This window comes from Paenibacillus sp. LjRoot153 (assembly GCF_964253085.1).
GTDB lineage: Bacteria > Bacillota > Bacilli > Paenibacillales > NBRC-103111 > Paenibacillus_E.
In genome coordinates this window covers 845001-902671 of record NZ_CAXUQH020000001.1, presented here as the reverse complement: position 1 = coordinate 902671, position 57671 = coordinate 845001, and the positions used below count along the sequence as shown (strand labels likewise).

Below are 57671 nucleotides of genomic sequence, written 5' to 3'. Positions count from 1 at the left end.
CATTGATGTACTCCATGTTTACACATCCTATTCTTTGACTGAACCACTGACAATTCCCGAGAAAATAAAGCGCTGTAAGATTAAATAAAGGATCATCGTAGGCAGCATGACAATGAGAATGGCCGCACAAATAAGCTCCCAATGCGCACTATTCGGTCCCGCGAAGCGCATGAGTGACGTTGAAACTACCCCCAGCTTCTGGGACGGCATATACAAATACGGAATATACATATCGTTGTAGATACTGATCGTTTTCAAAATAACAGCCGTAGCCGTAGCTGGCCCCAAAAGTGGGAATATGATCATCCGATAGATTTTAAACAACGATGCGCCTTCCATCATCGCACTCTCGTCGAGGGAATACGGGATTTTACCAATAAATTGTAAGTACAAATAAATCTGAACCGCATCTGTACTCGCGTAGAGCAGGATAGCTGCACCTCTGGAGTTGAACAAATGCAAATCCTGAATGATACTAAACGTCGCAACTTGAGTAGTGATTAATGGAATAAACGTCGCAACTAGATAGGCGGCAAGAATCATTCCTTTACCTCGGAAGCTAAATCTCCCTAATGCATAGGCAACCATCGTGCCGAGGATGATATTAATAAGCAACGAGGAAGCCACGATAATCCCTGTGTTCATGAAAGCCTGACCCAGCTTCCCAACTTCCAATACCTTAGCAAAGTTAGTGAAGTTAAAGATGTTATTCGGTAAGCTAAATGGACTGGTGGTCGCATATTCCTGCGCACTTTTGAAGGCATTCACCACAACCACGTAGAGAGGAATTAGCACAGTCAGTACCGCTATCAGAAGTGAAGCATATTTCAAGATGCTCGTAAGGAGCTTCACACTTTTATTTTCCACCGACTATTCCTCCCCGCGCAAAATAAATTTACGTTGAATCGTGATAACGACCGTCACAATGATAAGCAGCACAATGGCCATCGCCGATGCCAATCCAATGCTGTTAAATTTGAAGGCGACATCGTTGACCTTGGTGACGAACGTATCACTCCCCGGCGCTGCGCCCGTGATGATATATGGAATATCGAATACCTCTAACGCACCCGAAACCGTGAGCAGCATATTCAGCTCAATGATCTTGCGGATATTTGGCAAAGTAATATAGATCAGCGTTTGGAAGGAGTTCGCGCCGTCAATTTTGGCAGCCTCATACAAATCTCCAGGAATGGATTGCAAAACCCCTAAATAGATAACCATATTAAAGCCCATATACTTCCATAAGGAGACCGAAGCGAGTGATATATTCACCAGATCTGTGTTGCCAAGCCAGCTTTGCTTAAAAGCACCTAAGCCAAAGGTGTCCAGCAGTGTATTTAATGTGCCGTGATCTGTGTTGAAAATGAATTGAAACATGTAGGCGGTAGCAACGCTATTAAGAATATAAGGTAAAAATAAAAAGACCCGAAACAGATTGCGTCCTTTTATTTTGGAGTTCAAAATGATAGCGAAATAAAGGGCTAGGATATTCTGAATAATACCGCCGACGAAATAATAAAAGTTGTGGCTGAAAACACCAAAAATCTCTTTATTCGAAAAAATCTCTTGGTAATTCGCAAACCCGATCCACTTAAACGACGTGCTGATGCCATCCCAATCCGTAAAGCTCAGTTGAATCAGACGCAGTGCTGGGTAAAACGTAAAGGTCGCAAGTAAAAGGAGCGGAATGGTCAAAAAGGACAGCAAAATGAGAATACGCTGCATTTTATACGTAAGATCTGGCATGACAATCCCTTCTTTACTCGTTAATAGAATGCGTGTTTCATGATGTGAAAAGGACTCTGACACGCTCGTCTGTAAGGTAGACCGCATCAGAGGTATGTTCTTGTATTAGTTACTACGAATTACTACTGCGAGCTATTGACCAACCGCTTTCTTCGCATCTGCCCATTTCTTATTCAGATCAGCGAGGCCTGCTTTAAAATCCTTGTTCAAAACGAGCTTCTGGATGTACGCGCCACCGAAGAAATCGATTTGTGCTTTGTTTGCAATGGTTCCATAAGCATCTGGATCTGGCTTACCTTGCAGGGTAGTCGGCTTCATAGCTAGGAATTCTTTCAACTGTGGCATCTTGGATTCTTTCGTTTTCAATGGTGGAATCATTCCCGCAAAGTCTGCATAGTCGGACTCTTCAACCATGAATTTCACGAACGCTTTCGCCGTTTCAATGTTTTTGCTGTTTTTCGCTACGCCATACATGTAATCTGCACCCATGTTAGCATTGTATTTACCGCTGTTATCATACGGCATTGGGAAGAATCCGATATCTTCCGATTTAGCACCATTTTCGATAATTTGCGGGATCACCCAGTTGCCAAGAAAGTACATGGCTGTTTTACCGCTAGCTACATCTTTCTTGGAGGATTCCCAGTCAGAGGACATCAAATCTTTCTCGGTGTAGCCCTTTTCTACAAACGTTTTCAAAATCGTAAGTGACTTATTATAAGGTGTCCCTTCCGCAAACGGAGCGTCGTTCTTCGTCATCGAACCGCGGAATTCCGGGTCTCCTGAAATTTCGAAGGCAATTACATCCCACTCGCTTAATGGCCATTTATCTTTAAAGTTGGTTGCTAGCGGTGTAATACCTGCTGTTTTCAATTTCTCTGCAGCCGCATAAAGCTCATCAAGCGTTTTGGGGACCGATGTAATACCCGCTTTTGCAAAGGCTTGCTTATTGTAAGCCACACCGTTGGTATTCACGCCGCTTGGAAGACCGAAGGTTTTGCCATCGGATGCTTTAATATCACTGAAGTAGACTTTATCATTCAAGCCAAGCTCATTCAGAGGAGTGTAATAATCGCCTAGTTTACCGTTAGGCACACCGTCCGGGATCATGTTCACGTCACCAAGCTCACCTGTGGACAACCGAACCTTCATCGTTGGGCCGTAGTCTTTGATCGCTTCAACTTCCACATCGGTTACAGCTGGATATTTCTTCTTGAAGGCATCCTTCCACTCTTTGAATTTCGTATCAACCAAATCAGTGCGGTGCGTAATAACCGTAATTTTACCTTTAATGTTTGCATTAGCCCCTGCTGCTGTTGCAGCAGGCGAATTCGCTGCTGCCGAAGGAGAAGCCGTAGAACTGTTATCTGTTGATTTACCACAAGCTGCTGTTACGGACATTGCAAGTACTAACGTTAAGCTAGTTGTTAGCCATTTTTTCAATTGAATTACCCCCTCGAAATAGTCAAACGCTCAACTTGGTATCGCTTACATGCTTATTATATTTTTCTGGCAAGGTGATAGATATGTACTTTTTTTGTTTTTATTGTATTATCTTTGCGTATTCTTCCTATTTCATGCTAACAAATTAGCTAACAACGTCTTTGTATTCCTTCGGCGTAAGACCAACTACTTTTTTGAATTGCTTGTTGAAGTAAGCAGGATCCTTGTAACCTACCATTTCCCCCACTTGATATGTCTTCAACTGCGTCTGTTCTTTGAGCAGCTCTTTCGCCTTATTCATACGAACAGATATGATGTATTCAATGACCGTAGTGCCTGTTTCCAGCTTGAACAGCTTGCTTAAATAGCTGGGAGTCAGGAAAACGCGTTTACTCAAGCTATTGAGATCCAGCGATTCTGCATACTCGAGCTCGATGATTTTTTTGATCTGATAGATTAGCACATGACCTTGGCTGCTCTTCTCCGTCATTAAATAACCTAGCCCCTCAAGGAGTTTGCGCCCAATCAACGCGCTCGCTTCCACGTAGGTAAAGCAAGCTTTAAGCTCAACCGTCCAATCCACCGATAAGGGAGCTAGATCGGCTTGTTCCTGACGTTTGCCCGCTTCTTTCTTCAAAGCATAGGATAGCGTCTCGACGAGCTCAAATAAATGATGCATCCGAATTTTGACGCTGCCTATTTCTTGGAGCATCTCCTTCACATGTGTTTCCATGGCAGGCATATCTAAAATTTCAATATCCTCAAGAACTCGCTTACGATAAGGTTCAACTCGGTGTAGAGTACCAAATCGAACTTGTCCAGCGATTGTGCGCGGAGCCCTTTCTTGACTGTAAAAATTAAATTCAAGTGCATACAGCGCCTCACGATATCCTTCTTCCCATGCGTCGAGGTTCGATGAAAGCTTACTGATCCCTATAGAAATACGGAAAGAACGTTCCTGATCAAAAACTTCGAGTTGCTTCCGCAGGGTATGGACATGGGCTTCTTCATAGGCGCTATATCCCAGAAGGATCACGCAAGTTCGCTCATCCATTTCCACCGCTCCCACTTGAATCGCAGCAGGATTGGGAGTTACATGGAGCTTTTTCAGCAAGGTTGTCAAGGGAATCGAGATGTCCGTTCGGATCAGTACCAATAGATAGGCGGATATCTCAGCATAGGACGGATTGTAATGGGACAGGTTATTTCCCTTAGTAAGCTTGTCCATTTTGCCGAATAGAATGTCATGTATCGGCAATTCCGCGTGATCCGCAGGGCCCTCTTGCGACGCTTTATTCGGGAGTTCCATCGCTAATTGCGATAGCAGTTGATAAAACTCCTGCTTGTCTACAGGCTTCAGCAAATACCCAGAAACGCCCGAAGAAATTGCAGAACGCGCATATTCAAATTCGCCATAGCCGCTCAGGATGACACATTTCGTATCGATATATAACTGTTTAATCGTTTTCGCTAGTTCTAAGCCCGTCATGCCAGACATTTTGATATCTGTAATCACCACATCAGGTTTATGTTTCTTCAACCCTTCCAGGCACTCCGCTCCGCTCGCATAAACCCCTATGATTTCGTACTGCGGGGACGCTTTAACAATCAATTTGGACAGACCGAGCCGAATTTTCTCTTCATCATCCACGATCATGATTTTCATGTAAGCCCTCCTAAAAGTTTTTCGACAGAAAAACTGGCATCGTAAGCATAAGCTTAATTCCTTTAGCATTAAGTGGAAAGATTCGTTCACACATTAAAAGGCAGCGTCACAATGACCGTGGTACCTTCTCCCTGCTGACTGGAAATACGCAGGCCGTAAGCGGGACCGTAATGCAAATTAATTCGTTCATCTACATTCAATAAACCTATGCCCGAAGTGACATCTTCTCCGCTAGGATCTTGGCGTGTTTGGATGCGTTTATTTAACGCCGCTAATCTTCCTTCCGCTATCCCTGCGCCATTATCCTGAAAATAGAAGGTAAGGATGTGGCCGCTAATCTCATAGGATACATGAATATGAATCGCTTCATCACTACCCTCGGTCTGACCATGGACAATCGTGTTCTCAATGATCGGCTGAAAAAGCAGCGGAATAACTACATAATGCCGTAGTAAATACAAGTCCTGCACCGTCAATTTAAACTTATCGTGATAACGATAATTGATAATTTGGACGTACGTTCTAAGATGATCGAATTCATGCTCCAGCGTCACCGTCCCCTTCATCGGCTTATAGCTGTGACGGAACAGTTTGCCTAATGCGGCAATCATTTCCGCTGTTTCTTCATCATCGTTAATCTCCGCCGTCATCCGAATGGTCTCAAGTGTGTTATATAAGAAATGCGGATTAATCTGATTCTGGAGTGCGGCTAATTCCGCTTCCTTCTTCCGCCCCTCAATTATATACACCTGCCCAATAAGCTCTTTAATTCGTTCAAGCATCGAGTTAAAATGGTGCCCTAGACGGCCGGCCTCATCCTTCGTTTGCACATGGAAACTAACATCCAAGTCGCCGTTCTCCGCCTTTTTCATTAACCGCATTAACTTCTTCATCGGCTTGGTTAACGCAATGGATAGCAAAATTGAAATAAACAAGGCGAAGGTCACAATCAGACAGGTAACAATTAGCGTAATGTTCTGAGTTTGCATCGCTTCTTTCATGATTTGATCCAGAGGGATACGGATGATCGTTTTCCAACCCGTTTTCAGCGACTGCGAATAGATACATAGGTAGCGTACGCCATCAATTTCTTTAATAAAATCGCCCGATGTCCCTGCAGCCAATTGCACAAGCGGATCATCCTCAATGCGCTCGGTAATCCTTTTCTGCTCGGTATCATAAATAACTTGACTGTTCTCATCAATCATGAGCACTTTCCCGTTAGCTGCCGTTTCCAAATCACGCACCAAATTCTGAATGACACTAATATTTGCATCTACAGCGATCGTACCGATCGACTCCTGTGTATAGAAATCACGAATATCCCGAATGACGGTAAAAGCAAATTTCCCAGTCTGCCAATTAGCTAATTGTTGTGTGCTTAAGAAAACAGAACGGCCGCCCGCATCTCGAGCAAGGCGCTTCCACTCACCCGAGCGCTCTTCCAAATCCGTTCGGACGCCGCCTGACACGATGGTATAGTATTTATTGTTATTGTTATCAAAAATATAAATGGAGTTCGTTCCGCGCTTAATATTATTCATAATGCGAATATAATTTTCCATCTCGACCTGCTTGATCGTTAGGCCCTGCTGTTTGTCTTCCAGCAGCTGTTGAAGCGATGTTAAGTAGAGGGGAATTTGAGAAATTTGCTCCATATCCCCAATATAATCGTCCAGTCGATTTGTAATATTGTTCGTTAATTGCAGCGCATACAGGGTCGTGTTTTTCTTAATCGACTTGGAGTAATTCTGATAGGATATATAACCTGTCAGCATGATTGGTAAAATGATAAGAAAAACAAAAACGATGATCAGCTTTTTCTCCATCGACATATTCGACATCCGTGTCCGCCTCCGCTTCGTGATCGTTCAGGAAATCGAACGCATGATGTTCATTATAGTCAGTTGCCCTATAAATGAAAACTGCCCTTTACCTACTAGGATCGCATTTGTTTGGGCTCTATCAACTATGGTACAATGCTATCAATCATAGTCTCATGGGGGTACATCATGCTAAAAGAATTCAAGGATTTTGCATTCAAAGGAAACATGCTCGACCTTGCTGTCGGGGTTATTATTGGGGGAGCTTTTGGTAAGGTTATTACTTCTATTGTGAATGACTTGGTCATGCCACTCGTCGGTTTACTCATTGGAAAAGTGAATTTCAATGATTTGTATGTGGCATTGGATGGAAAACATTACGAAACATTTGCTGACGCTGCCAAAAGCACCGCTGTCTTTAGATACGGACAATTCCTATCAACCTTCTTGGATTTCTTGATCGTCGCGTTCGTTATCTTCATGGTTGTCCGCCAAATCGGCAAGTTCCGTAAGAAGGAAGCACCGAAGGAAAAAGCGGTTACTACCAAAGATTGCCCTCATTGCTTGTCTGAAATACCTGCGCAAGCTTCGCGCTGCAAGTTCTGTACTTCCGAACTTTCCTCCGGTGGTAAGGTTAGCGGCAGCATTCAATAGATCAGTAGAGAAAGAGCCCGTGTCGGATTACGACGCGGGCTCTTTCGTTCTCAAGTCGGCGATCTCGCCTTGTTCGAATGCATTCGCTTGCAGCAGGTGCAACAGCTGCTTCGCGGTATCTTCAGGGGAGCGCAGCTCCCCCTGCTCTTGAAGCTGGACGAACCGGCTCACCTGCGGGAAGTCCTCTTCCGAGGCAGCGCGAATCTCCCGCTGCATATCGGTATCCACCACACCAGGTGCGACGCTGAAGATCAGCACTGGGTGTGGATGTTTCGACTGCTCGACGCCGACGCAGCGCGTCAGCATGTCCAGCCCGGCTTTGGCGGTGCAGTATGCACCCCAGCCGGGGTAGGGCTTGCGCCCCGCGCCCGAGGAGATGCCGACGACCCGCTTCACAATCGGCCACGCCTGCGTGAGCCGAATGAAGCTGTTCGTCAGCACCGCGGGTGCGACGAGATTGACCTGCAGGCTGCGCTGCAGGTCGTCTGGGGCTGCTCGGCCGATCGACGTCATCGGCTCGATCATGCCCGCATTGTTGATGAGCGTGACGGAAGCCACGCCATCTGGTTTCGCGAGGATTCGCTCCATGAGCGAATCGATGCCTTCGGTTTGCGCCAAATCGTAAGCATGGAAGGTCAGCTGACCTTCCATGCGCAGCGCCTCTTGGCGCAAGGTCTCGTTCTCGCTGCGGGAAATGCAGTGAACCGCAGCTCCATGCTCTAGCAGCTGCCGGATGATGGCAGCGCCGAGGCCTTTGGAACCGCCAGTAATGATGTAAGTATCCATATGGTATGCAGGCCCTCCTCTAACTTTTGAAAAGCTTAGGCTTATAGATGGCAAGAACGGATACGTATCCATTCTCTTTACCTTCGTTTAGAATGAGTTCAAAATCAATTTGAAGCTGCTTCACACCGCTGATATCCATGATTTCGTAGGGGAGTTTACCATTACTCACTAAGAAATCTGTTTTCGTGGCCAACAGCCTCCCATCACCGTACACTGTTATTTTCGCAGGACGGTTAAAGTTACTATTTTTATCATCAAAGGTATAGTTGAATGCAAACGTTTTATAGGTTCCTCCTAAATCATAGGTAATGGATTGCCGTGGGTGTTGTCCATCTAATTTGGCACCAATACCATGAGCGTATAGCTTACCCTCTCTTTGCAAAGGGTACACGTCGGAATCCACTGAACTTGCATCAATGCGAACACGCTTCAACACGTTAGAACCCACGATTTTCAAATACGGTAATTCAGTTAAATAAACAGCACCCTCTCGCGCAGCTTCTTCCATTTCCGCTTTGTATTCAGCCGTTTTGGTATTCGTATGAACATTAAAGGTAGAATAGGTTGTTTCTAAATCATTCGCTTGTGTAGGCGCTGTATTAACAGGTGGAGGTGTTGGTTTAGGTGTGGATGGCGGCACCTGCGTTGGTGTCGGTGTTGGCTTTGGCGTGCTAGTATAATCCTTTGCATCTTTATACGGAACCCCCTCCGGCGTGCTTACACCAGCAGTTGAACTTTGTAAAATGATGGTTTGACTTACTTGATCCCAATCCACCAAAAGTCCAGCCGCTTCACCTACTGCTCGCAATGGGACATAAGAGGATCCTTCGTAAATAATCGGGCTTATGGCCTTGCCATCAGGATCCTTCGGCGACCACGATTTTCCATTCAAAGTGAACTTAATCTCATGATTAAGAAATGCCTGAATTTGTTCGATATTTGCAGCGGCATATCCTCCTACACCAACACCAAGCCCAAGTGTCGAGATGAATAAAGCAGAAATGACAATCTTTTTCATAATGCGAATGAGACCCCTTTTTTATTTATTATTTTTTTTACTACGAACATGTACAAAACATAGACAAGAACGATCACATACGATACCATCACGATGTTCGACTCCTAGCGTTTTGAAACACTTTGTAGATAAGCCGTTATACTATCCCTATATACTTGACCCATCGTCTCCGGTAGATCATGCAAATCAAAATACTGCAAATCTCGGGTTTCCGCCGTTTCTATGGCTAACTCACCTGTAGCTTCGCTCGCCATATAAGCCGTAGTCACTGCGTAAAATTCATCTCCATTGGAAAGCGTGTAATGATACTGAGCGCCAGAAAACACACCTACTAATGCTAAGTCCCCAACTTTCAAACCTGTTTCTTCAAAAAATTCGCGTCGAGCTGTATCTTCTAGAGACTCACCCAAATCCATAAGTCCTCCTGGCAGCCCCCAGGTCTCATTCGGCCTTTGTTGTAGTAGAACCTGTCCCAGGTCATTAACCAAGATCACGACTGCTCCAGGCAAAATGATGGGATGATGCCCTACGAATTGTCTAAGCTGCTTATAGTACTCCATGACGATTACACCTCGACCGCAGGGATTTGAAAATATCCCTTATTTTAACATAACAAACGTCTCCTTGAACAAAAAAATCTGCTGCGTAATCGCAACAGATCCTCTTCCACCTTTATTTAATTATACACACCTAAGCTGTTAAGCTCATCTTCCATCTCTTGTCTGAATATCCCTTTATCGTGTTCTTCCATAAAAGCGGCCTCCACACCATTCATGATCAACTTCACTAGCTCTGGTGTTGTAAAAGCGAATCGATCGGCAATTGTGCGATACTCCTTCGTAATATCGGTTCCCGACACACTAGGATTATCGGTGTTGATCGTTACGATCAAACCTTGATCCAAGTATTCCCGGATCGGATACGCCTCCCACGAAGCTACAGCCTTCGTTTGGATATTGGAGATGGGACACATTTCTAATGGGATACGTCGATCTTTGATCATCTCTAAAATATCGGCATTCTCCCGAAGCCTTACCCCATGCCCGATTCGGGTGGCACCTAGATGTGTGACCGCCTCATAGACGTTAACCGCACCTGCTGCCTCGCCGGCATGAATGGTAACAGGAATGCCCAGTTTATGTGATCTTGCGAACACTTCTCGGAAAAACTCAGGCGGATAGTTCGCCTCATCACCAGCCAAATCAACAGCAACTACGCCCTTCCCTACGAATTTGGCGGCTGCTTCAATGACTTCCAAGTTATCTGCACAAGGGTGATTCCGCATACAAATGGCAATAACACCGAATCTCGTTCCAAAATCGCGTTGCGCGCGCTTTAATCCTTGCGTGACATAGTGGAACGTCTCTTCCAGCGTTAACCCCATGTTGCGATGCAGCTGAGGCGCGAAACGCACCTCCACATAACGACAGTTATGCTCCACGGATTGCTCAACGACTTCATAAGCTACACGCTCTAAAGCCGCACCTGTTTGTAGGAAGCGTGTCGTAAAATCGAATTTCCCTAAGTATTCAATCAGACTGCCACAATTGTCTGTCACTCGCATATGCGGTATCAATCCATCCTTATCGTAAACAGGGAGTGATATGCCTTGTTCGAGAGCGAGCTCCAAAATCGTCTCGGGCTTCACACTTCCATCCAAATGTAAATGAAGATCCACCTTCGGTAATCTCGCTAACAAATCATTTGTTCGCATGTGAGCCATCTCCCATCTCTCCCTTGTCTCTCTTTGACGCTAGCGCGCTAGAGAAGAATTTTAATTACTTTAAACGAATGTAATGGTTATGTCAATATATATGACAAATAATTTATTTTATTAGTATATGCGTTAAGTTATCTAACATTTACATTATTGTTTATAAAATTAAAAAAATCCACATCAGGCTACTAAGCCTACTGTGGATTTCTATGTTTTGTCTCTACGAAGCCCTCGTTCGAACTAATAAGTACAGAAAATACGGCGCCCCGATAACAGCGGCCACAATCCCCGTCGGAACCTCTGTTGGCTGAAACATCCCTCGAGAAATCGTATCCGCGATGATCAGCAGCAGCCCTCCTGTGAGGGCAGAGGCTGGAATCAAGTATTGATGCTTGGGTCCAACTAACCTTCGTGCCAGATGCGGACCGATCAACCCTACGAAGCCAATTCCACCACCGACCGCAACGCATGCGCCTGCAAGAGCAACTGCTGCGGCTAGCAATCCAAGTCGTTCCCGTTCCATTCTTATCCCGAGTCCAATGGACGTCATCTCCCCCAGATTCAGTACATTCAGCACATTGGCTTTGAACATGACGAAAGGAATGAGAACAACGATCCACGGTAATAGGGCGAGAACAAACTTCCAGTTGGTTCCCCAAATGCTACCCGCTAACCAGACCTGAACGAACTGAAAATCCGTCGGATCCAAGCGAATGCTAAGTACAATCATCAGAGAAGCAATACCAGCGGAAACCGCGATACCCACAAGGAGCAGGCGGGATGACGAAATCCCTTTTCCTTTGACATACGAAAGCGTATAGATCAACAGAGCGGCCAAACCTGCGCCCAGCATAGCGATCATCGGCATGAAGAACAACGGTCCCGCAGCATTATTTGGGTAAAAGGAAACGACCAGAATGATTGCAAGTCCTGCTCCTGCATTAATGCCCAGAATACCTGGATCAGCTAGCATATTTCGTGAAATCCCCTGTAAGATGGCTCCAGAAACCGCCAAACCCGCTCCAACTAGAATCGAAATCACGATACGTGGTAGTCGGAAATCAAATAGAATAATGCCTTGTTTGGCGGTCCCGCCTCCAAAAAACGTCCGAAGCACCTCAAGAGGACTCAAACGAATCACGCCTGTATTCATACTTATAATAAAAACGATGATAATAAGGACCATTAAAATCGACATCACCGCGATCGCTTTAGCCAATCTCGGTTTCTTTATGCTTCCAGATGGCATGGATGTCATTGCCTAATCCCTCCCCTTTTTACGCGCCAGATAGAGGAAGAAGGGCACACCAATCAGAGCAATAATGGAACCTATCGGCGTCTCAAATGGCGGATTCACCATGCGGGCTCCGACATCAGCCATCACGACTAACAACCCGCCTAGTACAGCTGAGGTTGGAATGATCCAACGATAGTCAACGCCAACAAGATAGCGAACAATATGAGGAATGATTAGACCAATAAATCCAATAGCTCCTACCGTTGCCACCGCTGCGCCAGCAAGGACAAGAACCAGCACGAATGCTGCTAGTTTAACAAGCCCCGTCCGTAAACCGAGTCCCGTTGCAACATCTTCTCCCATGCTTAACAGCGTAATCCAAGGTGAGATGAAAAACGCACAGATTAATGCACCAAGAATCCAAGGTGCCATAATATCAACTTGCAACCACTTCGTACCAGCAACCCCTCCTGCAAACCAAAAAGCGAGATCCTGACCAATATGGTAGAAAATCGCAATCCCTTCGCTGAGCGCCAGAAGTAAAGCACTGACAGCGGATCCTGCAAGAACGATTCGAACAGGTGTTACGCCACCCTTCGCCATTGCACTAATGCCGTATACAAGCCCCGTTCCTATTGCAGCACCGAGGAAAGAAAAAAGAATGACATAATGAAATGGCAGTTGCGGTAAAAAGGCAAAACACAGGGCAAGCATAAAGCCTGCACCTGCGTTGATACCGAGAATACCCGGGTCCGATAACGGATTGCGTGTTACACCTTGCATAATCGCCCCTGCTACAGCAAATGCAGCCCCAACTAAAGCTCCAGCGATTGCTCGCGGAAGCCTTAATTGTTGGATGATCAAATGCTGAGTCGAATCAGCATTAAATTGAAAGACGGCTTGCCATACCTCGCCGAAGGAGATATCCGCTGCCCCAACCGAAATGGAGGCAATCAGGCTGATCAGCAACATGGCCAGTCCACCAAAAATAATGACTGTTGCAGCTAGTGGACGGGATTTCAATGGAGGATGGATTGCGGGAACTTGACTTTTTGAACCCGTCATACCCTAACCCCCCATTATTTAATGACTTTAACGATATCGTCCATCACGCGCTCGCCAGCGATTACACCGTTGTACAACCAGCTGCTCTTCGTGTCCATCTCGAATACTTTGCCTGATTTAACAGCAGGAACGTTCTTCCAAAGCGGATCTTCCAGGTTCCCAGCTTGACCTTTATCACTGTTAACCAAGAAAACGTAGTCTGCATCCAACTGCGCAAGTTTCTCTAAGGAAATCGGTGTCCAGTTCGCTTTAGCATCTGGTAAGACAGCTAGAATATTAGGCATTTTCAAACCAAGATCGCCATAAGCAACCGCGCCGCTAGCTACTTTACCGTTAACAACAAAGAAAGATTTGTTCGTTAACCAAAGGATCGCGACCTTTTTATCACCAATAGATGATGAAAGCTTCGCTTTTGTTTCTGTTACTTTTTGATCATATTTCTTCAATGCGGCATTCGCTGCATCTGACTTGTTAAGAATTTCGCCCATTTTCAAAAGCGTCTTTCGGAAGTCAGCAGTTACTTCGCTGCCTAGTACGAATGTCGGTACGACTTTGGAGTACTGCTCGTATAGACCTTTTTCAACAGCAGACTCGCTGCCGACGATCATGAAATCAGGAGTTGCTTTCAAGACGGATTCAACCGGAAGATCATAACCAATCGTTGGCACGCCAGCAAGTTGTGTTTGTAGGTAGTCTTGAACAGTTGCTCCTTTGACAGACCACTGAACAACTGGTTTAACACCAAGTGCAAGAAGCGGATCTTCCAAGTAGGAAGCGATAACCGCTTTCGGGTTAGCTGGAACCTTAACATCGTGACCCATGCTATCTTTTACAACTTTATCAACAGCTGGCGCCGGTGTTACCGTCGCTGCTGCAGTAGCTGCCGGAGCAGTTGAAGTTACGGGTGTTGTTGTTGTGCTTGCTGCATCTTTGTTACTTCCGCAAGCTGTTGCGAGTAGAGCTGCCGCGCACACTGAAAGGACAGTAGATGTAACTTTAGTAGTTTTTTGTTTATTAAAACGTAGCACGGTGGACCCTCCTGAGTATCTATTTATGTATGATATTGATTCTCAATTAATAATAATGAAAATGATTATCATTGTCAACATATTCAGATATATCCCAGTATTTTCTTATTCTTGTGAATTACCTTGAGTGCCTCACGTACACTTAGAGGTGATAAATCATGGCTAGCAACAAAGGATTGTACGGCCTCAGCATCCGTCTTGGAATACTCGCGCAGTGCCCATCCAATCGCTTTGCGGATGAAGAACTCCTTCGAGTGAGCCATCGTCGTAATACAGTGAAACAGCAGCGGCACGTCGGTCTTCTTTTTATACTTCAACTGAAAAAGAATAGCGGTTCGCTGCAGCCACATGTTATTGGAAGCTAGCCATTTCTCTATATAAGCGGGAATTAGCTCGGGAAATCGTTGGAGATGAAAACCAATCAAGTGATCCGCAATCGTATCTACGGTATCCCACCAGGATTGGGTTACGATGTAATGCTCCAGCACGTCAATGTGCTCAGCGTTCACTGTTTTTCTAACTTGCAGAAGCATCAAAATAGCCGTATAAGCAAATTCACGCTCAGGCAATTGCCACAGTTCCTGGGCGATGCGAACGCCCTCCTCCCCTTTCGGCAAACCATGTTCCTTCGTGAATTGTTTGGTCAGTGCCACACGTTCTGGATTTCGAATACCGAGGAATGGAAAATGATTCTTCATATACGCTTCCATACTTATTGCATTTTCCTTGTTCGCATGCGATCTAAGCCATTTCTCCAAGTCATTCGTGTATGGGGATGTCATCGTGAAAGTGCCTCCTTTTAGCTATCTCCTATGCGCTTATTGTAGCAATTCGCTAGCAATTCGGGTATGCTATTAGCAGAATTTTAATAGAGAAGATGAATAGGATCGGTGAGAAACATGACGTATAAATTAGTTGCTGCTGACTTGGATGATACGCTGCTGCGTGATGATTTGACGATTTCACAAGAGACGGTTGAGGCTATGCATCAAGCTGTTGCCAAAGGGGTAACGGTCACCATCGCCACAGGAAGAAGCTTCCCTTCTGCTGCCAAAATTGCCAATCGCATCGGGCTCAACGTCCCCATCATTACGTATCAAGGGGCTTTGATTAAAAATTTGCTAGACGAGAAAGTCCTGTACGAGCGCACTGTGCCTGTCGAGAGTGCCCGCTTCCTGCTTGATTACTGCGAGAAGAACAACTATCATCTTCAGCTTTACCATGGGGATGAGCTTTATGCAGCTGAGGATAACGATAAGATTAAAAAATATGTGAGCTTGTCCAAGACACCTTATATTATTGGTGATTTGCGCCAATGGATCCATATCCCGCAGCCAAAACTGTTGATCGTGGATACACCGGAGGTTTGTGACCAAATCCGTGAGGAACTGCTCCCTCTACTGGGTGATAAGCTGCATATTACGAAATCCAAGCCGCACTATTTGGAGTTCATGCATAAGGAAGGTACGAAGGGACATGCGATCACGTTCCTTGCTGAGCACATCGGATGCTCATTAGATGAAGTAATTGCACTAGGCGATGCATGGAATGATCGGGAAATGCTTGAAGTCGCAGGACTCGGCGTTGCCATGGAGAATGCCCTGCCTGAGCTTAAAGCGTTGGCGAACTTCGTGACAAAGAGCAATAACGAGGATGGCGTGAGGCATGTGCTGGAGACGTTTGTTTTGGCGGAGTAATTGATGGGGTAAGCATAATGAGAAAAAGAGGTCCTTGGGGACCTCTTTTTTTTATGGACAAAAAATAACTTATAATTCCAATGTCATAAATGAACTTAGCGGGTCATCCGTGTAATTCGCGAACGGTTTGCAGTAGGAAAACCCAAAATTTTCATATAGCTTTCTAGCTGGTTCGAATGCTTCCATGGAGCCTGTTTCCAAGCTTATTCGCGTATAGCCGCGTTGCTTCGCTTCATTAATAATGTGTTCAAGAATTCGCTTCGCGACTCCTTTTCTGTGATGTGCGGAGGAAGTTCGCATTGATTTTAACTCGCCATGTTGACTATCCAACTCTTTAAGAGCCCCGCAACCAACTATTTCTCCTTGTTCCCAACCACTCCAAAATGTCACATCTGGCTTTTTCAATCCATCCAGATTTAGGGCATGCGTACTCTCAGGCGGGGATAATGATTGCATATGTAGAAGATGCTCCATTATGAGCGCTCTTACTTCCGGACCGGATAAATCGTCTACTTTAATCTCCAAACTTACCACTCCTCTGTCTCTAATTTTTATTGACTAGAATACAACATTACAATGGTCAGTTCAACTGTTCTTGGGTTTCTGCACAACATGAGGTGCAAGGATTGTGCACTGTGACAATGCATCTATAGGTACTGGACAGTATGGTTATTGGTATGAGAACATGAGTTATCAGTATTAATGTAAGCGCTATCCCTAGCTTTAAGAGCATAAAGATTTCATGAGATTAATATCCATACCCATGAGGCAAAAAGGAGCGTGAATCCGATGTTCGATGGAGCGTTACTCCAAGATAAAGTAATTCTGATTACTGGCGGCGGCACAGGGCTTGGCCGCGCGATGGGTGAGAAATTCTTGTCGCTCGGAGCTAAGCTGGCTATCACGAGTAGACGAGAAGAAGTGCTCGCGAAAGCAGCGGCCGAAATGAGCACTGACGGCGGGGATGTATTCTACCATCCCTGCGATGTACGTGATCCGCAGCAGGTTGCTGCCATGATCACGGCCGTGGAACAGCACTTCGGTCGCATCGACGTGCTGATCAATAATGCGGCAGGCAACTTTGCCAGCCCGACCGAGAACTTATCACCGCGAGCCGTCGATGCGGTGCTGAATATTGTGCTCCACGGGACGTTCTACACCACGCTTGCGCTAGGTAAAAGGTGGATCGAGCAAGGTGTAGGAGGTACGATGCTGAACATCGTCACCTCCTACGCCTCCACCGGATCCGCCTTTGTTGTGCCATCCGCCGCCGCGAAGGCCGGCGTGCTTGCCCTTACCCGCTCACTCGCCGTCGAGTGGGCGCGGTACGGGATCCGGCAAGTCGCGATCGCGCCGGGGCTGTTCCCGACCGACGGCGCGTGGAGCCGATTGGCTCCCACGCCCGAGCTGTCGCAGAAGCTCTTGAACCGCGTCCCGCTGGGGCGCGTTGGGGAAAAAGATGAGCTGGCGAACCTCGCCGCTTATCTGATTTCGGACTTCGCCGGGTATATTAACGGCGAAGTGATCACGATTGATGGCGGCGAGTGGTTGCAAGGCGCCGGGCAGTTCAACGACCTGCTCGAGGTGACCGATGAGCAGTGGGTTTCGCTTGCGGAGATGACGCGCAAAGGGAAATCGTAGCGTTGGATAAGCTGTAAGGAGCTCGATGTGGTGACTCGTCTCGCTCGATTGGAGCATTAACAGGAAAAACTACATCTAATTCCAAGCTATTCGGCTGAATTAGTGAAATAAATGGAAAAGACACATCTAATTTACCAGATAATTAGGGTTTCATTGAAAATGACCAAAAATAGATGGAGAAAATCCAGTTATCTTCCATTTTTGATGAAATTGGACAGAAATAGCTGGATATTTTCCAGCTATTTCGTTTGCGAGCACTTTTTTCTAGTCTTGTTCTACTCTTTTGATACTCTTCTGCTGCTCCGATTATGGTCCACTTCTACTCATCAGCTACTCTTTAACTCTCCGACTAATTTTTTGCTACTTTTAAGTTACTTTTTTTCCCATTCTACCCTTCTCCACTTATGCTTCAAATTCTTATTTTCACACTTCTTCCGATTCAATAAACAGGCATACAGATGCAAAACTTTGCATCTGTATGCCTGTTTGGAATCACTATCGAAACGCTCTTCACGTTTCCCCACCCTGTAGTGTTGAAATTTTTCACCACAGCAAGGTGGGCAGCTAAACTACCCCTTCACAGCACCAGCCGTCATCCCCTTCATAATCTGCTCCTGGAACAACAAGAACACGACAATCGTTGGAAGCACCGCAATCGCTAGTGCAGCCATCGTCAATTCGTAATCGGTCATATACCCAGTTGCGAAGGCAGATAAGCTTAGCGGTACGGTTTTGAGTGCAGGCTTACTAATAAAGACTAGGGCAAATGCGAAGTCGTTCCAGAACCGTAGAAAGCCAAGAATGGCAACGGTTGATAGCGCAGGTACACTTAGCGGGAGCATCATGCGGAAGAAAATGCCCCAATAGCCCGTACCATCAATCAGCGCGGCTTCTTCGATTTCTTTTGGAATACTGACTAAGTACGCTGCTACTATGAAGATCGCTAATGGTAACTCAAATGCGACATAGGGCAATATTAGTGCGCCGTACGTGTTCAGCAGCCCTATTTTTTTCATGATAATAAATAGTGGTACGAGTGTGCTATGAATCGGAATGAGCATGCCTAGCAGGAACAATCCTGTAAAAAAAGCCTTTAATTTAAACTCAAACCGCGCGATCACAAAGGCTGCCAATGCGCCTAGAATCAGCGTTAACACTAAGGAAGCCACCGTCACAACGGTAGAGTTCCACAAGGAGAGTCCCATTCCCGAAACTTTCCATGCGCGAACTAGGTTATCCCACTTCCAGACGGTTGGCAGCAGAAAAGGCCGGGAATAAAACTCTTCATTTGATTTAACGGCACTAATAAATAGCCATATTAATGGATACAACGTGACCAGGGCATACAACGAAAGAACGGCATTGATGGCACCGCGCGTCCATACTTTACGTTGTTTAGCTCCAGCGGGAAAACCCGTTTGCATCGCTACAACCTGCTTCATAGCTGTCCCTCCTGACGAATTAGCATTAAAGGTATTAACGATAGTCTCGCTTCATGAGATATTGACTGCCCACGATCAGTAGCAGGCTAAGAATAATAATCGCTGTGGATAGTGCACTACCGAATCCGAAGCGATACACATTAAAGGTACTGTTATACATATAGGAAGCCAGCAATTCCGTGGAATGCGCAGGGCCGCCGCCTGTCATGACATAAATGAGATCGAACGCCTTCAGAGATCCCGAAATACAAAGCACGATCGCAACCTTCACCGTATCCCAAATCATTGGCAGTGTGACAGCAAATAACTTACGAACCGGTCCGACGCCATCCAGCTGGGCAGCATCTTCAATTTCAGGAGAAATATTTTGTAATGCAGCAATGAACATAATCATATAAGGACCAATATAATTCCAGATGATCGGCACCATCAGTGCGAACATCGATACTTTCGGATCAGAGAGCCAAGCTTTCTTCCAACTATCAAGGCCAACCCCATCAAGCAAGAAGTTCAGAATACCGATTTGCGGGTGGTAGATGTATCCCCAGATAATCCCGACAACGACAGAGGACAATACCATGGGCATAAAGACTGAAGCACGAATGATTCGTTGAAAAGGCGTGCTGCGCATCAAGAGAAGCGCTAGGATCATCGCTATCGGCACTTGCCCAAAGACAGAAGCGGCAACGATAAGCATGTTATTTTTAAAAGCTTTCCAAAAGATCGGATCTGTAAATACTTCGATATAGTTATCCATCCCAATAAACTTCGCTGCACCAATGCCTTTCCAGTCAAAAAAGCCATAGTATGCCGACCAGAACAGCGGAACGACAACAAAAAACAAATAGATGATTAAGGCTGGAAGGAGCCCTATGGTAATGAATCCTCTCATTCTTGCGGACACGTTCATGATGCCCCTCCTTGTAAGCTTTTTTTGGAAAAAAGGCTCCAGCCGAGCTGAGGCTGGAGTCCTTTGGCCTAAACCTTATTTGCCGAGCGCTTTCGCTTGCGCATCTTGTACTTTCTTAGCAATTTCCTCTGGCTTACCGCCCATCAGAAGCTCTTGAAGTCCATTGTTTACTACATCTGCGCTTGATGAGCTCAGTCTGCCATCGTAGACAGGCGTCATTTTCACGGTGCCCATCATTTTGTAGACTTCTGCGAATAAGGAAGATACTTTCGTTGTATCCAAAGCAACTTTATAACTTACGAGCTGGTTGCTTTCCAAAATCGCTTTCTGTGCTTCAGGACCGGACAAAGCATAAATCAATTCATAAGCAGCTGCTTTTTGCGCGCCAGTTACTTTTTTGCTCATACCTAGACCTGTTCCAACAACACCCGATAAGGTATTCGGATCGCCCTTACCATTCGGTACGGAAGGCAATACGGTAACTGCCATGTTCGCTAGTGCTTCTTTGGAACTGTTCGATGCTAGGTTCGGCAAAGCCCAACCACCATCAATCATCATCGCTGCTTTTCCTTGTGCAAACATTTGCTCCATCTGCGTGTTATCAATGCTGTTGAAACCTGCTTGGAAAGCACCGGCTTTGCCAAGCTGTTGCAGATACGTCAGAGATTGAACGAATTCTGGATCCGTGAACTTCGCGCCATTTTGATCAACAGCTTTCAAGAACCACTCCGTTCCTGTCACACGGTCAGCCAATGAACTTAAGATACTGGATTGTGCTACCCAAGCTGCTTTATTTCCAAGCGCAATTGGCGTCACGTTGTTCTTTTTGAACGTTTCCACCAGCTTCATCATGTCATCCCATGTTTTTGGCGGTTGTACATTATATTTGTTGAAGATTTCTTTGTTGTAATAAAGGATAGATGTTGGCGATAAGGCCATTGGAGCTGCGTACGTTTTACCAGAGATGGAGAAATCATCGAACGATCCTGGCATAAAGTTGTTTTTCCATTCTGTTTTACTATCAAGAAGCTCATTAATCGGTTGGATCAAGTCACCACCGACGAACTCTTTCGTCATCACACCTGGCCACATAACGAACAGATCCGGCATTTCATTCGCTGCTGCTACGGTTTTCAAACGCGGGCGGTACCCATCGGGTGGTATCCCTTGAATATCCAACTCCACGTTCGGATGATCCTTCTTGAATTTTTCCATATATTCGCGCATGGTTTTGGCGCGTAAATCTTCGCCCGTATAGTTATGCCAAATGGAAAGCTTTACTTTCTCACCAGGCTTCGCTGTCTCTGTTTTAGCTGGTGCCGTGCTGCCTTGTGCCCCATCTGTAGTTCCATTCGACCCACAACCTGCTATCAACGAAAGTGACATCGCAGCCGCCAGTGTAACGATAAATGACTTTTTCATTCGTTCGGACCTCCTAAAAGTTTCGTAGCAACTAGCTCCTTTACTTGCAAGCGCTCTTCGTTACTCCTTTAGTATAGGGGACATTTGTCTGCCAAGGTACGGGAGAGACTTCGGTGCGAAGGGGGACATAATTCAGTCTTTGCCACCTTGTCGAAATTCTGATGGTGTTCTTCCCGTGTACTTTTTGAACTGCTGAGTAAAATATTTGATATCCTCATAACCCACTCGTCTAGCAATATCGCTCACTTTCATTTGTGTGCTCTGTACAATATCCGTGGCTAGCTTCATACGTTCCCGAGTAACAAACTCAATATAGGTGCAGCCGGTCTCCCGCTTGAATACCTCACTGAAATGATTAGGATTGATATGGACGAAACCTGCAACTTGCTGGAGTGAAATCGGCTGATGCAGATTATCCCGAATGTACGCAATCGCCTTATGGATGTACGCATACTTATTCTGATCGAGTCCTTGATGGAAGATGTTCATGATTGCTGACAGCACCTTGAATACTTCCTCTTCAGGACGGCCTTCCCCCTCCAGCTTAGAGAGTGCGCTTAGTGCCGATAAATCCTGCTGTGTCGTACTGGCTCTCTCTAACCAACGGTGACCGGCTACCACCAGCGACTGTATATACCCTTGGACGGAAAGCGGTGTAGCCGCAGTATCTTCCATCTGTGTGCGAACCTTGTGATTGACCCAGTGTCTCAGGTCCGTCGCATTATCATTCATGAGAATCGCCGCAAGCTCTGACTCCTCTTTCTCCGTGCAAACTGTTCGACTCCCGCTTCGATCTCGAATATCTTGGGGAGTGTACAGTCCAGTTGAGCCTAGCAGTCCCTGGTAGGCGAAAACTTCCTTGGCAGCACGATAGGACTCGCGCAGACCCTCATCATCGTGCGCAACGGGTCCAAGCGCAGCGAAAACAGCGCATTTCAGTGTTTCGGTGACACGTTGAAGCGCCTTAAGAAGCCCCGCGGCATCCGTTACACCAACTTCGTATCGGACGACCAATATGAAATGATCCTTATTCATCAGCGTCACACAAGGGAGAAGCTCGTACAACATATTCTCTGCGGCTCCTTGCAGCAGATTAGCAAACGTTACCCAACCCGTACAAGATACAAGAAGCACCTGCCTTACAATCCCCAAGCCTTCCGCCGATGCCACGACATCGACGCCATTTTTGTGAAACCACTCGTGAAGTTGCGAGCGAGCCTCATCATCATTGTGCAAGCCACGATTCAAAGCCCTTTCCAGCAATTGTGAGCGCAGCGCGGCTTGTCTACGATTGTCCTGCTTCACTGACTCCCATTTATCCATGATATTCTGCTTCGCTTTCAGCGCAGCTTTAATGATTTCCTCCGGACGGCTGGTTTTCAGCAAATAATCCGTTACACCGCCGCGCAAAGCCTGCTGCGCATAGTTAAAATCATCATACCCCGTGAGAATAACAATCTCCGTATCCGGTAGAATTAGCTTTATTTCCCGGGCAAGTTCAATACCGTCCATCCCTGACATCCGAATATCAGTCAAAACTATATGCGGCTTCTCATGCGGAATACGCTCTAAAGCCTCTTCCGCTGATGAAGCTGCTGGCAGCAGCTCCAACCCAAGCTCTTTCCAATCAATCACGGTACATAGACCGGTCCGAATAATGACCTCGTCATCCACGATCAGAATTCTCATACCAACGACTCTCCCCTCTCACGCGGAATTAGGAATGTAATTCGAGTACCTGTTCCAAGTAGGCTTTCCAGAACTAGGCCTGCCCCCGCTCCATAATGCAGCAGCAACCTGCGATGAACATTAATGAGTCCATAGCTGGTCACAACTTTCTTCCTCTCTTCATCCGCTTCACTTCGAATACCGAGCTTCTGATTGGCCAAAGCCAGCTGTCCATGAATGTCTCTCAGCTTCGTTTCATCCATCCCGATTCCCGTATCCTCCACCACAAATTTCATATCATGCTCACGCAGCTCGCCATGAACATAGATGTGTCCTTTGGTTTTTTTCTTCTGAATGCCATGAATCAGACTATTTTCAATCAAGGGTTGAAGCAGCAGCTTTAGCATCACACTTTGCGTCATCGCAGGATCGATAAAGAACTCAATCTCGAACTGGTCTGGGAACCGAATCGCCTGAATATAGGCATAGTTCTGTGCATGGGATACCTCTTGCTGAACAACACAAAACTCCTCCCCCTTATTTAAGCTAAAACGCAAGAAATCGCTGAGCGCACCGACCATCTCGGCAATTTGTCGATCCTTATTCATCAAGGCAATCCAGTGAATAGACGACAATGTGTTATATAAAAAGTGCGGATTAATCTGTGCTTGCAGCGCCATAATATCCGCCTCCTTCTTCATCGCTTCGTTAAGCTGAACTTGATCCTTCAGACGACTGATACGATCACTCAACTTATTGTAGCTGTGAACCAGCAGACCAACCTCATCCACGCTTTTCACTTCAAACGTAGGAATCGTCTCATCAGGATTCAGGTCTTTTAAATATTTGGTCAATTTCATGAGCGGATTCGTTACCCATCGCAAGAAATAAATAACCAGCGCCATCGCCAGCAAGAGCGCAATGAGGATGGTAACAGCCGTTACAGTCAGAACGAAGCCATTTTGCTTTTGATAAATCTCGGTCGGAATGAAACCGACTAGCTGCCAACCCACACGCGGAAGTCCGTTGTAGAGAACTGTATAGGGATGCATCCCTTGCAGCACACTCGAGACACCGCTCGTTTCCTTATGTCCCTGTAAGCCCGGGAATACATCGGCCATATTTTGCATTAACCACTTGGGATCTCCACCAGCAATGATGCGATTGCTCGCGTCTACCAGCACTACAAATCCACTTGATTCCCAGCCCGCTTCCGTCAAATAATGTTCAATCTCCGCTTGATCTAGGGAAAAGGATAAGGTGCCCAATGTTTTGAACAGGCTGAAATCCCGAATCGGTCGAACCAATGAAATCACCTTTCGCAAACCATCGGAGGTTTGAATGTCATAGAGCGGTGACCACCATTTGGGAGCGGATTTATACACGGTTTCGTACTGCTGCAAAAGTGGCGCTAATCCTGAATTCATGATCGTCGTAGTAAATAACGCAGGATTGCTGTTTTTCGGCGTAATCGTAATGTTGGCAATATACTTTTTCGAATAGGATAAGTTCCATAAGGTCGCGATAAGCTGCGAGTATAAATTGATATCGCTTTCTTCCTTGCCTAGGTAAGACTGAACATCCCGCTGACCGATCAGAAAGATCGACATGTTCTCGACGTCCTGAATAACAAAATCAAGCTTATCTGTCATCTGCTTCAGGGTATTCATCCCTGCTTGCTTCGCTTTATCCTCCGTCACTGAGGTTGCAATCCGATAGGAGACCGTTCCCATCGTAAGTAATGGCAATACAACAGCGAATAAAATAAGCAATGAGAGCTTGCGATTGAGTGATTTGGCAAACCACCGCTTCATAGGAAATCCTCCATTCTTCTAGCGATCCATCTTCTGGCAACACTTAGCATTCCACATACCTTGATCTTTTTACCATAGTATCATGAGCGATACTGGAAAATCATACTTTTTTTCAGTCTAACAAACTTTTTGTTTGACATTCGAAAAGTTTGTGATACCATTTTGCTCAGAATAACCTACAACCTGTAAGGGGGGATCACCGGTATGGAATCCATTCAGGATGAATTCGTATTTTTGACCGATTTGGTGACTGGCCTTGCCGCTCAATTCGGCGAGAACTGCGAGGTCGTACTACACGATTTGACGGGGTCATATGAAAGCTCCATCGTCGCCATTGCAAACGGTCACATCACGGGACGCAAGGTCGGAGATCCCGGCACGAATCTTGGTCTTGAGCTGCTGCGAGGCAATCATGTAAACGGCAACAAATTTAACTATTTGACCCAAACGAAGGACGGCCGCATTCTGCGCTCCAGCTCGATGTATATGAAAAATAAAGCAGGTAAAATCATCGGTTCACTCTGCATCAACATGGACATCACGGATCTTATGGTCGCTGAGAAAACGTTAAAAAACCTCATTAACCCTGCTGGTGAACAAGCCGAGGTGAGGGAATCGTTCGTTACGAGTGTTAGTGATCTGCTGGATGCACTCATTCAAGAAGCACAAGAGGTCATCGGCAAGCCTGTTGCCGTCATGACCAAAGACGATAAGATGCGAATGATTCAGCTTCTTGATGCCAAAGGTGCTTTTCTGATTAAAAAAGGCGGCGAGAAAATTTGCACGTATCTCAACATTTCCAAATATACCCTGTACAGCCATCTGGAAGAAGGCAAAAGTAATGCGAAAGAGAGTGAATCCTTATGACCATCTCCCTAGAAACGCCTTGCCTCATCATTGATACGGACATATTGGCTCGTAATATTGCAGTCATGGCTGAACGAGTCGGGCAACATCGCAGTGTGAAATTACGACCTCATGCGAAGACGCACAAGCTCCCATCGGTCGCTCAGCAACAAATTGACGCCGGTGCTATTGGTATCACTGTGGCGAAAGTGTCAGAAGCCGAAGTTATGGCAGCGCATGGGATTCGCAATATCTTCATCGCCTATCCCCTTGTGACGGCGAGCAAAATCGAACGTGCTATTCGCATTAGCGAGCAGATTGAGCTTATCGTTGGTGTGGACAGCTTAGCCGGTGCTCAGCTGATGGAGCAGATCGCGGCCAAGCAGGGTCATACGCTGCAGGTTCGGTTAGAGATTGACACCGGGCTGCGCAGAACCGGTGTGCCGTATGAGGCGGCCGCCGCGCTTGCCATGGAGATTGCGGGTATGCCGTACCTGCGGCTGACCGGCATCTACACGTTCCGCGGCGCCTTGCTTGCCGGCAAGCCCACGCTCGACGTGGCGGCCGCCGGTTTGGAAGAAGGTCAGCTGATGGTTGACCTCGCTGACCGCCTTAGAGCCGCGGGCATCGCCATCGCGGATGTCAGTGTGGGCTCGACGCCGACGGCACTGTATGCGGCGGCAGTTGAAGGGGTGACGGAAGTTCGTCCCGGCACCTACGTCTATCAAGACCGGATGCAGGCGCAGCTTGGCGTCTGCGAGCTCGATGACTGCGCTGGCAGCGTGCTTGTCACGGTCGTCAGCCGTCCTTCGGCGGATCTGGCGATCGTCGACGGCGGCAGCAAAACCTTCGCGACCGATGTGCAGCCAGGCACGCATCCCTTGCAGCTGCGCGGCTTCGGCCATATTCATGGCCTGGAAGATGCGCTTCTCGTGCGGATGACCGAAGAGCATGGCATGGTGGAGCTTGGCCCACTGGCGCAAGCCGCTGACCTGAAAGTCGGCGACCAGCTGCGCATTATTCCGAATCATATTTGCAGTACGGTTAACCTGCACAATCATGTTGTGATGCAGCGTGTTGACATATTTGAACGCGTGCCTGTGCTTGCACGAGGCATGCTGGAATAGTTGGAATAAATTTAGGAGGTGCCCCATCATGTTGGATCTTATTTTGAAAAACGGACGCATCGTCGATGGCACTGGTAATCCTTGGTTTGCTGGCGATGTTGGCATCCAAGGCAATAAAATCGTCGCTGTTGGTCAGCTTCAAGAGGATGCTTTGAAGGTCATCGATGTGAACAAGCAAGTGATCTCACCTGGCTTTATTGATGGCCATTGCCATTCCGATCTAATGATTTTCGATTATCCGCATAGTGAAATCAAAATGCGTCAAGGCGTTACGGCCGAAGTCGTCGGCAACTGCGGGCTTGCTCCTGCTCCCTTCGTGCCATCCCAAGCTGAGCTTCTCCAAAGTTATGTTCAGCCGGTGCTAGGTCAGACCAAATGGCAATGGCCATGGGAAACGGTTGCGGAATATATGGATGCCGTCGCGAGCTCACGTCCATCTGAGCATATGGCCACCTATGTGGCGCATGGCGCACTGCGTATTGCGGTGATGGGCTTCGCCAATCGGCCAGCAACTGGGCCCGAAATCGCACAGATGAAGGCAATGCTCGAAGATGGCCTGAAGGCCGGGGCAATTGGCTTCTCCATCGGGCTGCTCTACGCACCAGGCAGCTACACGAGCAAAGAAGAAATTGCGGAACTCTGCTCCGTTTTACCGAAATATAACGGACTATTCTCCACGCACATTCGCGGTGAAGGGAACAATCTGTTACCTTCTGTGAAGGAAGTCATTTGGATTGCCGAGAAAGCTGGCGTTTCCCTACACATCTCACATCTCAAAGCTGCAGGCAAGCGCAATTGGGGGCAAATCACCGATGCGCTGGAGCTGATTGAAGATGCACGCTCTCGTGGCATGGACGTCACTTGTGATGTGTATCCGTATAATGCAGGCTCCACCAGCTTAACGACGATTCTTCCTCCTTGGGTGCTCGAAGGCGGTATCGAGAGTGCGCTTGAAGTGCTGCGTGATCCTTCGCTTCGTGCCCGTGTTCGCGAAGAATTGAGCCACGAACAGACGACGTGGGACAACTTGGTTTGTTCCACAGGTTGGCAAAGCGTATTCCTTTCCGCTATGCACACGGAGCGCAATCGCCACCTCGAAGGCAAGCACCTTGCCGAGATCAGCGAAATTCGCGGGCAGGAGCCCGCGGAATGTATGATGGATCTCCTTTTGGAAGAAGAAGGCCGCATCTCCATCGTCTACTTCCATATGTCTGACGAAGATGTGAAGCAAGTTGTTGCTTACGATAAATCGCTCATTGCATCAGATAGTCTCACTTGTGATACTGGAAAGCCGCACCCACGCTTATACGGGACGTTCCCTCGTGTATTTGCGAAGTACGTCCGCGAAAATCGTATCTTGACCCTGGAACAGGCGGTACGCAAAGTGACGTCGTTCCCTGTTCAGCGCTTCAAGCTGGGTAAGCGAGGGCTGATTGTTCCTGGCTACATCGCTGATGTGGCGGTGTTCAATCCGGATACCATTCAGGATCATGCGACGTTCGAGAATCCGAGACAGTATCCGGATGGTATCTCGCATGTTGTTGTGAATGGCGCCTTATCGTTGACCGGCGGTCAACACACGCATGCACGAGAAGGCAGCTTTATTCGCGCACAGCATTGCTGTCGTCATTAATTTTTTAATAAAACCTAACTTTGACTTGGAGGTCATTCCTATGTCCGTTATTGAACAACGTTTGCAAGAGCTTGGTATCACGCTACCCCCATCCCCAGAACCGCGTTTCACGTATATTCCATGCAATCAAACAGGTAACTTGATCTACTTGTCCGGCCAAGATTGCCGTATCAACGGTGAGTTGATGTATGAAGGTAAACTCGGTCGTGAAGTCACCATTGAGCAAGGCCAAGAGGCTGCTCGTCAAACCATTATCAACTGCTTAGCGGTGATGAAAGGGTACCTTGGCGATTTGGACCGTGTTGTCAAAATCGTTAAAATGCTCGGCTTCGTCAACAGCGAATCTGGCTTTGGCGACCAGCCTTATGTGATCAACGGTGCATCCAATCTGCTCGTAGAGATCTTTGGCGAAAATGGCAAGCATGCCCGCTCCGCGATCGGCACGAGTGATCTACCTTTCCACACACCTGTGGAAATTGAGTTGATCGTTGAAATTCGCGACTAGGAATAGATGGAGCACGAACGCGCCCCTAACAAAAAAGGAACCTTAGACTTTAATAAGTCCGAGGTTCCTTTCCTTATAAACCCACTGCCGCGCCTCTTTCCAGCCGCAGAATCTGCTTCTCTCCGGTTTCAGCTAGCTCACGGAATTGGGTAATCGTTTCACGCATTTTCGGAAGCGCTTCTTGCTTATAGGTACTGATCGCCTGCAAGGCTTCAAAGCTGTCAGCGAATGCTTTTTTGAGTGATTCTGCTGAAATACTGGCCTCAATGGCGCCTTTGTGAATTTCCACACCTTGTTGCTTCAACATTTGTCCCGTATGTTCAATGAACGTATTCGTTGTATTGTACAAAGCATTAAGTTGTTTCAGCACCACTCGCTGATTGGCTAGCGCACTAGCCGCCGTAACCGCGACGCGCAGAGCTGCAACCGTTACTGTACTTGCACGATCCACCCCACGAATAAGTTCCTTATTATTTCGGATAACAACCTCGAAGGTAATGAAGCCTTGTTGATTGACCGCCATCATCGCTTGCATATCGAGCGTCCTCTGACGAAGTGGAAAAAGCACCTCTTCTGTAATGAATTGAATTTTCTCAGGGTCATCATTTCGGGCTTTGGCAAGGGCGATTTGAGCTTCAATGGATTCATCCATATAGGAAACCAACTGGATCTCCTTACGGAGCTTTTTGGTAAGATCACGCAGTGCATGCTGTTCGAGAAGAAGTGTCGTATTATCATCCTTCAACCCTAATTTCCCTTTACTTAGCGTCTCGATAATCTCGGCAATGACCATATCTGCCTTATCAAACTGATGGAAGTAGGATCGCAGTGGGTTAAAAAACTTCCCTAGAAACCCGCGTTTGACAAAGTCGATCCCACTTGGATCGAGGTCCTTCATTTGGAGGTGCAGCTCCCCTAATCCTTTGGCAACGATTCCTCCCTCGTCACCTGCCTTCGAAAGCTGCCCTATCGTTACTTGGAGTAAGGCATTTTTCTGTGAGGAGGCTCGCATCGTCTCGATACCGAAGTTTTCTACCGCAGCCAAAATATTTTTGCGTTTCTCCAGCGAATCGAGATCGATATCCATAATCGTCTGCACATTCTGTTCGGCTTGCGCTTTCAGCTTAACAACTTCCTCTGGAACAGGCTTCACTTGTTCCTCTACAACTGCTTTGAGCACCTCGTCGCCAGCAATTTCCATCGAGAATGACATCCTAACTCCCCCTCAAAAGGTAAATTAACCTTACATCTGGACGTTGAGCAAATTACTGATTTTATAAACAACATCATCCGTGTCCGCATTAATGCTCGCCGCCTCATTGATACTGGAAATACTCTGAAGTGCCGCAATATCGGCATTATAACCAATGGTATAGATGGGAATCTGCAACGTCTCGATCAATCCTCGAATGTCCTTCAAGGAATGTCCTGCATTGGTTTCCCCATCACTCAATACGAAGATGATCGGTTTCACGTTCGGATCTGCTGCCATATAGTCTTGCAGCATTTTCATTGCAACGGCAATGGCATCAAACGTCGCTGTTCCTCCCCCTGCTTGGAGCGTACCTACAGTACCCACAAACAGCGATTGCTGATTGGTATCGTACTTGGCAATGGGAAGATTGATCGTCACCCCATTCGAATAGGATACGAGACCAATTCTATTTTCCTTGCCAAGGTATTTCTGACCTTTGAGCAGCGACTCTTTCAATCGACTAATGGGTTTACCGTCCATGCTGCCAGATACATCCGTAACAAAAACAGCTGCAAGCGGCTTGCTTCCGTTCTTCTTTTCTTTCCAAACCTTTTGAGCAGAAGAAAGGGTATTTCCATCTATCGCAGGGAGTTCACTCTTGTAATTTTCGAGCCCATTAAACCCTTTATCCTTAGCTGTTTGTTGATATTTTGCCTGTGTAACAAATTCAGCAAATCGTTTAATCACATCAAGTTTCACGATCGGCAAATCACCAATGGCATAGAGTGGGCTATCGTGTCTATATCCAAAAGATGTAAACACGTAGTCATTCGTAAGCTCCGCCGCATTCTGGAAGGTCTGGTATTCCAGTACGAAGCCATCCAGCATCCCTGACTTCGCAGCATCTCGCATTTGAATGGTTGTAGATGCAATAAAGGGCACGTTCGTTTGAAATTTCTCAAATTCTAGAACGGCCTTCTCACTAATTGGGTTTTTATTATCAAATGTACTTAATGCTGTTATGAGAAAATTGAGACCGGTTGAACTCGCGAAAGGATCCGTATAGCCCATGGCAAATTCATTATTTGAAATAGCTTGCGTTACTGTACTTACATTGATGGATCCGTATTTGGCAACGAGGGCATCATATTTTTTCTTTGAAATCACAATACCAGGGACATTTCCTACCAGACTCTTGGTGACTAGTTGTATTTTCGGACCACCAGATTTGATCATTTCTCCCCATAACTCATTCGAAGGTGTAAAAGCATCTGGCACATACTTCCCTGACTTGATATAGTCCGTCGCCGTACCAGAAGCAATATTACGAATTTTTACAGAGGCCGTCTTCCCGTTAACCACAATCTGTGCTTTATTAAATTCATTCGCTACATCTGTTAACCAACCATCCACACCACTACCGGATTTCTCCGTCGAAGAGAAAATTTCTACGAAATAATCCGTCGTATTATTCACCGTAATTGGAAATTTCGAAATATCAGGCAGAGATGAAGCTACATCGGCTGGATTAATATCAATCTGTCCTTTCACTGGCGTTCCGTTCACCACTGAGATTTTCTCATTTAACTTGTTCAACTGCTTTACGGCACTCTCCGCTGTCACTTGCGTTTGGGATTTTCCAAAATTGGCTGTGAAAGAAACGCCAGCATATACACCGATAAATACAATAATGATTATAAGTAGCGATATAAAGAAGAACTTCGTTTTATTCATGTTTTGAGCACCACCTCTACTGTTTGTAGAATTGTGTTTGCTTAATCAAAGCATCAATCTCTTGCATGCCAGGCATTTGCCCAATATCACCAATCTCCCAACTATCAAGTCGAGAAATTTCTAACAGCAACTTATCCAATTTGAGCAAAATCTCTTCATTTATATGTAAAGCGGTTTTAACAAACGACATATGTGCTTTATACACGGTTCTTTTTTCTTGAAAAAGCTCGGGAGACAACTGGCTCGTATTCTGTTTGGAGATACTTTGAAACTCCTCTTCATCGAACACATGGAGACGGTTTATCATACTCCGTATATTGTGAAAAAATAACTTCTCCACCTCTTGCGTCGTAGAAGCAAATTTCTGAAAGCTAAGTCCGCTCGGTTCAAACCTCTGGATGAGGACACTTCGTAATGTCTCTTGTTTTTTGCGCATTCGCTCCAGTTGGTGCAAGGCAAGCGCAATTTCCTGCGCTAGGGATTTCACACCTTTGCATTGTTTCAAAGCACCTTCCAAATCTTCAGGGCTCTTCATCTGTTTTGCAGGGAGTCGAACGGTAGGCTTCATGACTACACTATAAATGCCGAATAGCAGTACTAGGGTGCTTCCGAGCAAAATAGATACGGTGAGTGCCGTTTGCAACGCACTGTGTCCGATTCCTATCCCTAGCAATCCCGGTGAAAGCATGACAATATCAAACAAGGCGACCCCACTCGTTAGCACAAATAATTTTATTATTTTACTTGCAGCTTCCATCAAAGGGAATAACTCCTCTCTTCGCAAATTCAAATCTGAACCGAGCATGCTGATATTAGATTATATGCAGGACATATAGGACATATCTGCTTTCTGTTCTTCAATCGAAGTATTTCCTCCATACCAAAGTTGCGGAACGTAGATCCTCTATTTGTCTATAAAAGCTCAAAATCAGATAATTGCGGAACATGGTTCCCTTTAGCAGCACTATGATCCCCGTTAGAGCGCTCCCCCTTACTACGTGCCCAAAATAATCGGGGTTGTCCCTTAAGTCCTTCCACGAAGAGGGAACGAGGATGCTCTATTTGCGGGGAAAGAGGTGAAATCGTCATCCAAAGGGAACTACAGTATCTTATTTCTTTGAAAATCGTTATATCTCTCGAAATTTGACCAAATAGTGCCTTTACGTTCCACTTGTGTCTCGTTTCGTTCGATTTCGGCCAAATAAGGCATCTTCGTTCCCTTTCGAGTCCGTTTCACCGAGTTTAGCGAATTGGGGACAGATGGTAGCAAGCGAACTCATCAGGTGTATCATATAGCAATACTTGCCTCATATTTCTACAACCTCATGTGAAGACAGGTGAATGCAAAAACCCCTGACCGGCAGCGTATAAATACGCTTGCCAGTCAGGGGTGATCTCCACCACCATTTGATTACTATGATTATACTATACATGTAAAAATATGGATAGTAATGTTTTACACCCGAAACCGCCCAATCAACCCCTGCAGTTCCGCAGCCATGCTACTCAGCACCGTCGCGGAGGAGACGATCTCCTCCATGCTCGCGTACTGCCCCTCGATGTTGGCGGAGACGTTCTTCGCGCCCGCAGCCGTCTGCCCGGCCACCTCGTCGATGGCGCGAATTACGCCAACGGCGACGAGCGTCTTCTCGGAGATGACCTCCGAGCAGCTCGCCACTTCCTCGATCTGCCGAGCGACCTCGTCCATCGCCGAACGAATACGTCGGAACATCGCTCCCGCTTCGCCGACGACCTCAAGCCCCGTCTCCACCTCGCGGCTGCCCGCTTCAGTGGAGCGCATAACGTCCCTCGTTTCCTCCTGGATACTCGTCACGAGAGAAGCCACTTCCTCCGCCGCTGCGCCGGTCTGCATGGACAGCTTGCGGACTTCCTCCGCAACCACAGCAAACCCCTTGCCCGCGGCGCCTGCCCGTGCCGCTTCAATCGAAGCATTGAGCGCCAGCATATTCGTCTGCCGCGCAATACCAGCGATCATCGCGTTCGCGTTGACGATTTTCTCCGAACGGCCGCTTAATCGATCGACCGAGACAGCCAATTCATCCATCTTCCGATGGATAGCCTTCATTTGCAACATCGCAGTCTCAATCGCCACAGTTCCCTCCCCCGCCTCCTGCTGCGCAAACAAAGACTGCTTATTCGCCGTTTTCGTCACACTAGCAATCTGCGTAACCCCTGCTGACATTTCTTCCATGATGGCAACACCTTGATGTACACTGCCTACCTGTGCATCCGTGCCCTGTGAAATGATTTGAATTGTACCCGTGATCCGCTCCGATAACTCACTAACCTGATTGGAATTCGTACTAAGCTCTTCCGAAGCCGCAGCTACCTGTTCCGCACTATTACCTACTTGGCGAATCAAGCCCTGCAGATTGCCTTTCATCTGATTGAAAGCTGTCGCCAAATCACTCAACTCGTCGCGGCTTTTCACCCCGATATCGCCCATGGTTAAATCGCAATTCGCGATTCGCTCTGCCGCTCTCACCATCGTTCGTACTGGCTTAACAATCGAGCGCGATACGAAGATTCCCAAAGCTAGTGCGAAGACTAACGCCGCGCCACTCACCCATATCAGCGTCTGTATCGTCGATACAACGGTCTGATGATTCTGAGCAGAAGCATCTGCCTGGATGACCGCCTCTAGCTCTTCAATTTTAGCCGCCGCTTGCGTCAATGTTTCCGTTGTTGGAATTGCCCACTGCATGGCTTCCGCCTTGGCCAAGGACGTATCTCCTTTTTCTCCGTAAGCTACTACCTTTTGAACCAGCCTAGCAAAGGTTTGATTCGCCTCCAGCATGGCCCCAACTGCGGATTGTTCCTCCTCATTCCCATTATTATCCTTCATTTTGGTAATGATCGAAGTGAGCGTCGCATTCATATCCGTTAAACGCTTTTCCCTGTCTTTCGTCGGATCCAATACATACCCAAACAATAAGCTTGTTTGCATCTGTGTTTTTTCTTTAATTTCCGCAACTTCCTGGAGCAGTCTCACATTCGTGTCGAGCAGCTCCGTGTAGGAGTTGTCCACTTGTTTAATATACATGTAAGATAATCCACTCGTGATCCCAACGAGCAAAGAGACGAGAACAAAAGCCCCCACCAGCTTCGTTTGTAAAGAAATAAATAGGAGTCGCTTCTTCCAGTCAGGTCTGTTGTAATTTGTATTCATTGTTCTATTCCCCCCACTGATTCGTAAACGCTTACAACATACTCGAAGATAAAAGGCTGCCGATAATCTCGACAGCCTCTTAAGCTTACTTCGAATTCATATATTTCCGCATATCAAACGCTACCGCAGCAACGATGATCACACCTTTGATAATCAACTGCCAGTATGGGCTAATTCCGATAAACGTCAAACCGTAGTTGATAACACTGAAGATCAATACCCCTGCAAGAACACCTGGTACTGTACCGATACCACCTGAAGTTGATACACCGCCGACAACGCAAGCTGCGATCGCATCAAGCTCGTACATGTTACCGTAGTTATTCGTTGCTCCACCCGTTCTTGCTGCTTCCAAAACCCCTGCAAGTCCGTAAAGTGCACCTGCAATCGCATAGATATAGATCAAGTAACGATTTACGTTAATCCCAGAAACGACAGCCGCGTGAATGTTGCCGCCAATCGCGTACATATATTTGCCAAGCTTTGTTTTATTAAATACGATCCATACAATAACCGAAACGACAATCGCGAAAATAACGATATAAGGAATCGAGTAGGTAGCGCTGGAGCCAATGGATCCCGTTCCTAGACTACTGAAATCAGGACGAAGACCACCGATTGGTTGTGATTGGTTTGGCTTCATATCGAAGTACAAGGAGTTCGCACCGTATACAGCTACCATCGTTCCTAGTGTCGCAATAAATGGCGGGACTCGGAACTTAGCAACGACAATCCCATTAATTAATCCAACTACTAATCCCGCTACAACTGCAATCGCAATCGGAACAATCATTGGCAATTGCGGTAAGTCAGGGAAAAATCTTCTGCCATACTCTTCTGTTTGGAGCATAGATGCGGAGATTACCGCGGATAAACCAACAATTCGCCCTGCGGATAAATCCGTTCCGCCCGTGATCAGAATGAACGCTGCACCCAACGCAATAATAACACGAGTGGATGACTGCAATAAGATATCACGTAAGATACTTACGGATAAAAAGCGTGGATCATAAATCGCGATCCCAATAACTAGAACAACTAGTACGATGTAGATAGCGTATTTGGTAATGAACCCGCTAAGGTCTCTGGATTTCAATGTTTCTGTTTTTGTAGTCATGGTTCTAGGCCCCCTCCATTATGCCATATGCTGTGCAGCAAGGCGCATAATCTCTTCTTCTGTTGCTTTTTTTCCTTCTACAATGCCCGTAAGACGTCCCTCACACATAACCATAATTCGGTCTGACATCCCAAGAAGCTCGGGCATTTCAGAAGAGATCATGATAATACTTTTCCCCTGCTTCGCAAGGTCAGCAATGATGGAGTAAATCTCAAATTTCGCTCCTACGTCAATTCCCCGAGTCGGTTCATCGAGAAGAAGTACATCAGGTTCAGTCAACAGCCATCTGGCCAGCAAAACCTTTTGTTGATTACCACCGGACAAGTTCTTAATCAGCGCATGCATATTCGGCGTTTTCACGCGTAGCATTTCGATGCTTTGTTTAACTTCTGCTTTACGTTTCGCTTCTTGAATGAAGCCTAATGGATTCATGTATCGTCCCAAATTGGCAATGACCGTGTTCTCCAAAACCGATAACACTGGGAAAATACCTGTTACACGACGCTCTTCCGTCAGCAACGCTATCTTCTGCTTGATTGCATCCATCGGCGATTTCAGCTTCACAGGTTTCCCATGAATAGAGATGCTTCCTGAAGCAACGCCTCTCATCCCGAACAAGGATTCAATCAACTCAGTACGTTGTGCCCCAACAAGGCCGCCAACACCGAGAATCTCACCCTTTTTCAACTCAAAAGACACATTCTTGAACGATTTCGGAACAACCGAAGTTAGGTCCTCAACCTTCATCAATACGCCTTCTGGCACATTACTGCGCTCAGGGAAACGCTCTTTCAAATCACGTCCGACCATCTTCGAGATGATCATATCTGTGGTAAGCTCGGAAGATGCCCATGTACCAATTTTGGTACCATCACGCATAATCGTTACTTCGTCCGAAATCTCCAAAATCTCTTCCATTTTATGTGAAATATAGATGATCGAAACACCGCGGCTCTTCAGATCGCGAATGATGCGAAACAACTGCTCAACTTCGTTACCCGTAAGAGAGGAAGTCGGCTCATCCATAACAATGACTTTCGAATTGAAAGAAACAGCCTTGGCAATTTCAATGGATTGCACTTTGGATACCGATAAGGTACCAACCAGTGTATCCGGCTTAATATCCATTTGGAGTTGTTTGAACAAACTCTCTGTATCTGTACGCATTTTTTTGTGGTCCACTAATTTCAAAGGTCCGATACCTTTTAGCGGAAATCTGCCTAACCAAATGTTCTCCATCACATTACGATGTGGAATGGGGTGAAGCTCTTGGTGAATCATCGAAATACCATTCGCTAACGCATCTTTGGAGTTCGTAATTGAAGCGACTTCGCCATTAAGCTTAATTTCTCCACCATCGGGCTTATAAATGCCGAACAAGCATTTCATGAGCGTCGATTTCCCCGCACCGTTCTCTCCCATCAGCGCATGAACGCTTCCTGGACGAACTTTGAGGGTGACATTATCCAGCGCTTTGACGCCGGGGAACTCTTTGGAGATTTGATTCATTTCCAATAAATAGTCATGTACAGTCATGGTAACTCCCCCTACAGCTCACGATAATCCCCACAAAGTGAAGCCTTTATTCGAAGCTTATTTCTCTTTATCTTTGCACGGGTTTCCAAAAAAGGAAGGCAAAAGCGCGATTGCTACTCACATATCGCCTCTCTTGCCCATTCTCACAATTACTTCGCTTCGTTCATGTTAGCTTTTGTGATTTTTTTGTAGGAAATCCAAACATATTTACCATCAGTTACATCATAGCCAGTTGTTTCTTTGCTTGGTACAAGACCGTTAGCAAGAGCTGCTGCTACGCTAGTTGTTGCTGCACCTTGGTTTTTCGCATCGTTTAGAACTGTTCCAAGAAGCGTTCCATCGCTAAGTGCTTGTAGAGCTGGAGCTGTTGCATCTACACCAACAACTGGAAGGAATTTGTTGTCTTTGAAATAGCCTTTTGCTTTCAAAGCTTCGATTGCACCAAGCGCCATATCATCGTTGTTCGCAAGAACAGCTTCGATTTTGCTTTCGCTGGAAGCTAGGAATGCTGCCATTTTCTCTTGACCTTTAACACGGTCCCACATAGCTGTATCTTCTGCTACTTTTTCTACACCCATACCAGCATCTGTAATTGCTTGGATGGAGAACTTCGTACGAAGCTCAGCATCTTGGTGTCCTGGCTCGCCTTTAAGCATAACGTATTGAATTTTACCGTCTTTGTTTTTATCAGCTTCTGGGTGAGCTTTGAAGTAGTCAACCAATAGTTGGCCTTCCATTGTTCCGGATTGCTCAGCTTTAGCGCCTACGTAGTAAACTTTATCCCATTTCTTCATGTCGTCAGCAAGCGGCTCACGGTTCAAGAAGACAACTGGAATGTTCGCTGTTTTGGCTTTATCGATGATAACCCCAGCAGCTGTACGGTCAACCGCGTTGATCGCAAGTGCATTAACTTTTTTCGTGATGAAAAGGTCAACTTTATCGTTTTGTGTTGGTTGGGAGTTTTGGCTGTCTACGATATCAACAGTCGCTTTATCTTTCGCTGCATCGGAGATCGCTGCACGAACACCAGACATGAACGTATCGTCAAATTTATAGATCGCAACACCGATTGTTGGTTTTTTACCAGCTGCTGGAGCTGTCGTTGCCGCTGCACCTGTAGAAGCAGCTGGAGCTGTTGACGCTGCTGGAGTTTCTGTTTTATTTCCACAACCTGCAACGGTTGCCACTAATGCGCCTGCTACGGCAAGTGTAAGTAATTTTTTCAAGATAAGACCCTCCCTAAAAGGTATGTTGTTTGTTTACATTCCTTACTATAATGGTTCAAAGAGCATAAACAAATGCAATATCCTCATGTCTTCTATCGAAATTCTCATCACTTTCTATTACTTAATAAATGGAAATAGCAATTTTTGATTGTCTGACCAGAACATATTACTCAGATCAATCGCCTTAATCCCAGTCTCTACGCGCTTTGACACCGTTTTTCCTTCAATGGCATCTACCGCATTTTTCACGCCCAAGTAACCGATGCTAAACGGATTTTGAATAATCGTTGCTTGAATAACACCCTCTTGGAGCAGCTCTAGCTCCTCGGAGGTACTGTCAAACGTGATGATTTTCACCTTCTCTTGTAAATTCCGACTCTGAACCGCGCTGGCAACGCCGCTAGAAGAAATTTCATTCAAGGCTACAATCCCATCCAACTCTGGATGCTTGTCGATGATTTTATCTGTAAGCTGGGCAGCCAGTTCCCGATCCGTTAAACTGTATGCCTTGTCGATTACCTGAACTTCGGGATACTTCGCTATTTCGTCCAACAGCCCTTTTTCCCGCAGTTCCGTATTTCGCTCTCCTGGCTTAAAGCTCACGATCGCAATTTGCCCGCTCTTGCCGATCAGCTTTATCAATTGTTTCCCTGCTAATTGACCCGCTTCGTAATGATTCGCACCGATAAAGCTCTGCACGTGCTTCGTCTCGACCTCAGAGTCGATCGTAATAACTGGAATATGCGCCTTATCCGCTTCATCAACGACAGCAGACAGCTCAATATAATCATTAGCCGCCAAGACAATCGCATCTGGACTACTAGAAATGGACTGTTCCATGAGGGCAATCTGCCCCTTCACATCCGCTTCATCGCCTGGTGCTCGGAAGTCCAGTGCAACATCGAACTCCTTCGCCGCGACCTCTGCTCCCATCTTTACCGTTTTCCAATAGTCGCCTTCTTGACTACGTAGAACAACCTCCAGGTGCTTCTTCTGCTCCGTAGGCATGGTTTCGACACGCTCTGTGCAAGAAGACAACGAAAGCAAAGCGATAAGAACAGCAATCATCATGGGTTTCATTCTCATCGTCCTAACCCCCTTCCTCATCTAGTAAGGCTGGAATCGTAATCGTGACGATTGTTCCTTCCTCAAGCTCACTAGTAACATGGACTCCGTACTCCATGCCAAAATAAAGCTGAATCCGCTCATGCACATTTCGTAGTCCCACACCTGAGCCCTTTTCACTCTTCACCTGACCGGACATAATGCTCTTCAGTGTTTCCTCTGACATCCCGACCCCATTATCTCGAATCTCAAAGAGAATCTTCCCCCTATCCATCGTCACAATGAGCTCAATTAATCCTTCATCCACCATATACTCGATCCCGTGATAGAGCGCATTTTCCACAAAAGGCTGCAGAATCAGCTTGAGCGTTTTGTAGGGAAGCACCTCTTCCGAAACGCGGATCTCATATTCAAACTTGTCCTTATAACGCATCTTCTGGATAATCAAATAGTTGCGAATATGCTCGATCTCTTCCCCGATCGTAATAATATTTTTGCCTTTGCTGAGCGATATCCGGAAAAACTTCGACAGCGATGTGATCGTCGTCACAACCTCTTCCGTCCTCCCATTGCCAACCATCCGAACGACTGAATTGAGTGTATTGTATAAAAAATGCGGATTAATCTGCGATTGAAGAACCTCCAGTTCGTTCTTCCGCTTAATCTCCTGCTCCTCGATACTCTGATCCATCAGCTCGCGAACCCTGGATACCATCAGATTGAAGCGCCGCGACAGCTGCTCGACCTCATCGGCTCCACGCACATGAATATACGTGTCGAAATGCCCTTTCTCGACCATCTCCATCGACTTCTTCAGTCGTTTAATCGGCTGGGAAATACGCGCAGACATGAACGAGGAAATCAACAAAATAAATAACAGTACGATCACTAACAGCCAAATCATGAACGTCGAAATTTCCTTGCGCGTCGTCACCATTTCATCGAGATAGGAGACACCAATGATTTTCCATCCGATGTTATTGACCGTCCGCACAACATTTAACCGCGACTCGCCCTCGCTCACATCCATATATCGGCCATATGAAAATTTAAGTGCTTGCTCCACATTTTCATACTTCAGTCCAATATAAATAAGCTGCTGCTGCGGATGATACACAATGCTGCCTGCAGAATCGTCAATGATATAGACATAACCCTTCTTTCCAAGCGAAACGGTTCGAAACACATCGTCCAGCGTCTTGAAATTGATATCTACCAAAATAACGGCATCCACCATGCTCCCATTCTGCTCAATCGTGATCCCTTTGCTCATGGAAACCACCCACTTGTAGGGATCTTTAAATAGGTTTTGGATATGTGGTAAGGAAAAAGTAAGATGGTTCGGATTATCGAGGGCAGACCTAAACCACGGCTGCTCGAGCAGCCGTGTATTTTTGCGCATCTCTGTCGTTGGCACACCGGTGACCAATCCGCCATCCGCGGTAAATAGATGAATAGACACAATATCCTCACGCGTACTGGCAATCGTTTCTAGCTGTTCGAGCAGCTTGTCCGACGGAATACCGCGGCTTCTCGCAATTTTGGCATCCACGACTTCGAACGTATCTGACATCCCCTTGATATACTGCTCCAGGTTGAATTGAACCTGCTCAATCACCTGCGCTGTATTCAAAAAGGCGCTCTCCTCCGCTGTTTTAGCAAATTTATTATAGAGCACCAAGGAGACAATGAGCATGACCGTTACCGTAATAAGAATGAATGACATCGTTATCGTAAACTGAATACTTTTTACCCGCATCGTATCGAGCATTACGTTATATAAATTCTTCAGCAGCGTACTCACTCTGCGTTTCAAGCAATTCTCCCCCTTCTAGTTCCTACAGCCCTTTGGCGCTGTTATTACGATACTCCTTCGGGGAAACGCCAACGTTTTTGCGAAATGAGAAGCTGAAATAATTAGCATCCGCATAGCCCACCTTCTCAGCGATTGTAAGTAGCTTCATATCCGTAGAACGCAAGAGCTCTTTCGCTGCTTCCATCCGAATGTGGTTCAAATAGTTGACGAAGGTCATTTTGGTTTCTTTTTTGAAAATAGAGCTGAAATACCCCGCGCTGATGTGTAGATGCCCACACACCTTATTAATATTGATATCGCCCTCATGAAAGTGGCTCTTCGTATAATCTTTCGCCAGTTCCACGAGGTTTTTATACGTGTATTGACGATCCGTGGCAATATGACTCATCATGCTCGCGCAAAGCTCAGCCAACCAATGCTTCGCTTCCTCCAAGGAAGTGAATTTATTAATCTCTGTAAAAGGGATGAAACTCTCGCCAAATACTTCGTCGACATTCAGGTTCGAGTCCTTAGCCGCTTTCAGTATGCAGGTAAGAATTTCAAGCAAATAGATCTGATAATCCTTCACCGACACACCGGCCTCGATGCCCTGAAACAGCTCATCAATCGTCTCCCGGATCTCCTGCATCGTGCCTACTTTAATACAGCGGGTCAACGCATGTTCCTTTACATCGTCAAATCGAATCTTATCCACACTGCGCTTCTCCACATCATCAATGTAAATCATGCGATTGCTGCCCAGAATAAGTCGATAGTCGAGAGAAAGCACAGCATCTTCATACGAATAGCTGATCTTCGTGACGTCCTTCATCACACCGCCCACCCCAACAGTTAGGGTGAATTTCAAATATTTTTCCACACTCTGCCGAATTTCTTCCAGCACTCTCATCGTCTCCTGCAGCGCCGCTTCCTTGTCCCTAATCTCTCTCGCCGCTAACAATACAACCTGATCATCATGCATGAAAACGAGGCCGAGGCTGCGCTTGTTGGCGATTTCTTCGGTAATATTTAAGAGGGCGAAATACTTCAACGCCTGATCCTCCGAATATTTCAAGGATATCGACTTCGACAGTTCTTCCCGATTCTCCAAATCCTCTTCCGAAATAAAGACCCCATCAATGCTCAAAACGGCTACCACATAGCTATTTCCGCTAAGATCAATCCCATAGTTCGTTGCCTTCTCAAATACCTCGTCCCGGGGGAGCTTCCGATTCATTAATGTCGCTAAGAAATTCTCCTTCAGCACCGGCATACTCTTGCGGTAATGCTCCTTCAGCAGCTGCACATCCTCCCGATGCGCAACCTCTTCCTGCACTTGGGCTTTCACCTTCAGTAAAGCATTCACCAGCTCCTGTGCAGAAAATGGCTTTAGCACATATTCATCAATATGCAGCTTAATCGCCCGTTGGGCGTACTCAAATTCATCATGCCCTGTCAGGATGATGAGCTTAATCGTGGGAAAGCGCTCTCTAATTGCTTCAGCAAGCTGCAAGCCATTCATGAAAGGCATCTGAATATCCGTCACAACCACATCCGGCTGCAGACGCTCGACCATCTCCAGCGCTTCTTTCCCGTTCTCCGCCTTATCGACGACTTCAAAGTCAATCGCTTCCCAATTTATTTCACGGACGACACCTTCGCGCACATCCTCTTCGTCATCCACTAACAGCAGCTTGTACATGCCTGACCTCCCAGGACTCCCCATTTTAGAAGCAAATCTCATCGTATTTTCTCATTATCACCACCATTGTACTCACTGCCTATCGAATATACAAATAGAATTGATTATTGCCCAAGGAAACATACAAATAGAACCGATAGCTATCCGAGGAAACATTGGTAAAAATCCCCTATGGGATGTTAAACTAAGCGTGAAGCATATGTAAATCTTGACACCTCAATAAACCATGATCTAACCTTGTCACCACTTACATCATCTCATTAACACCCTTATTGTTCTGTTGTGTCATTTCATTCGTATCATTCATTATTTAGGAGGTTAATCATTTGAATATCGCACCTATTGAACGCATCGCTTCTCGCATCAAAGAAAACGTTGGTCACGTTATTATAGGAAAAAATGATACCGTCGAGCTCCTGGTCATCGCACTGATCGCATCCGGTCACGTTCTGCTCGAAGATGTGCCTGGCACAGGTAAAACCCAGCTGGCCAAAGCACTAGCCCGCTCCCTGGACGGCTCCATGAAGCGCATCCAGTTCACGCCCGACTTACTGCCATCCGATGTAAGCGGCATCAATTTCTTCAACCAGAAGCTGGGTGAATTCGAATTCCGCCCAGGCCCTCTTTTCGCTCACATCGTGCTTGCCGATGAGATTAACCGCGCGACGCCGCGCACCCAGTCCAGCTTGCTGGAGAGCATGGAGGAGCGCCAGGTCAGCATCGACGGGGAAACGCGCAAGCTGGAAGCGCCGTTCCTCGTCATTGCCACGCAGAACCCTGTCGAGAATCAGGGGACCTTTCCTCTGCCGGAAGCGCAGCTCGACCGCTTCCTGATGAAGCTGTCCCTCGGCTATCCGACGGCAGCCGAGCAGGTCTTGATCTTGCAGCGCTACCAGCAGCAAGATCCGCTGGATCAGCTGCTGCCGGTCGTGAGCCGTGCTGAGCTGCTCGAAGCGCAGCTGCTGTTCACGCAGGTGCGCGTCAGTGACGAGCTGCTGCACTACATCGTGCAGCTCGCGGAAGCGACGCGCACGCATGCGGATGCCGCGCTCGGCGTCAGCCCGCGCGGCGTGCGCGCCTTGATGAAGGCAGCGCAGGTGTATGCGGCGCTGCGCGGCCGCGAATACGTGCTGCCGGACGACGTCAAGGCGCTGGTGGCGCCCGTCTGGGCGCATCGCGTTCTGCTGCGCACGCGCTCGCGCCAGCAGGATCAGCAGGTGCTTGCGCTGCTGAAGAGCGTACTTGCCGCTACCCCCGTTCCTACGGAAGTGAAAATGGGGTAACGGACGGATGAGCATAAGCTGGATAGTCATTATCGCTGCCCTTCTGTTCTTCCTCCAGTTTCAGTTTTTCGCCCGCTGGGGGTTTCGCGGACTTCGCATTGAACGAACCTTTAATACGACACATTGCCATGTCGGCGATGACATTCTCATGATTGAAACCATCGTGAATCGTAAGCTTGCGCCGATTCCCTGGCTGCGCTTGGAGTCAACGATTCATGCGGGACTTCACTTCACACAAATGAACAATCTGGAAGTGAGCAGCGGCTCCCTTTTTCAAAATCATCGCAGTCTATTCAGCCTAATGCCCTATACCCGCATCGTGCGGCGCCATGGTGTGCATGCTGCGAAACGCGGTTGGTACAAGCTAGAAACTATTGCTGCAACGATGGGTGATTTCGTCGGTTTACAAGCAGCCTCTACCACGCACCGCATACATGTAGAGCTTCTAGTATACCCGCGCCTAGTAAATCGCGATGACATTCCGCTTCTGTCTAGCCGTTGGCAAGGCGATGTAACAGTCCAGCGCTGGATCATGCCTGATCCATTTCTCGTTTCCGGTGCAAGGGAATACCGCTATGGTGATACGATGAATAGCATTCATTGGAAAGCAACGGCGCGCAGCCAGCGGCTTCAGGTGTACAACCGTGAATTCACGGCTGATCCCCGATTACTTATCGTCGTTAACAGTCAGGTCACCGAAACAATGTGGGATGCCGTAACTGACCCTGAACTTGTCGAAAAAGCCCTCTCCTATGCGGCAACGTTAGCCGAACATGCCGTTAGCCGAGGTGTTCCAGTCGGTTTTGGCTATAACGGTTGGCTGCTGAATGAACCAGGTACTCCCGTGTACTGTGCGCCTGAAGGCGGCTGGGGGCAATTGGAGCATCTTTTTCAAACGATGGCGAAGCTCGCGATCTCTTGTGCTCGTTCCTGTGAAGATTTTCTCGATTATGGCATCGAGGTGGAAGGTGAGGCGCTGGATATCATCCTGTTGACCGCCTTTGTTTCTGAGGGGATGGCACGCAGCATCGAACGACTCGAAGCATCTGGACATTCCGTCTTCCTTGTCCCCTTGCATCATAATCTTCTTGATCTCAGCGATAAGGAGGTGACTTCATCCGATGCTCAAGCCCTTGCTTAATCGAACGAATTCTCCGCCTTCTCGTTTATCCTACCTTCTACTGGGATGCGGCCTTGCACTCTTATTTGGTATCGTCGAGCTGGCTATCTTTGCTCCGCTAGTTACGTTATCTCAAGTTTATGTATTCGATAGCGCGCTTGGTTTGACATGTATCCAACTACTGCTCAGCTTCGTGATCGGCGCCTACTTGGGACAGTTGAAATGGCTCTCTCGCAAAGGGTACGAGTTTCTTGTCTGTGTGGCCGCAGGTTATGGATTATCCTATGTATTTCAAATGGAACCCTTGCACGTTGCTTTATGTGCGGCAATTGGTGCACTACTCGTCTATCGGGGTATTCGGTATACCAAAGATGGATGGCTCTCCCTTTATACATCTGGCGTTTTCGTGATCTCTGGTGTCATGTACTTCATTGGTGTTCCCATTATGACCCGAGTAGAGCTTATGCATCCGTACAAAATAGCCTTGAACGGGCTCGGATTCGCTACCCTGATTCTCTTCTTCTTTATGACGAATCGCACGCAGCTTCTTGTCGCTACCTTAGCAGGGAATGATCGCGCTGCCGCTTCGTCGCTGTCGCAAACCGTGAAACGTTCCAGTCGCATTTGGTTAATCGGCTTTATTGCGGTTATCGCTGCCGTCGCTTACTTTCAGCAAATCAAGCAAGGCCTCATGCGCCTTCTCCATGGCTTCCTAGCTTGGCTGCTGGGATTGATGTCATCCGAAGCACCACCTGATGTTCCTGAGGCCAGCCCTTCAGCACCGCCTCCTTTGGGACTCCCGCCAGCTTCACCTCATGAACCAGGTTGGTTTGGGATTCTCATGCAATATCTTGTGCAAATTGTAGGCTATGTGTTGGTCATTGCACTCATCCTATGCTGCCTCTATCTGATCTTGATGAAGCTAGCACCAGCGCTTCTCTCCTTCATTCGGCGCTTTTGGAAGCGATCGCTGCGTCGGGAACAAGGAGATGCAACTGAGGGGTATACCGATGAGAAAGAAGCCCTTCTCGATTGGAGAGAGCTTCCTAATCTATGGTGGCGCAAAGCAAGCTCAAAACTGTGGCCTACGTCCGTTCGCGAGCTCTCTTGGTCTCAACTACCGAACAACCAAGAGCGTATCCGCTATCTGTACCGTGTGTTGATTGGACAAGCGAGCAAGAGCGGTTACGCCTTCAAACGCGCATTAACCCCTAACGAAACAGGCTGGGAGCTCACACATCAAACTCAACTTTCAGAAGCTTCTGTTCACGCCCTTACCAAGGCTTATAATCGGGTGCGATACGGTCGAGAGGCAGTCACAGACGAAGAGCTTACTCAGGTGCTCCAAACCCTTGATCCGATCATTCGGAATCAGTTGAAATGAGATAAGCCTACCCTAAACCACATTCCTTTAATTTCCAAATATTACAAAGAACAAGCTTCTTCCTAGGCTTATGAACAGGCTTTTTGAAAATTCCAGTCACATATTTTCAAAACTTCGCATATACATAATTGTTTGAATACATTCGATTGAGGTGGTTTTGAGATGTTAGCATTAAAAACCGGATCAGAAAAAGAAGAAGTGCTTCACACGCTTTACGAAATGGGCTTGGATCAAATCGCCAGATGGATCCTCGTATTACCTGAAGACAGGTGGGAAAGCATGTTTCTCTCGACATGGCCAACACTTGCCAAAAAATGCGGCTTTCACAGATAGCTGCTTTTACATACAAAGATAAGGGAACCAACTAATTAGAAAACGCTCTACACCTCGGGTGCAGAGCGTTATTTTTTTCCACAATAGAAAGTATAAGTTTTCGATTTGGCGATAAAACCATATATAGGGATCTTTGGTCGGAGACCAAAGTCTCTCCTCTTCATACGCGGTCGCTCATCTTTGAATGGCCTCGATAGAGGTTTTCTCACTTATTAGACGACCATCTTTTCAATTTAGGGATATTCCTTGTGAATAACCCTGTTAGAAATCGCGGAAACCCAAACTCAACTAATTTCCCTTTAACCAGTTCTCTCATCTGTTCAACCGTTAGATCAGGCGATGTGAACGCACCGTTTTGGTAGCAATGACTGCAATATACCTTACTCTTGATACCCGTTTTCTCCGTACCGCCGCCTTGCTCGTCCCGAGCGAGAGGCATCCCGCAGCTTTGACAGTTCTTATAGGTTACTTCCATGTTCGTTCGATCCCCTTACTGCTTTTCCTATAATCATACCAACTTAGCTTACAAAAGCAATAAAAAACTTTGGAAATCCTTGTCATACCAATGTTCAGTGGGCTCGTGCGCCTTATTTTAAAGGATTGTTCCTATATGAAAGAGAATCTAGTAGAGAACGATCTAATGATCAACTCGAAGGAGGATCACCCGTTTGAAGTCCGTCACTGTAAAAGATTTAGTTGAACGCTTTTCGCTCGAAATTCTCGCTGGCCATTCGGAACTCCACCGTCCTATTACCAAAACGAAGGCACACCGCCCTGGTTTGGAATTTGTCGGCTATTTTGAATATTTCCCACAAGCGCATGTGCAGCTATTAGGCCGCAAGGAAATCACCTACCTACATAAGCTCAGCGAAAATGAAAGAAATTTGCACATCGGTAATATTGTCAAATATCACCCGCCTTGTTTCGTCGTAACGAGAAACCAAGAAGGCTTGAAATACTTAAAGAAATACTGCGAAGAAGAGAAGATCCCTCTTCTCCGCACGAGTGCTCATACGAGCAAATTCCAGGACTTGGTTGATTTATTTTTGAGCAAATCGCTTGCTCAGGAGATCGCCGTCCACGGGGTCTGCGTCAATGTTTCAGGGATCGGCATCCTGCTGCGCGGGAAATCAGGTGTTGGCAAGAGCGAAACAGCTCACACGCTGATCCGCAGAGGGCATCGCCTAGTCGCCGATGATATCGTGGTGCTCAAGAAGATTAGCCCTGAAACGCTGCTCGGTACGCACAATGGTAAAACGAAGGAATTCCTCGCGCTGCGCAGTGTCGGACTCATCAACGTCTCACGGCTTTATGGCCGCAAAGCTTTTCAAGATGAAACACGCATCGTACTCGATATCGAGCTTACGAAGTGGCAGGAACATGCGCTGAACAATGATCTCGAACTAGAACCCACTTTCACCGAATATATGGACATTTCGATTCCCCATATTGAGATCCAGTTACAGCCCGGACGTGATGTAGCCGGTCTTATCGAAGCAGCCGCCAATAGCTGGTATCTGCGTCAACAGGGCTACAGTGCAGCAGAAGAATTCATGCAGCGCCTGCAATCCGACATAGACTAGTCTCGTCTCTTTTCGCTGTATAGATTTAGGTGTACCGTCCTAAAACCTCCCTTCGGCTCGAAAACTGTTAGCGGAGGTGTTTAGGATGCACAAAAAAATGAAAATAACGATTATTGCTATTACGATGGCTACCCTGATGCTCTGTGGTTGGACCGCTTATGCTGCAACGTCATCCAGCGTGACAACTTCAACAACCATCCAAGGTAAGCTAACGGCTCTGACGGCAGATACGATTACTTTACATACGGATACCGGTGATCAAACCGTACCTTTGGCTTCATCCGTCTGGGTGTATATGAATGACGAGAAGGCTCAGTTAAGTGATTTACAGACTGGGAATGAAATTGAAGTCATTCTGAATAACAAGAAACAGGCCGCTTATGTGAAGGGATCTTCAGAAACAGCGATCGCTTCTGAATCAGCTCAGTCCGTCTCTCCTGTTCCGAGCGAATCGCCTGTACCAGTATCTGTTCCTGTCCCTGATTTGGCAGCTCCCAGCTCAACTGTGGGGCCAACTTCCTCTCCTAAGGTGGAAAAAAATAAGCCAGAAGCTTCCCCACCTGGTAGCCGTTCTGACCTGAAGGATGTGGATGTTAGCGTAGATGGGCAGCATTTCAACTTCCATTTGAAACAATCCAAGGGAGCAAATGGCCCTCAGTTTGATCTGAGCATCCAGTCTCCGCATGCCGGCAGGATTCATCTCACGGGTGCTCAAGCCCAGGCTTGGATCTCCAAACTGCTAGGTTCCGTTGACCTCACCGCCCCCGGTGCTCGGCAAGCACTAAGTGAGCAGCTCGCCAAACAATACGATCTAGATGCTGGCAAGTTGAATGTTCATGTCAAAGAAAAAAATAACGATAAAGAAAAGAATGAGAAAAAGCGCGGTAACAGTGATAAGCATGACTAACTAGAAAAAAAATAAAGCCCTCGTCCTCCTTAACCGGATTTCGAGGGCTTTATTACTTATTTTTTCTTCTCTTTACCATGTCCATGCCCTTGTTCAGCTTGCTTTTGCTGTTCCTTGTCCTTCTTCGTTGATGATTCATTCGAGGAGGAGCTTTCCTTCTGAGGCAATTCTACACTCTTTGGAATGTCAAAAGGAACAACAGGTGCTTGAGCTAACGCACGACTCAGCATCTCACGAAATAATACAGCAGGCACTGCCCCACCCGAGGTTGTTAAATAATGCGTCGCATCCGTTCGGTCATAACCAACCCATACCGCTGCCGTCAACTCAGGCGTATAGCCAACGAACCAAGCATCCTTGGCACTTCCGCTGCCGATTCCCTCGAACTCCTTCGTACCGGGCAGCTGTGTCGTACCTGATTTCCCTGCTACGGGACGATTCATAGCCGCATTCTTCCCTGTCCCCTGCACTACTGCCGTCTGCAGCATCGACGTCATCATATTGGCCGTTTCAGCTCGCATTACGGACTGCCCCTTCCCTTTCGCTTGAACAAGCAGATGTCCGTCATTGGTCTCAATTTTGGCGATCAGATGTGCAGGGTTTAAGACGCCCTTTGCTGCAAAGGCACTAAAGGCCTGCGCCATCTGCAGCGGAGATACCCCCTCGGAAAGCCCGCCAAGCGCAATACCCAGTTGCCTGTCTTGTGCTGGTAGACTTATCCCCAATGACTTCGCAAACTTCAAGCCATTATCGATGCCTATCTCATGTAAAAGCCAAACTGCAGGTATATTCCAGGATGAAGTAATGGCCTCTTGCATCGATACTTGCCCCCTCGATTGGTGATCCCAATCTTGCGGCTGATAGCCTTCGATATTCAGCGGTCCATCAAACAGCATGGTTGAAGGCTTGTAGCCTAACTCCAGAGCAGGGCCATACACAGCGACTGGCTTAAAAGCGGATCCTGGCTGTCTCCTTAACTGAGTGGCACGGCTGAAGCCCCGGAATACCCCCTCCCCGCGTCCACCAGCTAACGCTCTAACCCCTCCTGATTTCTGATCGACGACAGCAGCACCGCTCTGTATAAGCTGATCTGGCTTGCTTTCTGGGAACAGACTATCATTGTGAAACACATCTATAACTGCTTTCTGTACCGTAGGGTCAAGCTCTGTGGTGATACGCAAACCGCCTGTTAGTAATTGTTCTTCCGTAAACCCGTAGAGGGTTACAGCCTCGTCAATCACAGCATCCACATAAGCCCGATTTCTCCCTTTTGCCTCATCCATATTGACCGTCTTCACGGCTCCAAGTGCTGAAGCAGCTGCTTTATCGTAATCCTGCCCAGATATTTTACCTTCCTTCTGCATCAGCTTAAGGACCGTATTCCTTCTTTCCAGCGCTTGCTCTTCATTTTGAAAAGGGGAGTAATGGCTTGGAGCCTTCGGCAATGCCGCCAACACCGCTGCTTCTGGCAGGGTAATGTCAGTCACATTTTTATTAAAATACGTTTTAGCTGCCCCCTGCACACCCCAACTGCCTTCACCAAAATATATCTTGTTCAGATACATTTCCAGAATGTCATTCTTACTGTAGCTAGTCTCTATTCTGATCGCATAAGCCGCTTCACGCAATTTACGACCGACTGTTTTATCCGAAGTAAGAAATAGATTACGAGCTAACTGCTGCGTAATCGTACTGGCACCCTCGGAATAACTTCCTTTCAGCACATCACGGGCTACAGCACGGAAGATGGACTTCACGTCTACGCCCTTATGCTCATAGAACCGTCGATCTTCTACAGCGACAATCGCATCTACAAGCACCTGTGGGATTTCCTTAAAGGTCACAGCATTAATCTTTGATGCAGATAGCTGCGACGCTATTTGTCCATTCTTATCGAGCACGACGGATGCCTCTGGAAGCGGCTGATTCAACAGAGATACATCAAGTCCTTTTATGTAAAAATAGCTCATGAACACCACGCCCACACTCACGACTAGGACTACGCCAACAGCAACTTGCCAAAAGCGTCGAGGTACTGCCTTCCATAATTTAAACATAACCATGCCTCCTAACGTACCTCATAGCTATTCGTATGGCACCTCTAATAAGTGTCGTATATACGCAAAAAGTCACAAAAAAGCCTTCAACCCACAAAGATAGGGTGAAGGCTTATCACATTAAGCAATCGACGTCGGCGCTCCAAAAACACTCGTATATCCGCTAATCCCACTCAGAATTCGTTCCATTTCCACCTTGCTCATCGTTCCATAGCGCTCTACGGCATCCACGATTTTGGGAAATAAATGCACATCCCCCGCACTCGCAAATCCACATACACTTGGAAACGACAACACGAAGTGCACACAAGCATCGATAATCTCCTGCTGATCAAAAGGCTCATACCACGTCGCATACGGACGCTCCGCCCCTTCTATCCAAGGTGCCTTCGCAATCGCTTTGATCACCCGAATAGCCGTCTGTTGCTTGTTCGCTTCCGCCATCAAAGCATCTACAGCCTCCCGATATTCCGGTAAGCTATACATATAATAATTTAGAGGGAAGAGTATGGTGGCAAAAGGGAACCTCCTGAGCGCTTCCAAATGAACCGCCGGCGCCTGATGCCCGTGACCTGTGATCCCGATTTCCTTCACAATACCCTCGCTTTGCGCTTCTAATACCGCTTCTAGCGATCCGCCCTTTGCCGTGCAGCGATCTAATTCCTCCATCGATCCCACCGCATGCAGTTGCAGCAGGTCGACGGTATCTACCTTCATCCTCTCCAAAGAGCGATAGATTTCTTCCTTTGCTTCCTTTTTCGTTCTTTGCCCTGTTTTGGTAGCTAAAAAAATATCATTCCGCACCAGGCTAATCGTCGGGCCCATTCGTATCTCAGCATCTCCATAGCTCGCCGCTGTATCAAAATGATCAATACCATGTGCCAGTGCGAAAGCGATCGAGGCATCTGCCTCCTCCTGTGTGACCTGACCTAGACTAGCTGCACCAAACATCAACACAGAGGTTTCCTTATTCAATCGACCTAATGTTCTCTTCAACATCGTTAGATTTGCTCCCTTCTGTAATCGAGTATGTATATCTTTATTTACAAATCTAATCGTATTAAAACCTCAGTCCGCAGATATCTGTTTCACTTGCTTCCTCAGATTGAGCTGTAACACACCGGCTGCTAACAGCAACGCACACCCTGTTAATAAAAATACGGAATGTATTCCAACCAGACCGCCAAGGAATCCGCCGATTAAAGGACCGATCATCATCCCTAATTGATTCGACGTTTGGTTAAGACTCATCGCTCTCCCCCGGAAGTCAGCATCGGAAGCTTTCACAATAAGCGCGCTCAGGGCCGGATAGACCGCAGCGAAAAACAATCCATAACTGAACCGAAGCACACCGAAACCGATTAGACTATGTACCGCTAATTGCAGCAAATTCCCAATACCCCCGCCGATTAAGCCAATAAGCAGCGTTTTATCATAACCGATTCGCTGCCCGATAATGCCCCATCTAGATCCCATGATGACAGTCGCCACACCTGCAGCGGAGAAAATAATACCCGAGCTCAATGATGCCCCCTTGGCGCTTCCGCCGATTTGAACAACATAAATCGTTAAAAGCGGTTCCAAAATCATCACCGAAGTTGCTACTAATAAGGTTAAGCCAAAAATGGATAATAACCGCTTATTAGCGGTCGCTTGCCTGATGTCCTGAAGCACACTTGGGCGTGCGCCCGCTTTCTTGTGATGTACTTCCTTCACCCCAACTACGGCGATCACAGCAGAAATGAGTACGACAAATCCAGATGCCAAGAAACATTCTCTTGTCCCTACCCAGTGGCTGAGCATGCCCCCGAACAACGGGCCTAGGATGCTCCCAGCTGCCGTCGCCGTTGACATGACACTTAAGGCATAACCAACATGCTTCTCCGGTGTGTTCGTACTGACTAACGCCATCGATGCGGGGATATAGCCCGCCATAAGTCCCTGTAGAACACGAACAACAATAAACGTATAAGGATCATTTACGAAATAGTTAAGAAAATAGACTGCGCTTAAGCTTAGCCCTGAACGAAGCAGCATCGGCTTCCTGCCATATTTGTCAGCTAGAGAGCCCCAAAAAGGTGCGATAACTGCACTTGCGAGAAAGCTCACAGAGAACGTGATACCCGACCATGCCTCTAAACCACTATGTATACCCAAGTCTTCTTGTAAAAATATAGGGATAAACGGGATCGAGAGTGTGTACGCCATCGCGCAAAAGAATGCCCCAATCCATAAAATAAATAGATTCCGTCTCCAGCGTAGTTCCATGTTGCAGCCCTCCTCCTTGTCTACTATACACCAACAGAAACTTGAATCCCAGTTATTAGTAAATGCCGATGCACAAAAAAAAGCATAGACACAATCAGCATGAAGCTGACAGTCTATGCTTTCTTTCTTGATCGGGACGACACGATTTGAACATGCGACCCCCTGCTCCCAAAGCAGGTGCTCTACCAAGCTGAGCTACGTCCCGATACGATTTTGATAAAAATGGCGCGCCCTGAGAGATTCGAACTCCCGACCTTTTGATTCGTAGTCAAATACTCTATCCAGCTGAGCTAAGGGCGCTTACTAAAATGGAGCGGAAGACGGGGATCGAACCCGCGACCCTCGCCTTGGCAAGGCGATGCTCTACCGCTGAGCCACTTCCGCATAGGGATCCCCAAGCCGTAAGATACGACTTGGGGATGTTTGATGCGCGTAGAGGGACTTGAACCCCCACGGTCACCCGCTAGATCCTAAGTCTAGTGCGTCTGCCAATTCCGCCATACGCGCATGCTGTAAATAAGGCAAATGGTGAGTCATGTAGGATTCGAACCTACGACACCCTGATTAAAAGTCAGGTGCTCTACCAACTGAGCTAATGACTCAAATCATTGGTTGCGGGGGCAGGATTTGAACCTGCGGCCTTCGGGTTATGAGCCCGACGAGCTACCGGGCTGCTCCACCCCGCGTCATAGATCAAGCTCCCGTAAGGGAAACTGCTTGGCAACGTTCTACTCTCCCAGAACCCTGCGGTTCAAGTACCATCGACGCTGGAAGGCTTAACGGTCGTGTTCGAGATGGGAACGCGTGGATCCCTTCCGCCATCATCACCAAACAGTCAAAGCGTTTGTTTGCGCCTTGAAAACTAGATACGAAACTTCAACGTAAAGTACTATACTCAGGAATTTTGGTTAAGCCCTCGACCGATTAGTATTCGTCAGCTGCATACGTTGCCGCACTTCCACCTCGAACCTATCAACCTCGTCGTCTACAAGGGGTCTTACATACTGGGAAATCTCATCTTGAGGGGGGCTTCGCGCTTAGATGCTTTCAGCGCTTATCCCCTCCGTACATAGCTACCCAGCGATGCCTCTGGCGAGACAACTGGTACACCAGCGGTACGTCCATCCCGGTCCTCTCGTACTAAGGACAGCTCCTCTCAAATTTCCTACGCCCGCGACAGATAGGGACCGAACTGTCTCACGACGTTCTGAACCCAGCTCGCGTACCGCTTTAATGGGCGAACAGCCCAACCCTTGGGACCTACTTCAGCCCCAGGATGCGATGAGCCGACATCGAGGTGCCAAACCTCCCCGTCGATGTGGACTCTTGGGGGAGATAAGCCTGTTATCCCCAGGGTAGCTTTTATCCGTTGAGCGATGGCCCTTCCATTCGGTACCACCGGATCACTAAGTCCGACTTTCGTCCCTGCTCGACTTGTAGGTCTCGCAGTCAAGCTCCCTTATGCCTTTGCACTCTGCGAATGATTTCCAACCATTCTGAGGGAACCTTTAAACGCCTCCGTTACATTTTAGGAGGCGACCGCCCCAGTCAAACTGCCCACCTGACACTGTCCCCATACCGGATCACGGTACTAGGTTAGAACTCCGATACGATCAGGGTGGTATCCCAACGGCGCCTCCACCCAAGCTGGCGCTCAGGCTTCAAAGGCTCCCACCTATCCTGTACAGATCGTACCAAAGTCCAATATCAAGCTGCAGTAAAGCTCCATGGGGTCTTTCCGTCTTGTCGCGGGTAACCTGCATCTTCACAGGTATTAAAATTTCACCGGATCTCTCGTTGAGACAGCGCCCAAGTCGTTACGCCATTCGTGCGGGTCAGAATTTACCTGACAAGGAATTTCGCTACCTTAGGACCGTTATAGTTACGGCCGCCGTTTACTGGGGCTTCAATTCATAGCTTCGGGTTGCCCCTAACCACTCCTCTTAACCTTCCAGCACCGGGCAGGCGTCAGCCCGTATACTTCGCCTTGCGGCTTCGCACAGACCTGTGTTTTTGCTAAACAGTCGCTTGGGCCTTTTCACTGCGGCCCCCTCGGGCTATTCACCCTACCGAGGCACCCCTTCTCCCGAAGTTACGGGGTCATTTTGCCGAGTTCCTTAACGAGAGTTCTTCCGCGCGCCTTAGAATTCTCTTCTCACCCACCTGTGTCGGTTTGCGGTACGGGCACCTTCGCCTGGCTAGAAGCTTTTCTTGGCAGTGTGAACTCATGACCTTCGGTACTTAAATTTCCCTCCCCATCACAGCCCAGCCTTACGATGTGCGGATTTGCCTACACATCAGCCTCACTGCTTGGACGAGCATCCATCAGCTCGCGTCACTATCCTTCTGCGTCACTCCATTGCTCATAACGGCTACGGTGGTACAGGAATTTCCACCTGTTGTCCATCGACTACGCCTTTCGGCCTCGCCTTAGGTCCCGACTTACCCTGAGCGGACGAGCCTTCCTCAGGAACCCTTAGGTTTTCGGCGGATCAGATTCTCACTGATCTTTTCGTTACTTATACCGGCATTCTCACTTGTATGCGCTCCACCTGTCCTTACGGTCAGAATTCAACGTACATACAACGCTCCCCTACCCATGCACATACGTGCAAGCCATAGCTTCGGTGGCGTGTTTAGCCCCGTTACATTTTCGGCGCAGAGTCACTCGACCAGTGAGCTATTACGCACTCTTTCAATGGTGGCTGCTTCTAAGCCAACATCCTGGTTGTCTGTGCAACTCCACATCCTTTCCCACTTAACACACACTTGGGGACCTTAGCTGATGGTCTGGGCTGTTTCCCTTTTGACAATGGATCTTAGCACTCACTGTCTGACTCCCGGATTTAAGTTTGTGGCATTCAGAGTTTGACTGGACTTGGTAACCCTTGGCGGGCCCCGCACCCAATCAGTGCTTTACCTCCACAACTCAACATCCGAGGCTAGCCCTAAAGCTATTTCGGGGAGAACCAGCTATCTCCGAGTTCGATTGGAATTTCTCCGCTACCCCCACCTCATCCCCGAATTTTTCAACATTCGTGGGTTCGGGCCTCCAGTGAGTGTTACCTCACCTTCACCCTGGACAGGGGTAGATCACACGGTTTCGGGTCTACGTCCACGTACTAAAGCGCCCTATTCAGACTCGCTTTCGCTGCGGCTCCGTCTTTTCAACTTAACCTCGCACGGGAACGTAACTCGCCGGTTCATTCTACAAAAGGCACGCCATCACCCATATAGAGGGCTCTGACTTTTTGTAAGCACACGGTTTCAGGTTCTTTTTCACTC

General features: G+C 47.2%; 47 protein-coding genes, 6 tRNA genes and 2 rRNA genes (2 of these 55 cut by a window edge). 13 read left to right on the top strand and 42 right to left on the bottom strand.

Annotated elements, in window-relative coordinates:
- The 6 genes from ACSQ8P_RS04115 to ACSQ8P_RS04090 all read right to left on the bottom strand — a co-directional run.
- Positions 1–16, bottom strand: partial view of a glycoside hydrolase family 113 gene (locus ACSQ8P_RS04115; protein WP_436234013.1) — the 5' end (the start) only. The gene continues 911 nt to the left of window position 1, outside the view; only the first 16 of its 927 coding nucleotides appear in the window; its start codon is at positions 14–16; its stop codon lies beyond the left edge, outside the window.
- 11 nt (positions 17–27) lie between these two features.
- The gene (locus ACSQ8P_RS04110) at positions 28–867 is read right to left on the bottom strand and encodes a carbohydrate ABC transporter permease (protein ID WP_436234012.1); all 840 of its coding nucleotides are present in this window, start codon (positions 865–867) and stop codon (positions 28–30) included.
- 3 nt (positions 868–870) lie between these two features.
- Positions 871–1749, bottom strand: coding sequence for a carbohydrate ABC transporter permease (locus ACSQ8P_RS04105; RefSeq protein ID WP_436234011.1), 879 nt, complete (start codon positions 1747–1749; stop codon positions 871–873).
- A 132-nt stretch (positions 1750–1881) separates the two neighbouring features.
- Complete coding sequence (locus tag ACSQ8P_RS04100) at positions 1882–3192, bottom strand: ABC transporter substrate-binding protein (RefSeq protein ID WP_436234010.1); 1311 nt, start codon at positions 3190–3192, stop codon at positions 1882–1884.
- Positions 3193–3337: 145 nt separating this feature from the next.
- Positions 3338–4858: a response regulator gene (locus ACSQ8P_RS04095; RefSeq protein ID WP_436234009.1), complete on the bottom strand. Its 1521-nt coding sequence runs from the start codon at positions 4856–4858 to the stop codon at positions 3338–3340.
- Between the two features lie 86 nt (positions 4859–4944).
- Positions 4945–6702 carry a sensor histidine kinase gene (locus tag ACSQ8P_RS04090; RefSeq protein ID WP_436234008.1) on the bottom strand — a complete coding sequence of 586 codons (1758 nt, stop codon included), beginning with the start codon at positions 6700–6702 and terminating at the stop codon, positions 4945–4947.
- Between the two features lie 168 nt (positions 6703–6870).
- Here ACSQ8P_RS04090 and mscL point away from each other — a divergent pair, with 168 nt between their 5' ends.
- Positions 6871–7335, top strand: coding sequence for a large conductance mechanosensitive channel protein MscL (mscL, locus tag ACSQ8P_RS04085; RefSeq protein WP_056620698.1), 465 nt, complete (start codon positions 6871–6873; stop codon positions 7333–7335).
- Between the two features lie 27 nt (positions 7336–7362).
- On the opposite strand, the gene ACSQ8P_RS04080 is transcribed toward mscL, so the two are convergent.
- The 8 genes from ACSQ8P_RS04080 to ACSQ8P_RS04045 all read right to left on the bottom strand — a co-directional run bounded on the left by ACSQ8P_RS04080 (position 7363) and on the right by ACSQ8P_RS04045 (position 14968).
- Positions 7363–8121: a (S)-benzoin forming benzil reductase gene (locus ACSQ8P_RS04080; RefSeq protein WP_436234007.1), complete on the bottom strand. Its 759-nt coding sequence runs from the start codon at positions 8119–8121 to the stop codon at positions 7363–7365.
- 19 nt (positions 8122–8140) lie between these two features.
- Positions 8141–9139, bottom strand: coding sequence for an NPCBM/NEW2 domain-containing protein (locus ACSQ8P_RS04075; protein ID WP_436234006.1), 999 nt, complete (start codon positions 9137–9139; stop codon positions 8141–8143).
- Between the two features lie 104 nt (positions 9140–9243).
- A complete protein-coding gene (locus tag ACSQ8P_RS04070; protein ID WP_436234005.1) occupies positions 9244–9699 on the bottom strand; it encodes an NUDIX hydrolase in 456 nt (151 codons plus the stop codon).
- Between the two features lie 116 nt (positions 9700–9815).
- Positions 9816–10853, bottom strand: a complete 1038-nt coding sequence (gene add / locus ACSQ8P_RS04065; protein WP_436234004.1) for an adenosine deaminase — start codon at positions 10851–10853, stop codon at positions 9816–9818.
- 223 nt (positions 10854–11076) lie between these two features.
- Positions 11077–12105, bottom strand: coding sequence for a FecCD family ABC transporter permease (locus tag ACSQ8P_RS04060; protein ID WP_436239452.1), 1029 nt, complete (start codon positions 12103–12105; stop codon positions 11077–11079).
- Between the two features lie 12 nt (positions 12106–12117).
- The gene (locus tag ACSQ8P_RS04055; protein ID WP_436234003.1) at positions 12118–13158 is read right to left on the bottom strand and encodes a FecCD family ABC transporter permease; all 1041 of its coding nucleotides are present in this window, start codon (positions 13156–13158) and stop codon (positions 12118–12120) included.
- Positions 13159–13172: 14 nt separating this feature from the next.
- Complete coding sequence (locus tag ACSQ8P_RS04050) at positions 13173–14186, bottom strand: ABC transporter substrate-binding protein (RefSeq protein WP_436234002.1); 1014 nt, start codon at positions 14184–14186, stop codon at positions 13173–13175.
- 83 nt (positions 14187–14269) lie between these two features.
- On the bottom strand, positions 14270–14968 hold the full coding sequence (locus ACSQ8P_RS04045; protein ID WP_436234001.1) for a DNA alkylation repair protein: 699 nt from the start codon (positions 14966–14968) through the stop codon (positions 14270–14272).
- 117 nt (positions 14969–15085) lie between these two features.
- Between ACSQ8P_RS04045 and ACSQ8P_RS04040 the strand changes: the two genes are divergently transcribed.
- On the top strand, positions 15086–15883 hold the full coding sequence (locus ACSQ8P_RS04040; protein WP_436234000.1) for an HAD family hydrolase: 798 nt from the start codon (positions 15086–15088) through the stop codon (positions 15881–15883).
- A 69-nt stretch (positions 15884–15952) separates the two neighbouring features.
- Here the strand turns inward: ACSQ8P_RS04040 and ACSQ8P_RS04035 are convergent, their stop codons facing one another.
- On the bottom strand, positions 15953–16408 hold the full coding sequence (locus ACSQ8P_RS04035) for a GNAT family N-acetyltransferase (protein ID WP_436233999.1): 456 nt from the start codon (positions 16406–16408) through the stop codon (positions 15953–15955).
- A 264-nt stretch (positions 16409–16672) separates the two neighbouring features.
- Between ACSQ8P_RS04035 and ACSQ8P_RS04030 the strand changes: the two genes are divergently transcribed.
- The gene (locus ACSQ8P_RS04030) at positions 16673–17524 is read left to right on the top strand and encodes an SDR family oxidoreductase (protein WP_436233998.1); all 852 of its coding nucleotides are present in this window, start codon (positions 16673–16675) and stop codon (positions 17522–17524) included.
- A gap of 569 nt (positions 17525–18093) precedes the next feature.
- Here the strand turns inward: ACSQ8P_RS04030 and ACSQ8P_RS04025 are convergent.
- From ACSQ8P_RS04025 to ACSQ8P_RS04005, 5 genes are all read right to left on the bottom strand, one after another.
- On the bottom strand, positions 18094–18948 hold the full coding sequence (locus tag ACSQ8P_RS04025) for a carbohydrate ABC transporter permease (protein WP_436239451.1): 855 nt from the start codon (positions 18946–18948) through the stop codon (positions 18094–18096).
- A 52-nt stretch (positions 18949–19000) separates the two neighbouring features.
- Positions 19001–19876 carry a carbohydrate ABC transporter permease gene (locus tag ACSQ8P_RS04020; protein WP_236292997.1) on the bottom strand — a complete coding sequence of 292 codons (876 nt, stop codon included), beginning with the start codon at positions 19874–19876 and terminating at the stop codon, positions 19001–19003.
- 75 nt (positions 19877–19951) lie between these two features.
- Positions 19952–21298, bottom strand: coding sequence for an extracellular solute-binding protein (locus ACSQ8P_RS04015; RefSeq protein WP_436233997.1), 1347 nt, complete (start codon positions 21296–21298; stop codon positions 19952–19954).
- A 132-nt stretch (positions 21299–21430) separates the two neighbouring features.
- Positions 21431–22987, bottom strand: coding sequence for a response regulator transcription factor (locus tag ACSQ8P_RS04010; RefSeq protein WP_436233996.1), 1557 nt, complete (start codon positions 22985–22987; stop codon positions 21431–21433).
- Positions 22984–24780 (bottom strand): cache domain-containing sensor histidine kinase, encoded by a 1797-nt coding sequence (locus ACSQ8P_RS04005; RefSeq protein WP_436233995.1) that lies wholly within the window; start codon positions 24778–24780, stop codon positions 22984–22986. The genes ACSQ8P_RS04010 and ACSQ8P_RS04005 overlap by 4 nt, the downstream gene beginning before the upstream one ends.
- 204 nt (positions 24781–24984) lie before the next feature.
- Between ACSQ8P_RS04005 and ACSQ8P_RS04000 the strand changes: the two genes are divergently transcribed.
- Genes ACSQ8P_RS04000 through ACSQ8P_RS03985 form a run of 4 tightly spaced genes read left to right on the top strand, consistent with a single transcriptional unit; the run spans position 24985 to position 28891 of the window.
- Positions 24985–25647, top strand: coding sequence for a helix-turn-helix transcriptional regulator (locus tag ACSQ8P_RS04000; protein WP_436233994.1), 663 nt, complete (start codon positions 24985–24987; stop codon positions 25645–25647).
- On the top strand, positions 25644–26753 hold the full coding sequence (locus ACSQ8P_RS03995) for an alanine racemase (RefSeq protein ID WP_436233993.1): 1110 nt from the start codon (positions 25644–25646) through the stop codon (positions 26751–26753). The genes ACSQ8P_RS04000 and ACSQ8P_RS03995 overlap by 4 nt, the downstream gene beginning before the upstream one ends.
- A 28-nt stretch (positions 26754–26781) precedes the next feature.
- On the top strand, positions 26782–28386 hold the full coding sequence (locus ACSQ8P_RS03990; protein ID WP_436233992.1) for an N-acyl-D-amino-acid deacylase family protein: 1605 nt from the start codon (positions 26782–26784) through the stop codon (positions 28384–28386).
- 40 nt (positions 28387–28426) lie between these two features.
- Entirely contained in the window at positions 28427–28891 is a 465-nt protein-coding gene (locus ACSQ8P_RS03985; RefSeq protein ID WP_028557558.1) for a RidA family protein, read from the top strand.
- 73 nt (positions 28892–28964) lie between these two features.
- On the opposite strand, the gene ACSQ8P_RS03980 is transcribed toward ACSQ8P_RS03985, so the two are convergent.
- The 10 genes from ACSQ8P_RS03980 to ACSQ8P_RS03935 form a co-directional block, all read right to left on the bottom strand.
- On the bottom strand, positions 28965–30104 hold the full coding sequence (locus tag ACSQ8P_RS03980; protein ID WP_436233991.1) for a toxic anion resistance protein: 1140 nt from the start codon (positions 30102–30104) through the stop codon (positions 28965–28967).
- 30 nt (positions 30105–30134) lie between these two features.
- Positions 30135–31820, bottom strand: coding sequence for a VWA domain-containing protein (locus ACSQ8P_RS03975; RefSeq protein WP_436233990.1), 1686 nt, complete (start codon positions 31818–31820; stop codon positions 30135–30137).
- A gap of 16 nt (positions 31821–31836) precedes the next feature.
- Positions 31837–32577 (bottom strand): hypothetical protein, encoded by a 741-nt coding sequence (locus tag ACSQ8P_RS03970; protein WP_436233989.1) that lies wholly within the window; start codon positions 32575–32577, stop codon positions 31837–31839.
- A gap of 699 nt (positions 32578–33276) precedes the next feature.
- Positions 33277–35010, bottom strand: a complete 1734-nt coding sequence (locus ACSQ8P_RS03965) for a methyl-accepting chemotaxis protein (RefSeq protein ID WP_436233988.1) — start codon at positions 35008–35010, stop codon at positions 33277–33279.
- Positions 35011–35095: 85 nt separating this feature from the next.
- Entirely contained in the window at positions 35096–36127 is a 1032-nt protein-coding gene (gene mglC / locus ACSQ8P_RS03960) for a galactose/methyl galactoside ABC transporter permease MglC (RefSeq protein ID WP_436233987.1), read from the bottom strand.
- An 18-nt stretch (positions 36128–36145) separates the two neighbouring features.
- Positions 36146–37663 carry a sugar ABC transporter ATP-binding protein gene (locus tag ACSQ8P_RS03955; protein WP_436233986.1) on the bottom strand — a complete coding sequence of 506 codons (1518 nt, stop codon included), beginning with the start codon at positions 37661–37663 and terminating at the stop codon, positions 36146–36148.
- Positions 37664–37812: 149 nt separating this feature from the next.
- On the bottom strand, positions 37813–38889 hold the full coding sequence (locus tag ACSQ8P_RS03950; RefSeq protein WP_436233985.1) for a galactose ABC transporter substrate-binding protein: 1077 nt from the start codon (positions 38887–38889) through the stop codon (positions 37813–37815).
- A 117-nt stretch (positions 38890–39006) separates the two neighbouring features.
- Entirely contained in the window at positions 39007–39975 is a 969-nt protein-coding gene (locus ACSQ8P_RS03945; RefSeq protein ID WP_436233984.1) for a substrate-binding domain-containing protein, read from the bottom strand.
- Positions 39976–39979: 4 nt separating this feature from the next.
- Positions 39980–41725, bottom strand: coding sequence for a histidine kinase (locus ACSQ8P_RS03940; RefSeq protein ID WP_436239450.1), 1746 nt, complete (start codon positions 41723–41725; stop codon positions 39980–39982).
- A 67-nt stretch (positions 41726–41792) separates the two neighbouring features.
- Complete coding sequence (locus ACSQ8P_RS03935) at positions 41793–43451, bottom strand: response regulator (protein WP_436233983.1); 1659 nt, start codon at positions 43449–43451, stop codon at positions 41793–41795.
- A 326-nt stretch (positions 43452–43777) separates the two neighbouring features.
- Here ACSQ8P_RS03935 and ACSQ8P_RS03930 point away from each other — a divergent pair, with 326 nt between their 5' ends.
- The 4 genes from ACSQ8P_RS03930 (at position 43778) to ACSQ8P_RS03915 (ending at position 47571) form a co-directional block, all read left to right on the top strand.
- On the top strand, positions 43778–44734 hold the full coding sequence (locus tag ACSQ8P_RS03930) for an AAA family ATPase (protein ID WP_436233982.1): 957 nt from the start codon (positions 43778–43780) through the stop codon (positions 44732–44734).
- A gap of 7 nt (positions 44735–44741) precedes the next feature.
- A complete protein-coding gene (locus ACSQ8P_RS03925) occupies positions 44742–45875 on the top strand; it encodes a DUF58 domain-containing protein (protein ID WP_436233981.1) in 1134 nt (377 codons plus the stop codon).
- Positions 45856–47238: a DUF4129 domain-containing protein gene (locus ACSQ8P_RS03920; RefSeq protein ID WP_436233980.1), complete on the top strand. Its 1383-nt coding sequence runs from the start codon at positions 45856–45858 to the stop codon at positions 47236–47238. The genes ACSQ8P_RS03925 and ACSQ8P_RS03920 overlap by 20 nt, the downstream gene beginning before the upstream one ends.
- Positions 47239–47400: 162 nt before the next feature.
- Complete coding sequence (locus tag ACSQ8P_RS03915) at positions 47401–47571, top strand: hypothetical protein (protein WP_155993910.1); 171 nt, start codon at positions 47401–47403, stop codon at positions 47569–47571.
- Between the two features lie 205 nt (positions 47572–47776).
- On the opposite strand, the gene ACSQ8P_RS03910 is transcribed toward ACSQ8P_RS03915, so the two are convergent.
- Positions 47777–48046 (bottom strand): zinc ribbon domain-containing protein, encoded by a 270-nt coding sequence (locus ACSQ8P_RS03910; RefSeq protein ID WP_436233979.1) that lies wholly within the window; start codon positions 48044–48046, stop codon positions 47777–47779.
- A gap of 193 nt (positions 48047–48239) precedes the next feature.
- Here ACSQ8P_RS03910 and hprK point away from each other — a divergent pair, with 193 nt between their 5' ends.
- The gene (gene hprK / locus ACSQ8P_RS03905) at positions 48240–49154 is read left to right on the top strand and encodes an HPr(Ser) kinase/phosphatase (protein WP_436233978.1); all 915 of its coding nucleotides are present in this window, start codon (positions 48240–48242) and stop codon (positions 49152–49154) included.
- 85 nt (positions 49155–49239) lie between these two features.
- Entirely contained in the window at positions 49240–50061 is an 822-nt protein-coding gene (locus ACSQ8P_RS03900) for a hypothetical protein (RefSeq protein ID WP_436233977.1), read from the top strand.
- Between the two features lie 56 nt (positions 50062–50117).
- On the opposite strand, the gene ACSQ8P_RS03895 is transcribed toward ACSQ8P_RS03900, so the two are convergent.
- The 11 genes from ACSQ8P_RS03895 to ACSQ8P_RS03845 all read right to left on the bottom strand — a co-directional run.
- Positions 50118–52118, bottom strand: coding sequence for a transglycosylase domain-containing protein (locus tag ACSQ8P_RS03895; protein WP_436233976.1), 2001 nt, complete (start codon positions 52116–52118; stop codon positions 50118–50120).
- 120 nt (positions 52119–52238) lie between these two features.
- Positions 52239–53117: an aldo/keto reductase gene (locus ACSQ8P_RS03890; RefSeq protein WP_436233975.1), complete on the bottom strand. Its 879-nt coding sequence runs from the start codon at positions 53115–53117 to the stop codon at positions 52239–52241.
- 69 nt (positions 53118–53186) lie between these two features.
- On the bottom strand, positions 53187–54386 hold the full coding sequence (locus ACSQ8P_RS03885) for an MFS transporter (RefSeq protein ID WP_436233974.1): 1200 nt from the start codon (positions 54384–54386) through the stop codon (positions 53187–53189).
- Positions 54387–54517: 131 nt separating this feature from the next.
- Positions 54518–54591 (bottom strand) — tRNA-Pro (locus ACSQ8P_RS03880).
- Between the two features lie 18 nt (positions 54592–54609).
- Positions 54610–54686, bottom strand: a tRNA-Arg gene (locus ACSQ8P_RS03875).
- A 9-nt stretch (positions 54687–54695) separates the two neighbouring features.
- Positions 54696–54770: transfer RNA gene (locus ACSQ8P_RS03870), tRNA-Gly, on the bottom strand.
- A gap of 43 nt (positions 54771–54813) precedes the next feature.
- Positions 54814–54893, bottom strand: a tRNA-Leu gene (locus tag ACSQ8P_RS03865).
- A gap of 19 nt (positions 54894–54912) precedes the next feature.
- Positions 54913–54988 (bottom strand) — tRNA-Lys (locus ACSQ8P_RS03860).
- 7 nt (positions 54989–54995) lie between these two features.
- A tRNA-Met gene (locus tag ACSQ8P_RS03855) sits at positions 54996–55072 on the bottom strand.
- 29 nt (positions 55073–55101) lie between these two features.
- A 5S ribosomal RNA gene (gene rrf / locus ACSQ8P_RS03850) occupies positions 55102–55218 on the bottom strand.
- A 72-nt stretch (positions 55219–55290) separates the two neighbouring features.
- A 23S ribosomal RNA gene (locus ACSQ8P_RS03845) occupies positions 55291–57671 on the bottom strand; it runs 534 nt beyond the window's last position.

Bases quoted from the DNA above. Each gene is read 5' to 3' on its own strand.
- ACSQ8P_RS03900 (WP_436233977.1), top strand. From the start codon at position 49,240: ATGCACAAAAAAATGAAAATAACGATTATTGCTATTACGATGGCTACC.
- ACSQ8P_RS04005 (WP_436233995.1), bottom strand. From the start codon at position 24,780: ATGAAGCGGTGGTTTGCCAAATCACTCAATCGCAAGCTCTCATTGCTT.
- mglC (WP_436233987.1), bottom strand. From the start codon at position 36,127: ATGACTACAAAAACAGAAACATTGAAATCCAGAGACCTTAGCGGGTTC.
- ACSQ8P_RS04095 (WP_436234009.1), bottom strand. From the start codon at position 4,858: ATGAAAATCATGATCGTGGATGATGAAGAGAAAATTCGGCTCGGTCTG.
- ACSQ8P_RS04075 (WP_436234006.1), bottom strand. From the start codon at position 9,139: ATGAAAAAGATTGTCATTTCTGCTTTATTCATCTCGACACTTGGGCTT.
- ACSQ8P_RS04000 (WP_436233994.1), top strand. From the start codon at position 24,985: ATGGAATCCATTCAGGATGAATTCGTATTTTTGACCGATTTGGTGACT.
- ACSQ8P_RS04040 (WP_436234000.1), top strand. From the start codon at position 15,086: ATGACGTATAAATTAGTTGCTGCTGACTTGGATGATACGCTGCTGCGT.
- ACSQ8P_RS03955 (WP_436233986.1), bottom strand. From the start codon at position 37,663: ATGACTGTACATGACTATTTATTGGAAATGAATCAAATCTCCAAAGAG.
- ACSQ8P_RS03910 (WP_436233979.1), bottom strand. From the start codon at position 48,046: ATGGAAGTAACCTATAAGAACTGTCAAAGCTGCGGGATGCCTCTCGCT.
- ACSQ8P_RS03985 (WP_028557558.1), top strand. From the start codon at position 28,427: ATGTCCGTTATTGAACAACGTTTGCAAGAGCTTGGTATCACGCTACCC.
- ACSQ8P_RS03920 (WP_436233980.1), top strand. From the start codon at position 45,856: ATGCTCAAGCCCTTGCTTAATCGAACGAATTCTCCGCCTTCTCGTTTA.
- ACSQ8P_RS04015 (WP_436233997.1), bottom strand. From the start codon at position 21,298: ATGAAAAAGTCATTTATCGTTACACTGGCGGCTGCGATGTCACTTTCG.
- ACSQ8P_RS03935 (WP_436233983.1), bottom strand. From the start codon at position 43,451: ATGTACAAGCTGCTGTTAGTGGATGACGAAGAGGATGTGCGCGAAGGT.
- ACSQ8P_RS04045 (WP_436234001.1), bottom strand. From the start codon at position 14,968: ATGACATCCCCATACACGAATGACTTGGAGAAATGGCTTAGATCGCAT.
- ACSQ8P_RS03975 (WP_436233990.1), bottom strand. From the start codon at position 31,820: ATGAATAAAACGAAGTTCTTCTTTATATCGCTACTTATAATCATTATT.
- ACSQ8P_RS03885 (WP_436233974.1), bottom strand. From the start codon at position 54,386: ATGGAACTACGCTGGAGACGGAATCTATTTATTTTATGGATTGGGGCA.
- ACSQ8P_RS03915 (WP_155993910.1), top strand. From the start codon at position 47,401: ATGTTAGCATTAAAAACCGGATCAGAAAAAGAAGAAGTGCTTCACACG.
- ACSQ8P_RS04020 (WP_236292997.1), bottom strand. From the start codon at position 19,876: ATGAACGTGTCCGCAAGAATGAGAGGATTCATTACCATAGGGCTCCTT.
- ACSQ8P_RS03945 (WP_436233984.1), bottom strand. From the start codon at position 39,975: ATGAGAATGAAACCCATGATGATTGCTGTTCTTATCGCTTTGCTTTCG.
- ACSQ8P_RS03995 (WP_436233993.1), top strand. From the start codon at position 25,644: ATGACCATCTCCCTAGAAACGCCTTGCCTCATCATTGATACGGACATA.
- add (WP_436234004.1), bottom strand. From the start codon at position 10,853: ATGCGAACAAATGATTTGTTAGCGAGATTACCGAAGGTGGATCTTCAT.
- ACSQ8P_RS04080 (WP_436234007.1), bottom strand. From the start codon at position 8,121: ATGGATACTTACATCATTACTGGCGGTTCCAAAGGCCTCGGCGCTGCC.
- ACSQ8P_RS04060 (WP_436239452.1), bottom strand. From the start codon at position 12,105: ATGCCATCTGGAAGCATAAAGAAACCGAGATTGGCTAAAGCGATCGCG.
- ACSQ8P_RS03965 (WP_436233988.1), bottom strand. From the start codon at position 35,010: ATGAATACAAATTACAACAGACCTGACTGGAAGAAGCGACTCCTATTT.
- ACSQ8P_RS03925 (WP_436233981.1), top strand. From the start codon at position 44,742: ATGAGCATAAGCTGGATAGTCATTATCGCTGCCCTTCTGTTCTTCCTC.
- ACSQ8P_RS04090 (WP_436234008.1), bottom strand. From the start codon at position 6,702: ATGTCGAATATGTCGATGGAGAAAAAGCTGATCATCGTTTTTGTTTTT.
- ACSQ8P_RS04010 (WP_436233996.1), bottom strand. From the start codon at position 22,987: ATGAGAATTCTGATCGTGGATGACGAGGTCATTATTCGGACCGGTCTA.
- ACSQ8P_RS04105 (WP_436234011.1), bottom strand. From the start codon at position 1,749: ATGCCAGATCTTACGTATAAAATGCAGCGTATTCTCATTTTGCTGTCC.
- ACSQ8P_RS04070 (WP_436234005.1), bottom strand. From the start codon at position 9,699: ATGGAGTACTATAAGCAGCTTAGACAATTCGTAGGGCATCATCCCATC.
- ACSQ8P_RS04025 (WP_436239451.1), bottom strand. From the start codon at position 18,948: ATGCAAACGGGTTTTCCCGCTGGAGCTAAACAACGTAAAGTATGGACG.
- ACSQ8P_RS03890 (WP_436233975.1), bottom strand. From the start codon at position 53,117: ATGTTGAAGAGAACATTAGGTCGATTGAATAAGGAAACCTCTGTGTTG.
- ACSQ8P_RS03970 (WP_436233989.1), bottom strand. From the start codon at position 32,577: ATGGAAGCTGCAAGTAAAATAATAAAATTATTTGTGCTAACGAGTGGG.
- ACSQ8P_RS03895 (WP_436233976.1), bottom strand. From the start codon at position 52,118: ATGTTTAAATTATGGAAGGCAGTACCTCGACGCTTTTGGCAAGTTGCT.
- ACSQ8P_RS03990 (WP_436233992.1), top strand. From the start codon at position 26,782: ATGTTGGATCTTATTTTGAAAAACGGACGCATCGTCGATGGCACTGGT.
- ACSQ8P_RS03980 (WP_436233991.1), bottom strand. From the start codon at position 30,104: ATGTCATTCTCGATGGAAATTGCTGGCGACGAGGTGCTCAAAGCAGTT.
- ACSQ8P_RS03940 (WP_436239450.1), bottom strand. From the start codon at position 41,725: ATGCTCGATACGATGCGGGTAAAAAGTATTCAGTTTACGATAACGATG.
- ACSQ8P_RS04055 (WP_436234003.1), bottom strand. From the start codon at position 13,158: ATGACGGGTTCAAAAAGTCAAGTTCCCGCAATCCATCCTCCATTGAAA.
- ACSQ8P_RS04030 (WP_436233998.1), top strand. From the start codon at position 16,673: ATGTTCGATGGAGCGTTACTCCAAGATAAAGTAATTCTGATTACTGGC.
- mscL (WP_056620698.1), top strand. From the start codon at position 6,871: ATGCTAAAAGAATTCAAGGATTTTGCATTCAAAGGAAACATGCTCGAC.